This window comes from Oceanobacillus sp. FSL K6-3682 (genome assembly GCF_037976165.1).
GTDB classification, from domain to species: Bacteria; Bacillota; Bacilli; order Bacillales; family Amphibacillaceae; genus Oceanobacillus; species Oceanobacillus sojae.
The window spans coordinates 4,438,239-4,495,909 of sequence record NZ_CP150263.1; the positions used below are offsets into that span (position 1 = coordinate 4,438,239).

Annotated in this window: 57 protein-coding genes, 1 pseudogene and 1 other annotated feature (2 of these 59 cut by a window edge); of the genes and pseudogenes, 21 read left to right on the plus strand and 37 right to left on the minus strand. The window is 38.2% G+C overall.

The features are described 5' to 3' along the window. Positions 1–73: the 3' end of a LysE family transporter gene (locus MHH51_RS21490; RefSeq protein WP_147211824.1), read on the plus strand. Its footprint begins 515 nt before the window's first position; 73 of the gene's 588 nt are visible here — the last part of the coding sequence; the start codon falls outside the window, past its left edge; it ends in the stop codon at positions 71–73. A 174-nt stretch (positions 74–247) separates the two neighbouring features. Here the strand turns inward: MHH51_RS21490 and MHH51_RS21495 are convergent, their stop codons facing one another. The 9 genes from MHH51_RS21495 to MHH51_RS21535 form a co-directional block, all read right to left on the minus strand. Then, positions 248–889, minus strand: a complete 642-nt coding sequence (locus MHH51_RS21495; protein ID WP_339283516.1) for a class II aldolase/adducin family protein — start codon at positions 887–889, stop codon at positions 248–250. A 22-nt stretch (positions 890–911) separates the two neighbouring features. Then, a complete protein-coding gene (locus MHH51_RS21500) occupies positions 912–2,186 on the minus strand; it encodes a TRAP transporter large permease (protein ID WP_147211826.1) in 1,275 nt (424 codons plus the stop codon). Further along, positions 2,183–2,674 (minus strand): TRAP transporter small permease, encoded by a 492-nt coding sequence (locus MHH51_RS21505; protein WP_339283517.1) that lies wholly within the window; start codon positions 2,672–2,674, stop codon positions 2,183–2,185. Before MHH51_RS21505 ends, MHH51_RS21500 begins: the two co-directional genes overlap by 4 nt. A 5-nt stretch (positions 2,675–2,679) precedes the next feature. Next, on the minus strand, positions 2,680–3,669 hold the full coding sequence (locus tag MHH51_RS21510; protein ID WP_339283519.1) for a TRAP transporter substrate-binding protein: 990 nt from the start codon (positions 3,667–3,669) through the stop codon (positions 2,680–2,682). A gap of 10 nt (positions 3,670–3,679) precedes the next feature. Then, the gene (locus MHH51_RS21515) at positions 3,680–4,708 is read right to left on the minus strand and encodes an alcohol dehydrogenase catalytic domain-containing protein (protein ID WP_339283521.1); all 1,029 of its coding nucleotides are present in this window, start codon (positions 4,706–4,708) and stop codon (positions 3,680–3,682) included. A gap of 27 nt (positions 4,709–4,735) precedes the next feature. After that, positions 4,736–5,356 (minus strand): GntR family transcriptional regulator, encoded by a 621-nt coding sequence (locus MHH51_RS21520; RefSeq protein ID WP_147211907.1) that lies wholly within the window; start codon positions 5,354–5,356, stop codon positions 4,736–4,738. Between the two features lie 24 nt (positions 5,357–5,380). After that, entirely contained in the window at positions 5,381–6,727 is a 1,347-nt protein-coding gene (locus MHH51_RS21525; RefSeq protein WP_246145211.1) for a four-carbon acid sugar kinase family protein, read from the minus strand. A gap of 499 nt (positions 6,728–7,226) precedes the next feature. Next, positions 7,227–8,168: a nucleoside hydrolase gene (locus tag MHH51_RS21530; protein ID WP_147211831.1), complete on the minus strand. Its 942-nt coding sequence runs from the start codon at positions 8,166–8,168 to the stop codon at positions 7,227–7,229. Between the two features lie 115 nt (positions 8,169–8,283). Continuing rightward, the gene (locus MHH51_RS21535; RefSeq protein ID WP_147211832.1) at positions 8,284–9,282 is read right to left on the minus strand and encodes a LacI family DNA-binding transcriptional regulator; all 999 of its coding nucleotides are present in this window, start codon (positions 9,280–9,282) and stop codon (positions 8,284–8,286) included. A 363-nt stretch (positions 9,283–9,645) separates the two neighbouring features. On the opposite strand from MHH51_RS21535, the gene MHH51_RS21540 reads away from it, so the two are divergent. Further along, on the plus strand, positions 9,646–10,893 hold the full coding sequence (locus tag MHH51_RS21540) for an MFS transporter (protein WP_339283522.1): 1,248 nt from the start codon (positions 9,646–9,648) through the stop codon (positions 10,891–10,893). After that, positions 10,868–12,364: a glycoside hydrolase family 32 protein gene (locus MHH51_RS21545; protein ID WP_339283523.1), complete on the plus strand. Its 1,497-nt coding sequence runs from the start codon at positions 10,868–10,870 to the stop codon at positions 12,362–12,364. The genes MHH51_RS21540 and MHH51_RS21545 overlap by 26 nt, the downstream gene beginning before the upstream one ends. 227 nt (positions 12,365–12,591) lie before the next feature. On the opposite strand, the gene MHH51_RS21550 is transcribed toward MHH51_RS21545, so the two are convergent. The 8 genes from MHH51_RS21550 to MHH51_RS21585 form a co-directional block, all read right to left on the minus strand. Beyond that, positions 12,592–14,175 carry a BCCT family transporter gene (locus MHH51_RS21550; protein ID WP_339283524.1) on the minus strand — a complete coding sequence of 528 codons (1,584 nt, stop codon included), beginning with the start codon at positions 14,173–14,175 and terminating at the stop codon, positions 12,592–12,594. 380 nt (positions 14,176–14,555) lie between these two features. Next, on the minus strand, positions 14,556–15,272 hold the full coding sequence (locus tag MHH51_RS21555; protein WP_147211835.1) for a GntR family transcriptional regulator: 717 nt from the start codon (positions 15,270–15,272) through the stop codon (positions 14,556–14,558). Between the two features lie 222 nt (positions 15,273–15,494). Beyond that, positions 15,495–16,859 (minus strand): hypothetical protein, encoded by a 1,365-nt coding sequence (locus tag MHH51_RS21560; protein WP_339283526.1) that lies wholly within the window; start codon positions 16,857–16,859, stop codon positions 15,495–15,497. A 95-nt stretch (positions 16,860–16,954) separates the two neighbouring features. Beyond that, positions 16,955–18,307, minus strand: coding sequence for a PTS ascorbate transporter subunit IIC (locus MHH51_RS21565; RefSeq protein WP_339283528.1), 1,353 nt, complete (start codon positions 18,305–18,307; stop codon positions 16,955–16,957). A gap of 62 nt (positions 18,308–18,369) precedes the next feature. Continuing rightward, on the minus strand, positions 18,370–18,645 hold the full coding sequence (locus MHH51_RS21570) for a PTS sugar transporter subunit IIB (RefSeq protein ID WP_147211838.1): 276 nt from the start codon (positions 18,643–18,645) through the stop codon (positions 18,370–18,372). A 23-nt stretch (positions 18,646–18,668) separates the two neighbouring features. After that, positions 18,669–19,403 carry an SIS domain-containing protein gene (locus MHH51_RS21575; RefSeq protein WP_147211839.1) on the minus strand — a complete coding sequence of 245 codons (735 nt, stop codon included), beginning with the start codon at positions 19,401–19,403 and terminating at the stop codon, positions 18,669–18,671. A 3-nt stretch (positions 19,404–19,406) separates the two neighbouring features. Next, positions 19,407–19,859 carry a PTS sugar transporter subunit IIA gene (locus tag MHH51_RS21580; protein ID WP_339283530.1) on the minus strand — a complete coding sequence of 151 codons (453 nt, stop codon included), beginning with the start codon at positions 19,857–19,859 and terminating at the stop codon, positions 19,407–19,409. A gap of 365 nt (positions 19,860–20,224) precedes the next feature. Further along, positions 20,225–21,088: an oxidoreductase gene (locus MHH51_RS21585; RefSeq protein ID WP_156986135.1), complete on the minus strand. Its 864-nt coding sequence runs from the start codon at positions 21,086–21,088 to the stop codon at positions 20,225–20,227. Between the two features lie 124 nt (positions 21,089–21,212). Here MHH51_RS21585 and panB point away from each other — a divergent pair, with 124 nt between their 5' ends. Genes panB through panD form a run of 3 tightly spaced genes read left to right on the plus strand, consistent with a single transcriptional unit; the run spans position 21,213 to position 23,237 of the window. Then, positions 21,213–22,004, plus strand: a complete 792-nt coding sequence (gene panB / locus MHH51_RS21590; protein WP_147211909.1) for a 3-methyl-2-oxobutanoate hydroxymethyltransferase — start codon at positions 21,213–21,215, stop codon at positions 22,002–22,004. Further along, a complete protein-coding gene (panC, locus tag MHH51_RS21595) occupies positions 22,001–22,861 on the plus strand; it encodes a pantoate--beta-alanine ligase (RefSeq protein ID WP_156986136.1) in 861 nt (286 codons plus the stop codon). The genes panB and panC overlap by 4 nt, the downstream gene beginning before the upstream one ends. Continuing rightward, positions 22,854–23,237, plus strand: a complete 384-nt coding sequence (gene panD / locus MHH51_RS21600) for an aspartate 1-decarboxylase (protein ID WP_339283531.1) — start codon at positions 22,854–22,856, stop codon at positions 23,235–23,237. The genes panC and panD overlap by 8 nt, the downstream gene beginning before the upstream one ends. Positions 23,238–23,336: 99 nt before the next feature. Here the strand turns inward: panD and MHH51_RS21605 are convergent, their stop codons facing one another. From MHH51_RS21605 to MHH51_RS21615, 3 genes are all read right to left on the minus strand, one after another. Next, positions 23,337–25,214 (minus strand): beta-glucoside-specific PTS transporter subunit IIABC, encoded by a 1,878-nt coding sequence (locus MHH51_RS21605; RefSeq protein ID WP_339283532.1) that lies wholly within the window; start codon positions 25,212–25,214, stop codon positions 23,337–23,339. Positions 25,215–25,250: 36 nt separating this feature from the next. Continuing rightward, positions 25,251–26,666 (minus strand): glycoside hydrolase family 1 protein, encoded by a 1,416-nt coding sequence (locus MHH51_RS21610; protein ID WP_339283533.1) that lies wholly within the window; start codon positions 26,664–26,666, stop codon positions 25,251–25,253. A gap of 289 nt (positions 26,667–26,955) precedes the next feature. Next, positions 26,956–28,860 (minus strand): helix-turn-helix domain-containing protein, encoded by a 1,905-nt coding sequence (locus MHH51_RS21615; RefSeq protein ID WP_339283534.1) that lies wholly within the window; start codon positions 28,858–28,860, stop codon positions 26,956–26,958. 267 nt (positions 28,861–29,127) lie between these two features. Here MHH51_RS21615 and MHH51_RS21620 point away from each other — a divergent pair, with 267 nt between their 5' ends. Beyond that, a complete protein-coding gene (locus tag MHH51_RS21620; RefSeq protein WP_147211847.1) occupies positions 29,128–29,502 on the plus strand; it encodes a YbaN family protein in 375 nt (124 codons plus the stop codon). Between the two features lie 118 nt (positions 29,503–29,620). After that, positions 29,621–30,073 carry a DUF2269 domain-containing protein gene (locus MHH51_RS21625; protein ID WP_156986137.1) on the plus strand — a complete coding sequence of 151 codons (453 nt, stop codon included), beginning with the start codon at positions 29,621–29,623 and terminating at the stop codon, positions 30,071–30,073. Between the two features lie 75 nt (positions 30,074–30,148). Here MHH51_RS21625 and MHH51_RS21630 read toward each other — a convergent pair whose 3' ends face one another. Together MHH51_RS21630 and MHH51_RS21635 are read right to left on the minus strand one after the other, a co-directional pair. Further along, a complete protein-coding gene (locus MHH51_RS21630) occupies positions 30,149–30,889 on the minus strand; it encodes a hypothetical protein (protein ID WP_147211848.1) in 741 nt (246 codons plus the stop codon). Positions 30,890–31,107: 218 nt separating this feature from the next. Continuing rightward, entirely contained in the window at positions 31,108–31,416 is a 309-nt protein-coding gene (locus tag MHH51_RS21635; RefSeq protein WP_147211849.1) for a hypothetical protein, read from the minus strand. 336 nt (positions 31,417–31,752) lie between these two features. Between MHH51_RS21635 and MHH51_RS21640 the strand changes: the two genes are divergently transcribed. Further along, positions 31,753–32,043, plus strand: a complete 291-nt coding sequence (locus MHH51_RS21640; protein WP_147211850.1) for a hypothetical protein — start codon at positions 31,753–31,755, stop codon at positions 32,041–32,043. 21 nt (positions 32,044–32,064) lie between these two features. Here the strand turns inward: MHH51_RS21640 and MHH51_RS21645 are convergent, their stop codons facing one another. The 3 genes and pseudogenes from MHH51_RS21645 to MHH51_RS21655 all read right to left on the minus strand — a co-directional run bounded on the left by MHH51_RS21645 (position 32,065) and on the right by MHH51_RS21655 (position 35,290). Beyond that, complete coding sequence (locus MHH51_RS21645; RefSeq protein WP_339282580.1) at positions 32,065–33,726, minus strand: IS1182 family transposase; 1,662 nt, start codon at positions 33,724–33,726, stop codon at positions 32,065–32,067. 250 nt (positions 33,727–33,976) lie between these two features. Next, positions 33,977–34,211: pseudogene (locus MHH51_RS21650) on the minus strand (cation:dicarboxylase symporter family transporter); the annotation flags it as partial. Positions 34,212–34,513: 302 nt separating this feature from the next. Next, the gene (locus tag MHH51_RS21655) at positions 34,514–35,290 is read right to left on the minus strand and encodes a MurR/RpiR family transcriptional regulator (protein ID WP_147211851.1); all 777 of its coding nucleotides are present in this window, start codon (positions 35,288–35,290) and stop codon (positions 34,514–34,516) included. A gap of 116 nt (positions 35,291–35,406) precedes the next feature. Here MHH51_RS21655 and pfkB point away from each other — a divergent pair, with 116 nt between their 5' ends. The 10 genes from pfkB (at position 35,407) to MHH51_RS21705 (ending at position 44,226) form a co-directional block, all read left to right on the plus strand. Beyond that, entirely contained in the window at positions 35,407–36,327 is a 921-nt protein-coding gene (gene pfkB, locus MHH51_RS21660; protein WP_339283535.1) for a 1-phosphofructokinase, read from the plus strand. Positions 36,328–36,344: 17 nt separating this feature from the next. After that, positions 36,345–38,243: a fructose-specific PTS transporter subunit EIIC gene (locus tag MHH51_RS21665; protein WP_339283537.1), complete on the plus strand. Its 1,899-nt coding sequence runs from the start codon at positions 36,345–36,347 to the stop codon at positions 38,241–38,243. Further along, on the plus strand, positions 38,240–39,178 hold the full coding sequence (gene lacD / locus MHH51_RS21670; protein ID WP_156986138.1) for a tagatose-bisphosphate aldolase: 939 nt from the start codon (positions 38,240–38,242) through the stop codon (positions 39,176–39,178). The genes MHH51_RS21665 and lacD overlap by 4 nt, the downstream gene beginning before the upstream one ends. Positions 39,179–39,308: 130 nt before the next feature. After that, positions 39,309–39,806 carry a hypothetical protein gene (locus tag MHH51_RS21675; protein WP_339283539.1) on the plus strand — a complete coding sequence of 166 codons (498 nt, stop codon included), beginning with the start codon at positions 39,309–39,311 and terminating at the stop codon, positions 39,804–39,806. Positions 39,807–39,896: 90 nt separating this feature from the next. Then, a complete protein-coding gene (locus MHH51_RS21680) occupies positions 39,897–40,328 on the plus strand; it encodes a (deoxy)nucleoside triphosphate pyrophosphohydrolase (RefSeq protein WP_339283541.1) in 432 nt (143 codons plus the stop codon). Positions 40,329–40,516: 188 nt separating this feature from the next. Continuing rightward, a complete protein-coding gene (locus MHH51_RS21685) occupies positions 40,517–42,169 on the plus strand; it encodes an AAA family ATPase (RefSeq protein ID WP_156986140.1) in 1,653 nt (550 codons plus the stop codon). Positions 42,170–42,216: 47 nt separating this feature from the next. Further along, positions 42,217–42,675 (plus strand): hypothetical protein, encoded by a 459-nt coding sequence (locus MHH51_RS21690; RefSeq protein ID WP_339283543.1) that lies wholly within the window; start codon positions 42,217–42,219, stop codon positions 42,673–42,675. Then, positions 42,668–42,877, plus strand: a complete 210-nt coding sequence (locus MHH51_RS21695) for a DUF2997 domain-containing protein (protein WP_156986142.1) — start codon at positions 42,668–42,670, stop codon at positions 42,875–42,877. The genes MHH51_RS21690 and MHH51_RS21695 overlap by 8 nt, the downstream gene beginning before the upstream one ends. A gap of 6 nt (positions 42,878–42,883) precedes the next feature. Next, positions 42,884–43,624: a helix-hairpin-helix domain-containing protein gene (locus MHH51_RS21700; RefSeq protein ID WP_339283546.1), complete on the plus strand. Its 741-nt coding sequence runs from the start codon at positions 42,884–42,886 to the stop codon at positions 43,622–43,624. Continuing rightward, complete coding sequence (locus MHH51_RS21705) at positions 43,624–44,226, plus strand: 4Fe-4S single cluster domain-containing protein (RefSeq protein WP_156986144.1); 603 nt, start codon at positions 43,624–43,626, stop codon at positions 44,224–44,226. The genes MHH51_RS21700 and MHH51_RS21705 overlap by 1 nt, the downstream gene beginning before the upstream one ends. A gap of 62 nt (positions 44,227–44,288) precedes the next feature. Here MHH51_RS21705 and MHH51_RS21710 read toward each other — a convergent pair whose 3' ends face one another. From MHH51_RS21710 to MHH51_RS21745, 8 genes are all read right to left on the minus strand, one after another. Beyond that, on the minus strand, positions 44,289–45,167 hold the full coding sequence (locus MHH51_RS21710; RefSeq protein ID WP_339283548.1) for a GNAT family N-acetyltransferase: 879 nt from the start codon (positions 45,165–45,167) through the stop codon (positions 44,289–44,291). Between the two features lie 259 nt (positions 45,168–45,426). Beyond that, positions 45,427–46,272, minus strand: coding sequence for an SDR family oxidoreductase (locus MHH51_RS21715; RefSeq protein WP_339283550.1), 846 nt, complete (start codon positions 46,270–46,272; stop codon positions 45,427–45,429). A 3-nt stretch (positions 46,273–46,275) separates the two neighbouring features. Beyond that, the gene (uxuA, locus tag MHH51_RS21720; protein WP_147211858.1) at positions 46,276–47,349 is read right to left on the minus strand and encodes a mannonate dehydratase; all 1,074 of its coding nucleotides are present in this window, start codon (positions 47,347–47,349) and stop codon (positions 46,276–46,278) included. Between the two features lie 19 nt (positions 47,350–47,368). Beyond that, entirely contained in the window at positions 47,369–48,385 is a 1,017-nt protein-coding gene (locus MHH51_RS21725) for a zinc-binding alcohol dehydrogenase family protein (protein WP_339283552.1), read from the minus strand. Between the two features lie 16 nt (positions 48,386–48,401). After that, a complete protein-coding gene (locus MHH51_RS21730; RefSeq protein WP_339283554.1) occupies positions 48,402–49,676 on the minus strand; it encodes a TRAP transporter large permease in 1,275 nt (424 codons plus the stop codon). After that, on the minus strand, positions 49,673–50,149 hold the full coding sequence (locus MHH51_RS21735) for a TRAP transporter small permease (protein ID WP_339283556.1): 477 nt from the start codon (positions 50,147–50,149) through the stop codon (positions 49,673–49,675). The genes MHH51_RS21730 and MHH51_RS21735 overlap by 4 nt, the downstream gene beginning before the upstream one ends. A gap of 5 nt (positions 50,150–50,154) precedes the next feature. Beyond that, the gene (locus tag MHH51_RS21740; protein WP_339283558.1) at positions 50,155–51,171 is read right to left on the minus strand and encodes a TRAP transporter substrate-binding protein; all 1,017 of its coding nucleotides are present in this window, start codon (positions 51,169–51,171) and stop codon (positions 50,155–50,157) included. Between the two features lie 28 nt (positions 51,172–51,199). Further along, complete coding sequence (locus tag MHH51_RS21745) at positions 51,200–51,874, minus strand: GntR family transcriptional regulator (RefSeq protein ID WP_147211863.1); 675 nt, start codon at positions 51,872–51,874, stop codon at positions 51,200–51,202. A 94-nt stretch (positions 51,875–51,968) separates the two neighbouring features. On the opposite strand from MHH51_RS21745, the gene allD reads away from it, so the two are divergent. After that, positions 51,969–52,979: an ureidoglycolate dehydrogenase gene (gene allD, locus MHH51_RS21750; RefSeq protein ID WP_147211864.1), complete on the plus strand. Its 1,011-nt coding sequence runs from the start codon at positions 51,969–51,971 to the stop codon at positions 52,977–52,979. 169 nt (positions 52,980–53,148) lie between these two features. On the opposite strand, the gene MHH51_RS21755 is transcribed toward allD, so the two are convergent. Both MHH51_RS21755 and MHH51_RS21760 read right to left on the minus strand, forming a co-directional pair. Next, on the minus strand, positions 53,149–53,478 hold the full coding sequence (locus MHH51_RS21755) for a hypothetical protein (protein WP_339283561.1): 330 nt from the start codon (positions 53,476–53,478) through the stop codon (positions 53,149–53,151). 122 nt (positions 53,479–53,600) lie between these two features. Further along, the gene (locus MHH51_RS21760) at positions 53,601–54,170 is read right to left on the minus strand and encodes an MFS transporter (RefSeq protein WP_339283563.1); all 570 of its coding nucleotides are present in this window, start codon (positions 54,168–54,170) and stop codon (positions 53,601–53,603) included. A 142-nt stretch (positions 54,171–54,312) separates the two neighbouring features. After that, positions 54,313–54,569 (minus strand) — a binding site (T-box leader). Positions 54,570–54,775: 206 nt separating this feature from the next. Between MHH51_RS21760 and MHH51_RS21765 the strand changes: the two genes are divergently transcribed. Continuing rightward, positions 54,776–55,741, plus strand: a complete 966-nt coding sequence (locus tag MHH51_RS21765; RefSeq protein ID WP_246145217.1) for an L-lactate dehydrogenase — start codon at positions 54,776–54,778, stop codon at positions 55,739–55,741. Between the two features lie 64 nt (positions 55,742–55,805). Here the strand turns inward: MHH51_RS21765 and MHH51_RS21770 are convergent, their stop codons facing one another. Together MHH51_RS21770 and garR are read right to left on the minus strand one after the other, a co-directional pair. Then, positions 55,806–57,236 (minus strand): four-carbon acid sugar kinase family protein, encoded by a 1,431-nt coding sequence (locus MHH51_RS21770; protein ID WP_339286343.1) that lies wholly within the window; start codon positions 57,234–57,236, stop codon positions 55,806–55,808. A 10-nt stretch (positions 57,237–57,246) separates the two neighbouring features. Then, on the minus strand, positions 57,247–57,671 hold the 3' portion of the coding sequence (gene garR, locus MHH51_RS21775; RefSeq protein WP_156986150.1) for a 2-hydroxy-3-oxopropionate reductase. The gene runs 478 nt beyond the window's last position; only the last 425 of its 903 coding nucleotides appear in the window; its start codon lies off the right edge, out of view; its stop codon occupies positions 57,247–57,249.

A 57,671-nucleotide genomic window follows, 5' to 3' on the forward strand; every position in this document is an offset into this window, starting at 1 on the left:
TTATCAGACTATATTTAATATTGTTATGGGCTTATTACTTGTTTATAGTGCTTTTTCTATTTTGATGACTTGAGTAATTGATACACACGCAATAATTTTAAAACTAAGTAAATACTCAAGAATTGTTTCAATTGTTTATATCAGTGAATAGATCGTTATACAAAAAGACCATACCTCTATAGAAGTTTTTTAAAGCACGAGTTTCACTCCACCTTTAAAAGTTACTTCATAACGAGGTATGGTTATTTTATTGCCATTTACGAAGGGGTTTATAACCTGAATGATGAAGGAAGTCATACACTGTTTCTTCACTTAATCCATTCATGTTAATATTCTTTTCTAAAGCTGTAACATGCATTCGAGCTGTATACTCTAATGTCTGTAAAGCTGTACGGGCTTCTTTTAGACTTGTATCACAGACAATTATTCCATGATTCTCCAATAAGAATACATTGGAATCCTTTGCTCTTTCTTTAACTGCCTGTGCTAATTCTTTACTGCCCGGATGATAAAACGGAATCCTTACAATTCTTTCAAGATAATACATCGACTCCACAAAATAATTCGATGGTAAATTTAGATCAGAATTTGCAATTAATGTACTGTAAAAAGGAGAAGCATGTAGAACTGCATTTATTTCTGGCCTTTCTTCATAAATCCCTTCGTGCATCAGATACTCTTTGGAAGGCTTTTCTCCGGCTATCTGATTGCCAGCTTTGCATAATGAAAAGCTGCCCATATCCAATTCTCCCAAGTACGTACCAGTAGCTGAAATGATATAACCATTTTCCTCCCTCGCACTGATATTTCCTGCTGTACCCCAAGCCAGATCTTTATCCATCATAAACTTTCCTGTCATTTGCAGTTCCTTTAATATTTGTTTATTCATTCTCTGTCATCCTCTCCTCTATTTATTTCATCCATTCCACAACACTCATTGTTAATCCAGGAATAAAAGTAACTATAAGTAAACAGATCAGTATAGCTATATAAAATGGCACAAGGCTTCTTGTTAATCTGTCTATACGAAGATGAGCTATCTTAGATACAACAAATAGGTTCAGTCCTAATGGTGGCGTAACCATCCCAATCGCAAGTGTGACAATCATTACAATACCGAAATGAACCGAATTAATTCCAAGCTCTGCAGCTACCGGAACAAGTATAGGCGCTAAAATAATAATAGAAGCATTTGTTTCCATAAACATTCCAACGATTAATAACAACAGGATAACAATTCCTAAGAATATCATTGGATTGTCAGAAATAGAGGTTATGAACCCAGCTACCTGCTGTGGAATATTTTCAATCGTTAAAATCCAGCTGAACAGTCCTGCTGTAGAAAGAATCAGCATAAGTGTAGCAGTAGTTAAAGACGCTTGTGTTAAGATTGCTTTAATATTCTCTTTCGTAATTGCCCGATAGAATACAACACTCACAATAAATGCATAAGCTACCGCTACCCCAGCGGCTTCCGTTGCAGTAAAAATACCACTATAAATTCCACCTAATATAATAACTGGCATAATTAAGGCCGGAATTGCTTCAACAAATGCTTTCCAAATTTCTTTTGCTGATTTTTTTGGTTCCTTTGAGTAATTTCTCTTTTTTGCAAGGATATATACTGTAATAACCAAGCCAATTCCAATTATTACCCCGGGAACCATTCCAGCAACAAATAGGTCTCCTATAGAAGCGCCTACAGCTGTACCATAAAGAATCAACGGAATACTTGGAGGCATAATAATGCCAAGTGTTCCTGAAATAGATTGAACGCCGCCAGCAAATTCTTTTTCGTAGCCTCTTTTTATCATCGCAGGGATTAAAATCGCACCGAGTGCAGCTGTTGCTGCTACACTTGATCCAGTAATGGCAGCAAAAAACATTGTGGTTACAACAGTTACAATAGCCAGACCGCCTGATACATGCCCTGTAGCAGCATTTGCCAAATTAATTAATCTTTGTGATATTCCCCCATGCTCCATCAAAGATCCAGCCAGTATAAATAGAGGAATGGCAAGTAATGGAAATGAGTCCAGAGAAACAAATGCTCTTTGTGCCAAGGCAAGTAATGGAATATCTCCCGCTACTAAAAGTGCTAAACTAGATGAAATCCCCAATGAAATGGCGACTGGAACGCCAATTAAAAATAACAAGAGTAAAGATACAACTAAAACAAAAATCATTGGACATCACCTTCCACGCTTTTTTTATCCGGATCTATTCCTGCTGCAATAATATTAAAGAACATCAAAAGTGAACCTATAGGCATAGCAGCATAAGCCCAAGCCATAGAATACTGTAAAGTTGGCGTAGACTGATCAATTACCAGATAAGTCAGATGTATCCCAAAGTACGCTAATGCTAAGCAAAAAATCGCACTTATCCATAAAACAAGTTTTCCCAGTTTTTCTCTTATTTTTGGGCTTGAAACCTCTAAAAGAAAATCAATTGCAATATGCTGATTGTTACGAAAAGCAAGACCAGATCCTAAAAATACAATATAGATCATTAAATATTTTGCTAACTCTTCTGTCCAACTGAGAGGAATATTGATAATAAAACGAGTTGTTACCTGTAATACGACTAATATAGCCAGAATAATCAGCAATACTGCCACCAGATACTTCACACCACTATTTATTTTGTCTATTGTTTTAATATACTTATTCATAAGCTTTACTCCCTCATACTCTGTATGGTGTCATATAGCTCTCTCCCATACTTATCAGCTAATTTTTCGTTAATATCCTGCACTGCCTCTCTAAATGGCTCCTGATCAACTTCGATAATTTCTACATCGGCATCCAGCATGGCTTGAATAGCTGCTTCCTCCTCCTGAAAAACCAAATCATTTTGGTAGTTTCTAGCCTCTTCAGCTGCTTCCAAAACAGCTTCACTTTCTGCTTCCGTCAGTTCTTCAAATGTTTTATCGCTCATTAAAAGCTGCACATACCCAAATACATGATCTGTCATCACAAGATAATTTTGTACCTCTTGGATGCGGGCACTGGCAGTAAACTCTATTGGATTTTCTTGAGCATCTATTACTCCCGTTTGCAAAGAGGAATAGACTTCCCCAAAATTCATCGGCGTTGGACTGGCTCCCATTGCTTTCCATCCTTCTACAGATGCCTCAATGTTAGGTACACGAATTTTTTGTCCTCTTAAATCTTCCGGACTCTCTACCAATTTATTCGTGGTTAATTCTCTAGGTCCACGCAACCAAAATTCCAGTCCTCTGACTCCCGTCTCTTCTAACATATCATCCTGCAAACGCTTACCTTCATCGCCATAAACAAACTCTTCCAGGTGATCTAAATCGTGAAATAAATAAGGTAATTCCAAAATAGAATATGGTTCATAAAAATTGGACATAACCCCTGCTACTAATGCAAAATCTACTGTGCCTATCTGCATCCCTTCCACCAGGTCACGGTCTTCTCCCAAAGTAGAGCTTGGATAAACCTCTACTTTGACAGAGCCATTTGTTTTTTCTTCGACCAGCTCAGCAAATTTCAATGATCCTTTATGCCAAGCATTAGATTCATTTTGGATATGTCCAAGCCGTAATACTTTTGTTTCTTTTCCATCAGCAGTTCCCTGATTACAAGCAGCTAGAAAAAAGGCCGTTATTAATAAGAGTAAAAATACTATTTTTGATTTCATTTTCATCCTCCTATTCAAAAGAAATAAGAACTTTCACAGAATTATCCAGCTTTTTGTCGACCATCTTAAATCCTTTTCCAGCTTCTTCGTAATGTAATTTATGTGAAATAACCTTGTCGACACCTAATTCACCTTTTGTGATAATTTCCAGAGCCTTCTCCGAATCGGGACGATTGTATGTCATACAGCCGACTACTTCTTTTTCGTTTTGCTGCAGCTGCTCAATATCAATTTCCTGTTGACCATGAAACATAGCTACAGTTACTACACGGCCACCTTTTTTTAATAAATTCAACGCATCATTCACAATCCCGGGAACTCCGGCAGTAATGAAAACTTTATCAAATGAACCCTTATCCAGTACCTCTTTTGCTTCATTAACCCAGTTTTGTTTCTCTTTAATATTAATTACACTGGAAGCCCCCATTTCTTTTGCTTTTTCTAAAGAATATTCAAGTACATCCGTAACAACAACGTTTTCTACACCTCTATCTTTAACAGCAATAAGCGTTAAGAGGCCAATGGGACCAGCTCCTAAAATAGCGACTCTGTCTGTTTGCTGTACTTCTCCCTTATAGGCAGCATGCACACCAACTGCCAAAGGCTCTACAAGCACTCCTTCATCATACGTAACTGTATCAGGCAAAGGAAGAACCTGAGCTTCAGGCGCAATAAAGTACTCTGCCATTGTCCCCAGCCAATCTCCCATCCCCGGTGCTAAGCGATTATCAGAGTAATTAATATTCCCTGTCATAATTCCTTCACTTTCTCCTGTGCCTATTTGAGGTTCAACAGTAACCCGGTCTCCCACCTTAAAACGAGTTACCTTCTCCCCTACTTCTACTACCTCTCCAGCAACTTCATGCCCAATAATAACTGGAGGCTTCCTAAAAGGATGCAACCCTTTATATGTGTGAATATCCGAGCCGCAAATTCCTGCTACCGATACTTTGATTTGAACCTCATTTTCCTTTAATTCTGGTAATGTTGCTTCTTTAACAACTACTTTCTCTGCATCATCTACAAATACCGCCTTCATGATTCTCTCTCCCTATTCCAAACTCATCTATTGGAAATAAATCATTTTTGAATCTATCAAATGATCTCTCATCAATTCTGAGCTTCGTTTATCTTTTGCTTTAAGTGCTTCCAGGATTTCCATATGCTCCTGATAGAACTTTCTTACTCTTCCTGGATCTTTCTTTAAATGACGTAACGTAATTCTTCGCAAATGGTCTTGATAGTTTAATAAAATCTTAGTAATCTCCGTATTGCCGGCAAATTCACTAATCGCTAAGTGAAATTCATGATCCAGTGTTGCGAATAAGCTGACATCCTCTTCTTCTGCCGCTTTCTCCGTAGCATAAACAATCTCTTCTAATTCATTACATTGTTCTTTTGTTATGCGTTTATAAATCTCATTACAATTAAAAGTTTCTAAAGCAACCCGCAGATTATAAATATCATTAATTCTTTCAATGGATATATCATTCACAATAATTCCTTGCTTTGAAGAAACTGTTACAAATCCTTCTGATTCTAATCGAACCAGCGCATTTTTTATAGGTGTTTTACTCATTCCCAAATCATCTATTAGTGTTCTTTCTGACAGAAATCTTCCGGGTTCATAGTTTTCTTCTAATATTCTTTCTTTAATTTTCTGATAAGCAACATCTTTTAATAACATAATTACGCTCATTCCCTTAGTTTATTAAGAGCCGGACTGATAGACTTTCTCAAAGAATTGCGGCCCGCCTAACTGACCACTCTTCAATGCAATCTCTAGTCCATCAAATTTAGGTCTCTCTGAATATGCTAAACATAAAGGGGCACCTGGCGCAATAGAATCCAGCACTTCCAGTCCAAAAATATCTAAATTAGATGTAACAAACCCTGAAGTATCGCCCCCAGATATAATTAACCTCTTAATCTCTATCTGGTCTAAAACCTTCTTGGTCCACTCTCCTAATTTCCTTCCGATGTAAATCCCTGTATCTTCGCTAGAAATACCTTCTTCCAGTAAATGCTGTTTTGTTTTTTCAATTATAGGATCATCTGGTCCTTTGGCTGTATAAATAATTACCTTTTTCTTAAGCTCTATTTTCTTCACTATATTCCCCATGAATTCTTCAGCTTTTTCCTCATCAGTAAATAATTCATAAGGTATTTGTTCTAAATGAAAGCCAGCCTCCTCTGCATTCTCCAGCTGCTGCTTTGTCACTTCAGATACACTGCCGGAAACAGAGAATATTTTCTCTATCTTGGAGGGTGCTATGTCCTTTTCTGCTCGAGAAGCTACTTGATTCCTTTTCATTGCATCTCCCAAAGCATATTCAATGCCTGAGGACCCTAATAGAAATTGTGTATCTGTTCCCTTCATTTTCCAAAGTACTTGAGATACCTTCTCCATATGAATATCGTTTAGTGCATCAAACAATACAATATTATCCTCTTCAGCATGCTTCTCAATGATTTCTGATACATTCTGCTCTTCCAAGTCTAAGATACTGACTTTATCTATCTGCTGCTCTGTCTGTTTCTGCAAATGCACAGCTAAATCAGCTTCATCCATCGGGGTTACTGGATGTCTGGACATTACTGGATGTCTGTCCAGGCGATATACTTTATCCTGAAAAGCAGCAAAATGGTTCCCAAATATTGTATATCTCCCTAACATTGGAGCTGCTACTAATAAAGGGAAATTGCCTTTATTAAAATAATTCCGGGCAAGATCACCGGCAAACCCGATACTTCCTACGTCTGGTGATGAATCAAAGGTAGAACAAACCTTATAATGAACAAAATACGGATTTATTTTTTGAAAAAAATCATAAACAGGAACTAATTCTTTTTCCATGCCATTTCTATTTTTCGCGCGGGCAGTCCCCGCTACTCCAACGCAATCAACACCCTGGAAACGCTCCATCATCTTTTCATTTGGTATTTTTAAAAATAAAATTGTTTTTAAGCCATATTGATCCAGTGCTTCCATTGCATCTGTTGATCCAGTGAAATCGTCTCCATAAAAACCTAATATCAATCTCTTCAAGTATTCCACCTCCTAAAATCTAACATAGATCTAAGTTGAATCTAAAAAAGATACTATCATTGCTATTTTATTTTGTCAACGCTTTCTTCAAATATATTTTATAACTATTAGAAGCAAACTTGATAAAGACTAAATTTTCTTCTATAAAACCTCACTTTTTTATTTATCAGACTATATTATATAATTCTAATTATTTGAAGATATTATAAGATAATAGAAATATCATGCGTATTATGCTAATTAAGTATATTTCTTAAATTATATGAACATTTTTTATATCTTTAATGTCCGGAATTGCATCGTCTTCTCTCTTTAGTACAATAACAAGTAAGACAATACATAAGAGCGAGGAGAGTTATTATGAAAAGAGGGATTCTATTTATTTTAGGCTTCTTACTTGGAGCGTTGATTTATGTCTGGTTTCTTTATTAGAGTGAAATTTTTTCTGACACACAAAAAACCAAGTCTTCCTAAAAAAAAGACTTGGTTTTTATCATACATATTTACTTTATTTCTCCTGTCTTGCCAAATTCGTAATGTAATCAAAAAAATCATCACGATTAACTTCATAAACAAATTGTACAGGGCGTCCGGACTCTGAAATCTCGGTTTTCCCCTGACTGGCTCCGTTTGGATGCACAATGCTTTTGACCTCTTGCTTCTTTACCAGTTCCGGCTTTCCAACTGTCGCTGTTGTCAATACATCCCATAAAAAGTAAGTGGAGTTCGTTTGAAAATGCACAAGCGGAGGAACCATTGCATAGCACTGTCCAAGAAAATCTATTCCGATATCGCGGCGTTCAGCAGCCCATCTGTCTCTGACATCGATTGTCAATGGAACCATATTCGTGCTTTCCAAAGCAATTAAATCAATTTCAATCGAACTATCCCAAACGGTTTTCACTGCTTCCGGGTCCCAAAAAGCATTCCATTCCGCAGTCCCATCATGCTCCGGCTCCTCAACATTGCCATTTTCCAGAAATGTTCCGCCCATCCAGATAAGCTTTTCAATTTTCTGTTCAATATCCGGGGCGATTTCCAATGCTCTTGCCAGGTCTGTTAAGGGGCCGACAAATACAAGTGTTATTTTCTCATCACTCTTACGAAGAACCTTTACCAGGTGCTCGTGTGCAGCTTCTTCCGCAAGCTTTGCTTCTATCTTTCCAGACTCATTTAGTATAGGCAGAGCATCTACAAAGAAAGCGTGCATCCGCCAATCTTTTGGAAATGGATTTTTCCCGCGGGAAGTGGATGCAGCAACCTCTATATTCTGCCCTTTTCCAAAACGGTCAATAATTTTACGGCTTGCATAAACAGCCGGCTCCAAATAACAGTCTGCTGGAATAACCCCGACCCCTGCTAAATTGATATCCTCCATTTGCAACAACAAAAACAGCGAGATTAAATCATCTACACCGCCATCATGGTTTAAATATACTTTCTTTTTCATGGATAAACTCCTCTTTTCTTTTAAAATCGCCATACACAGGGCGCTTCATATATTTATAACTCACAAAAGATTATTGAATGTTGGCCCCACATTCCTTTACTAACAACCATCAAGCTTATGATTTTTTATAATTAGAGCTTGTCCGTTCAATTAATACAGGGTCTAACTTGATATTAACTTTTTCTGTGGATACTTCATTTTCAATACGATTGAGAAGAACCTCAAGCGTCGTCTTCACCATATCTTCAATCGGTTGATGAATACTGGAAATTCCCATTATTTTTGAAAGGTATGTATCATCAAAACCAATTAAACTGATATCTTCAGGTATTCGAATCTTTCTTTCCTGGGCCATTTCTAAAAATTCCAAAGCCACCAGATCATTCCCGGCAAAAATACACGTGAAATCAAGTTGCTCTTTCTTCTCTTTTAAGTATGATTCAATATCCTGCCGGATTAAATAATTGTTTGTAGAAGCCTCTTCAACGCGGATAAAATTGTTCAAATCAAAATCGAAACCATTTTCGTACAATACACTTTTATACCCTAAAAATTTATCATCGAGTGCAGTGCCAATAAACCCAAATTTTGTATGACCTGCATGTATAAATTTCTCAGCAGCAATTTTCCCGGCCTGCATATGATCAAGGCCAACGCTATCCAAAGATTGATGGTTCTGTGTAATGATTACTGTTGGGATACCAAGTTTATTCATTCGTTGTAAGTTGTACTCACCCGTAGGTATACAAATTACTCCATCCGCCTGACGAGCTATAAAATTTTGAATACTTTCCCATTCTGTGATTGGGTTATGTTTAGAGTTATGCAGGAGAATACTATATCCTAGTTTTCTCGCTTCGGATTCCAGCACATCAACCAGCTCTACAAAATAAGGATTGTACGTTTCTGTAACGCACACACCAATAATTTTGGATTGGCTTCTTTTCAAAGTTTGTGCAGCACTATTCGGAATATACCCTACATCTTCTATAACCTTAAGGACCCGTTTTGCTGCATCTTCATTAACTTTTTCATTCCCGTTAATAACACGCGAGACAGTAGATTGTGAAACTTTTGCCAGTTTAGCAATTTCTTTCATTGTCAATTTAGCCATAGCAGACTCCTTCCCTTTCCGTGAATTCGTATTCTAATAAACGAATTATTTATTCGTATAGAGTCTTCAAAATAAAATCTTTTTATAATAATAAATCCCTAAATCATCCCTCTCTAATATAGCAACACCAGGCAGTTAAGCTCAATGAAAACACAAATTCAAGCGAGAAATCGTTTTCTAAAATCATTGACTTACTATTTTTCGAGGAATATAATAAATAACATCGTTTATGAATACGTATTCTCATTATATTCACAAAGGAGGTTATAAAGACGTTTTAACTTTATTTGTTTCGCTTTTCCAATTCATAAACCATCCCTTTTACAATATTATTTTACTACATTTAGAGAATAGGTGATAACAATGCATATGTTTAAAAATAAAAATTACTGGTTTTCATCCGGCTATTTATTTCTTTTCTTTATTACATGGTCAGTTTGGTGGTCTTTTTATTCCATTTGGTTAAACGGGACGCTCGGTTTAACGGGGTCTCAGACAGGCACCGTTTTTTCAATCAATTCCTTTCTGTCATTGATATTTATGCTCCTATACGGTGTTATTCAGGATAAAATCGGCACCAAGAAACATTTAATCTGGTTTCAGAGTATTTTTCTAATCGGAACAGGGCCGTTTATCATTTATGTATACGAACCGCTCCTGCAGTCAAACTTTACGCTCGGTGCTATTCTAGGCGGTATTTATTTTGGAGCCGGTTTCATTGCAGGGGTTGCGTTCCTTGAATCATACGCCGAGAAACTAAGCCGGAAATTCAAATTCGAATATGGGACATCAAGAATGTGGGGATCCATTGGATACGCATGTGCTACTCTAACTGCTGGATTATTGCTCAGCATTAACCCTCATCTTAATTTCTGGATTGCTTCTGTTGCAGGGATCGGCTTCTTTCTTCTAAACTGCTTCTTTAAAGTCGATGTAAATGAAGTAGAGGAAGATAAAACAGCAAGCTTACGCATAAAGGATATTGTTTCCATTGTTAAAGTGAAAAAGTTCTGGTATTTTGTTTTATTTCTTTTTGGAACTGCTTGTATTTACACGATTTATGATGTTCAGCTGTTTCCAGTTTATTTCACACAGCATTTCACCGATACAGAAATCGGATATCAAGTATTTGGGTATTTAAATTCATTCCAGGTTTTTCTTGAATCAGCCATGCTGTTTGCAGCACCCTTTATTCTTAATAAAGTCGGAGCGAAGCAATCATTGATTTTAGCTGGTGTTATTATGGGTACTCGTATTATAGGCTCTGCGCTTGTCGACAGTACTATTGCTATTTCTTTGATCAAGCTTCTTCACGGGATTGAACTGCCTATCCTGCTCATTGCTATTTTTAAATATATTGCACTCAATTTTGATCAAAGGCTTTCTGCTACAATTTACCTGATTGGTTTTAAAATATCAGGTGAAATCGGTGTTATTGCTTTTTCGTCTGTAATTGGCAAGCTTTACGACAGCACTGGTTTTATAACGACATTTTTTGTCCTTGGCACAATTGTTTATATTTTCACAGTTGCTGCTATCTTCTTCTTAAGTAATCACAAATCAAAACGAAATGAGGTTATTCCATATGAAACAGCCGAAGACACACAATGAACAGCTTTTACTCGCCAATCAATCAGTAGCAAATTCAAAAGACGAGTTAAAGGATGCTTCATATCGTCTCAACTATCATTTTATGGCTCCTGTAGGTTGGTTAAATGACCCTAACGGCCTTATCCAACATAATGGGATTTATCATTTATTTTACCAGTTCAACCCGTATAGCTTTCACTGGGGCCCGATGCACTGGGGACATGCCACAAGTACAGACCTTGTTCACTGGAACCATGAACCTGTTGCCTTAGCCCCATCTGAAGCCTATGAGTATGATGAAGCAAAGAGCGAGATGGGGTGTTTCTCCGGCTCTGCGGTAATGAACGGCGATGTCATGACACTGATTTATACAGGCCATTTAGAAGGAAACGAAAATAAAGAAGTACAGGCTATCGCTACATCAACGGACGGGATACACTTCACAAAACATCCTGCAAATCCAGTTATAAGCAAAAGTCCTGAAGGTTTAAGCAATGAATTCCGGGACCCGAAAGTGTGGAAACACGGAGAATTCTGGTATATGGTTGTGGGAACAGCCATAGATAAGGATGGAGCAATTGTACTATACAAATCCAGCAATCTTACGGAATGGGAATATGTAGGCATTGCTGCGAAAAGTGACGGCACTCAGGGTGATATGTGGGAATGTCCAGATCTATTTCCGCTTGGCAATAAGTATGTATTGATTACATCTCCAATGAATATGGATAATGGAAAAAGTACAGTTATGACAGGCAGTATGGATTATGAAAAAGGAATTTTCACACCCGAATCACAGCGGGAAATTGACTATGGAATTGACTTCTATGCTGCACAGACTTTTGAGGACGAGAAAGGACGGCGTATCCTTATTTCCTGGATGGATTTTCCTTTTACAGAATTCCCATCCAAAGCTGATAAGTGGTCCGGCGCAATGACAATCCCTCGCGAGCTCACATTGGGTGAGGACGGATTCGTACGCTCCCATCCGGTTCAGGAACTAAATACACTCCGGGATATCCATAAACATTATGATAAACTTATGCTATCAAAGGATGATACTTATAATCTTAATTCCAATGTTTATTTCAAACACAGCTATGAGCTGAAATGCAAATGGACATTACCAGAAATTGAAAAAGGCGGAAAAGTCGGCTTGCGTCTACGTCAATCAAAGGATGGATCTGAGCAGACAAATGTTTTCTATGACTCAGCAACGAATGAAATAATTGTCGATACAACAAATGCAGGAGAACTTTCACATAAAGCTGTTAATAAAGCACCCTTGCGTACTAAAAATAACGAAATTGCACTTCATGTGTTTGTCGATACATGCTCTGTTGAGGTATTTGTAAACGATGGTGAAGCAACTCTCTCTACAAGAATTTATCCAGACCTCGCAAGCAATGGCATAGAGTTATATACAGAAGAAATGGAAGCGATTGTAGAATATACTGATATTTGGTCGCTTAAAAATACCGGGATTTCATAAGATGAAATTTATATCAATAAATGAGGTTTTATGGACCATTATCTATGCTAAAAATAGCTATGTATTATTGTAAGAAAAAAGCAGAATAACTGATTTACTTGATATTAAAAAAATGAAACGGATCTTCCATAACGGGCGAACTAATTTCGCTCCCGCTTATGAAAGATCCGTATTATTATAACAAGCATAATTTTATGCGCCCTGTCTTTTTTTACAATTCACGCTTATCAATCGGTCTGCTTTTCAGCAGAATACCTTGCTTTCCGAACATTTTTTACCCAGGCCCGATCTTCGTCCATCATTTTTTTAGCAGCATAAACCGTTAGAACCTGAATAATAATAATTGGTATCCCCATTAATCCCGATAGCACTTCCAGCGGAGAAAGGCCTCCTACACTCATAAGCGTCAGAGCAAGCACTGTAATCAAAACTGCCACTAAGATCCTTAACGATTTATAAGGGGCAGATTTCGTCATATCCTGATTAGACATATAGGTTGCTACGGTATAAGTTGTTGAATCTAATGTAGTAATTAAGAAAACCGTCGCAATAATCGTAAATAAGATGATAGTTAATGCCGGTAATGGCAACGAACTCAAAATAGCAGGAATCGATTGCTCCAAGCCTTGATTTTGAACAATATCCAGAACCGGCACTGCATCTGTCACCTGCCTGTGAACACTTAGTCCTCCAAGGACACCTGTCGCAATCCAGGATAATAGTGTAGGCGCCAATAGATACGTTAAAATCATTTCTTTAATCGTTCTGCCTTTGGATACGATCGCTGCAAAAACACCGTGAAGCATCGCCCAGGTTGCATTGTAAGCAAACCAAAAGACGGTATGGCTTTCAATATGTGTACCGCCCTCCATATCAAGTGAATTGGTATACAGAGAAAAGTTCATATAATTAGTGATTAAATAACGTACGGAATCAGAAAAGAAATTCATAATAAAGATTCCTGGCCCAATTGCAAGAATAAGGAGAGCAAAAGCTCCTGCAAGATACATATTCAATGTACTTAACCGTTTGATTCCTTTATCAATCCCCACATAAGCACTGATGGAAAACCCTAAAACCCACACTAATGTAACAATCACAGTAAATGGAAATGTCACCTCAATATTCAATATCTCCGCCAGATTATACGTAACAATCGGTGTACCAAGACCTAAGGTCACTGCGGCTCCAGCTAAAATACTGACTAAGAAAAGGATATCAAGAATAACCCCGCCTATTCCGTCTGTAAACTTGTTACCGAATATAACGCGGCACGCCTCTGAAATACGCATTCTTGGTTTCTTTCGGACATACAAAAGATATCCCATCGCCGGAGCTACCATAACAAAGACGGCAAAGGTCTGAAAGGTCCATAAAAACATGCTGTAGGAATTCCCGGCAAGAATTGCTTCCATTGATCCTGCTTCCAATCCAAATGGCGGATCATTTGCAACCTCACTCCATTGCGTCAGACCCGTCCGCATGATAGTTGAACCAAGGCCCATCGCAACTAAAATAGATGCATATTCAAATAAGTTGTACCTTGGTTTCTTTGCCGGATCTCCTAAAACTACTTTCCCATACTTAGAAAATGAGAAATACACTGCGGCTATAACGATTAAAAGGGCATACCCTAAATAACCCCATTTAAAGGAATCTACTAATGTATTAAAAATACTGTCCAATAATTCCTTAGATTCACTTGTATACACTGCAAATAGAGCACTAAAGATTGCTATAATCACAATAGAAGGAATAACAATGCTTTTCTCCACCAAGCTTTTTTTCTTCTGTCGTCCTGGCGCTTCCATTTTAAGGTCTCCTTTCTCTACTACCTGATTAAAAAAACAGATATTAATATTACACATGTTTTTTACACCTACTAATACCACAGAAGAAAAGTTATAAAACATCGGAGAGATAGAAGCACAATGCAATCAACATATTTTTATGGATGGCTGATTAAATTTTACATTTATCTTCCATATTACATGTTATTTACGAAAATATGTACCAGCTCACTATAGTCAGACAATATAGAAATCATTTTACAATCAGGCGTCCTTAAAGATAAATAATAAAAAAGGATTCAGACAAATATCAAATCTTTAACTTGATATTTGTCTGAATCTCCTTTTAACGTCATGTTCTTATATAATTTATTTCTTTATATTATTCTAATTTAAAAATGTTATGTCAATTCTACTATATAGTCAAACTTATCTCCACGCGCAATACCCAGTGTATATCCAATCAGATACTCATTATGATAAGCATATCGTTTAATCATCATTGCTGACTGATTAGAAGGTAATTGAAAATGCTTCGCTTCTTCTTCACGTAATGTAGTGGCTTTAAAGCTTTCAATTGCCTTTGTAACTCCAAGCGAATAGTCCTCTATAAAAATTTGGTACATCGATCTTGACTCTAAATCTTCTTTTGAGAGGTTTGGAAAAAACTTTTTCGGCAAATAAGTTGTCTCATAAAGCAAGGGCTCATCATCGGCAAGTTGCAGCCGGACCACTTTAATAACTATTTCGAAGGGAGAAATTTTTAATTTACTTGCCAGCCGGTCATCTACGACTGTCTCTTCAAAATTCAAGACAACTGTAGAGGGAACCTTTCCATTCTTTTTCATCTCTTCTGTGAAACTATAAAGTTTTACAAGATGCTGATTATAGCGTTTTGATGATACAAACGTTCCTGCACCATGCACCTTATAAATATATCCTTCTCTTTCCAATTCTTGCAAGGCCTGACGCACAGTGATTCTGCTCAGCTTATAAATTTCACATAGCTCCCGTTCCGGAGGCAGTCTTTCTCCTTCAAGATAATAACTTTCATCTATTTTTTTTATTAAATCCTCCATTAATTGTAAATAAAGAGGCAATCTATTATTTTTATCCATTACTTCATATCTTCCCTGCACATATATTCTTTATCCATGAAATACATACATGAATAAAGGAGGTTAATAAAATACTGCTAAATTACTGCGATTATATCATAGGAAAGAATAGATATATATGGCTTATTCCAGAACCAGCAATAAAAATTCGCAGTTATTAAATCCAGAACCAGCACACCGCCTATAACCAACTACTATTTCCTTCTCTCTAAAACAGTCTTGTTATTCAGATTCATCCTGCCCAGGAACAAATAGCTTTACATCGTCTATTACCGCAGAACCTTCATAATAATTAATATGAGGTATACCCAACAGAAAATAATCTGGATAAGCAGAATCCTCGGGCCATTGTTCAACAGAATAGCTGCCATGAGGACCTTCAAAAGTTAATGTAGAATTGAACTCTCCATTATATTCTTCTGACGTATTATTGTAGTGCCAAATTGGCCTTCCATCTTCAATAAAATCTCTTTCATATCTAAATGTTTGCTGACCAACATGCTTGAAGTTGCCGGACATCTCCATTACATAGCTGTTATCTGTACGTTCTATTGCGAATGTATAAGATTCTTCCGGCATAAGCTCAGGCTGTATTTCTGCATTGGAAATAATAGAGTATTCTGTATCACTATCATAGAAAGAACCACATTCTGTTTCAAACATAAACGAATTATAGCCAATAGATTCATCTCTAAACGTATCACCTGCAAAAAAGATTCCATTAATTGCATTATTGGAACTTTGTTCATCTGCCTGACTGTATAATTCACCGGTTTTGGGATTACAAACAGCATAATCACTATTCCAGGATGAACTAACATTATATGCATCCATTCCAACTTTACGATGATTATGGATAAAAACATTATTATGTGGAGCCGGATTCTCATAATCCATAATGGACAAGAAATAATATCCATTTTCTTTCGTAACATCTCCAAAGTTCGTATTAAGATGACTGGATTCTCCCGAGAAATCTCCTTGACGCTTCCATGGGAAATTTGATTTTCTCTCATCGATTGTATATCCATTGTGTTTATCATCATAATCAAAGGTTCCGTCTCGCTTTCCTCCATAATCTATTCCTTTTAAAATATATTCGACACGATATTGAGATGGCAGTGCTTCTGTTGATCGAATAATCAAACCAGAATCAAAGCTGGTAGACAGTTCAGCAGCTTGTTGGCCGTCCTTACTTACATTAGTCAATGAAGCTTCCGTATCGGGCTGACCATCTCTATCATAATCCCGAACAGCAAATTCAGCTGTCAGCCACCCGTCTTTACCAAAGCTGACCCTTTTCCTCAATAAATCAAAGCTTTCCAGCTGCTTCTCAAAATCAACTCCACCTTGAATTTGAAAAAATTCCCCATCGTCATCTAAATGATCTACATGCCAAGGGCTATTATCTCCATAATTGTCTATTTCCCATGGTATGTCATCAAATGATAATAAATCTTGAAAATCTTCATGGTACATCAACTTCCATCCATCTTTTTCTTCTGCAGCTGCAATTTTGCTATCTATAAAAGTAAAAAACAGCAAAAATACCAACCCTGTAAAGAAAATCTTCCGTTTACGAATCATGTAAGTTGTTCCTCCTTTAAAAAGTTTTTACTTACTATAAGGGAGCACTCTTAATTAAAGATTAATTCTGTATATTGAAATCACATTGAACTTATTTATTTAATAGATGCCTGCTTCTTTTTATAAAAAATACTTAACAGGACTAATGCAATCACCGCTAATATAAATCCTGGAATTGGTATTTTCAAAGTAAAGAACAATTTAATTAGCGCGAGGACAATAATACCATCTGGAACCAGGAAGGCCAGACCTTCTACTCCATAAATATCTAATCCAAATAAAGGATAGAAAAGTGCAACTGGTATTGTCAGGATGATACCATATACACATCCAGATACCATTGCTCCTCTTCTGCCTCCCATGGCATTCCCAAATATACCTGCAATACCTCCTGTAAAGAATCCACCAATAATTGATGGCAGAGGAACAATTGTGCCAAATAGTATGGAAATAAACATTCCAATGACCATACCTATGATAGAAAAGATGAACCCTAACATCAGCGCATTCGGTGCATATGGAAAGAAAATAGGTACATCCAGAGCAGGCTTAGCTCCAGGGACAAGCTTTAAAGCAATCCCTCTAAAAGCAGGAACAATTTCACCAAGAAACATTCTGACACCTTGTAATAGAACAAGTACTCCCGCAGCAAATCCTAGAGCATTTAGTGTACTAAACACAAGATAGTTCTGTCCGTCAGATAATGGATTCACTACTTCCGGTCCTGCAAATAAAGCAGTAATAATATAAATCACAAACATAACAATTGATACGGAAACTGCTGTATCTTTAAAAAAGCTTAATTTCTCCGGCATCTTAATCGATTCACTATCATGCGCTTTATTCCCTGCTGCTTTCCCAACCAAAGCGGATAACACGACCCCAGTTGTTGTCAGATGTCCATAGGCTACTTTATCATTACCTGTGATTTTTCGGACAATGGGTTGTGCAATTGCCGGCAATAATACTAATGTCATTCCATGAATCAATGATCCAAAAATAATTCCATTTGTTTCAGATACACCTAGGTCGTAGAAAGCCCAAGCCAGCGCCCCTGCCAAAATCCACATCATATGTCCGGTTAAAAAAATATACTTAAAAGGTGTAATACGAGCCAACAACACATTTGTTAAAAAACCAAATAATAAAATAAAAGATGTCATTCTCCCAATAGCTGTTACGGAGTCAACAAGAGCTGCTACAATAGCTTCATCTACTGGAACAACTCCCTTTAAATTAAATGCTTCCTCAAACATTGCTGCAAAAGGAGCTAAATTTGTAACGATTAATGATGAGCCTGCTCCTAAAATGAGTATACCTAAAATCGTTTTTATCGTGCCTTTTACAACTTCTGTCACTTCTTTCCGTTGCAGTAATAAGCCGAGCAATGCTACAAGACCTAGAGTAATGGCTGGGACTGTTAAAATTTCTGCTATTGCCCTTAACATTTTTGGACCTCCTTATATTGGCAAATCAATTATTTCAGCATTGTTTAAAAACGAATCCTTCATTACTCTTTTTGGTTTAAATATCCAAGTAGTTTTTTCTCTATTTCGTCATCATCTGTAAGGTTATGAATATATATTTTATCTATCTCTACTCCTTCCAGCGCTGATTCTAAATCCGCTGAAGCCATAATTAAATCTGCTGTTCTTCCTTTTGCTGATCCGGCGTCAAGTGCACTTACTTCCGCTTTTATCCCTTCTTTTGCCAATATATCGTCAACTGTCATTTTAAGCATTAAACTCGTTCCAAATCCCATCCCGCATACTGTAATAATTTCCATAATGAATCCCTCCGTTTATAAGTTTATAAGCAAGTTATCCTATTTCGATACTTTTCTATATGCTGCCTATTTATTTGATCACCTTGATCTAAATTAGAACTGACATATACAGGAGGCGCTTCTCCACTCTTTACAAGATTATCAATTACTTGGACAACAACACTTTGCAGGATAGTGAATCCAATAATTGATGAAGTCGGTCCGAATTTTGCTTCCAGTCCATGAACTTCCATAATTGCGTCCCCGGCATTGCCGTGATTATCCAATACAACATCAGCTAATTGATAGAGTTTTTTACCGTCTTTATGTCTGGATTCCACTTCTTCTGTAAACGCCATTGATGTCAATACAATGACTCTCATTCCTTTTTCTTTCGCTTCAAATGCCATTTCAATCGGGACAGCATTTCTTCCGGATGTAGATACAATTAACATTACATCTTGAGATGCCACATTTTCGTTATTAAGTACCACCTTGGCCAGCCCTTCCTGTCTTTCTGAGAAAGTGCTTAACGGAGCCGACGGAGCCAATGATAACGGCGGTGATAAAATTGCATTAATCGGCACCAAACCTCCCGCACGATAAAATAGCTCCATGGCATACATCTGTGAATGACCGCACCCAAATACATGTAATACACCATTATCTTTTATCGATGTTTCAATAATTTTAGCTGCTTCCAAAATGTTCTTTTCTTCTTTCTGTGAAACTTCTTTTAAGATATCTTCTACTTTTGAAAAAAATTGTTTGTATAACATAAACTACTCCTCCAATTTCTTTTTAATCATTTCTAATACTTTCTTTGCATCCGTTGCTGTTCTGATTCTCTCGACCAGTTGCCCATCCTTCAATATTTTCATTAGCTCCGCCATTAATTGCAGATGAGAATCATGATCTACAGCCCCCAGAGCAAATAATAAGTCAACCGGGTCTTTATCACCTGCTCCAAATTCAATTGGCTTTTCAAGCGTAAGTAAACTTAAACAAATCTCGTTCACGTTTCCTTCAGGTCGCGCATGAAATAATGCAATGCCCGGAGCAATTACAATATAAGGGCCAAACTCATGCACAGACGCTATCATGTCTGCTATATACTCCTTTTTAATAGATTGATTATCCAATAATAGTCCGCCGGCTTTTTTTGCTGCCTCCCCCCAATCGATAGCGCTTTCATTTAATAGAATCGTGTTTTGGCTTAAAGCTTGATAAATCATCTTTTCCCCGCTTTCTTGTATAAAATATAAAATCTCCATCCAAATTGGTTATGTTGACATAACCAATTTGGATATTTATAAAAGGTCTTCTAGATTTATAGTAGACCTTTATCCTTACAAGCTATGTCATTATCACTATTGGTTATAACCAATTTAAATACATTCTAAATGAAAACGCTTTATTTGTAAACCCTTATTTTTGAATTTTTATGAGATTACGCGTCAAAAACATATGTAATTTTTGATTCTTTTTTATATCATAAAAATGGTGACTGCTATAATAACGATACTTTTCAGCAAAATAAACAGTCTCTCTTTATACTGTCATTCATGAACAAAGAGAAACTGTAAATACCATCTATATGCTAACCCTTCATCTCACTTGCCAAAAGCAAGCTGTACACGGTATCCAAACAAGGTGTATCAAGGTCATGCTCTCTGCTCTTCTCATATAAAAAACCTTGAATATACTCCACTTCCATTGATTGCCCATTTATCATATCGTAATACATACTTGTTCCCATCTGAGAAGGATATCCAGCGTAAATCTTCATAATTTCCTCCAGCACCTTTTCCTGGAAATAAACACCTTCTGCTGCTGCAATTTCAACTCCTTCTTGAATTAATCTTTTACACAGGCTCTGTACTTTTTCCTCCTGCAAAATAAGTGCTGTATTTCTGCTGAGTGCGGTTACAGAATTAATTGCTACATTAACGATCAGTTTATACCAAACCTCATTACGATAGTCAGATTGTAATTGGATATCGAGATTACTTGCAGCAATCACTTTCTTTAATTTTTTGGTTACGGTATTCTCCGGTAAAATCAGGGTTCGGTCACGAAAATGCATGACTACATTTCCTTTCTTTTGCCCGCTAATATAAACAACAGCCTGATAAGTATTGCCCGGGAGCTGGAATTTTCCCAACTGTCCATAGCCATTCTGACAAAGAATACAAACGGTATCTGCATGCATCAGCTTATCCAAGTGTGGCATAATCCCTTCCAATTGTGTTCCTTTCACTGCGATAAATAAATAATCAAAAACAGTTTCCACTTCAGAAATAGCCTCTACAGGAAAAGTGGTACTTTCTGGATCTTCTACGCGTTCAATACACACTTTCCCCTCTTTTCTGCCCAGAAATGTCACATGATAATCGCTGTTTTGTAATGATTCGCCGATGACAGCACCGACTGCACCTGGTCCAATAACTCCAAACTTATACATTTTTACCTCTCCTCCTTTTCCTCAAGCTAATAACTTGCCATTGTGAATCTATACAGATAATTTTATAATAAGAAAAAGAATAAAAATAGTAGGTGATCCAAAAGTGAAACTCCTTAAAGATTTCATGGAAATGAAAAATAACGGAGAGAAGATAACAATGCTCACGGCATATGACTTCCCAAGCAGCAAGCAGGCAGAACAGGCCGGGCTGGATATCATCCTTGTCGGAGACTCACTCGGCATGACGGTACTTGGTTATGAAAGCACCGTTCAGGTGACACTAGATGATATGAAACATCATGGCAAAGCTGCACGCCGGGGAGCAAATGATACATTCATGGTCGTTGATATGCCCTTTGGAGCAGCTGGTGTAGACGAAAAAATAGATATGCAGCATGCAATTGAATTATATCGGGAAACAAAAGCCAATGCACTAAAAATTGAGGGGGCACATACCGCTCCTTTAATTAAAAAATGCACACAGAATGGAATTCCGGTCGTCGCTCATCTGGGCTTGACCCCGCAAAGCTTTGGCATTACCGGCTATAAGCTTCAAGCAGCATCTAAAGAAGAAGCTGAGACGTTAATTGAAGAAGCAAAGCTGGTCCAGCAAAGTGGAGCTGTCATGCTTGTGCTGGAAGCAATCCCCAGTGACCTTGCAGCAACCATCTCAAGAAATTTATCCATTCCCGTCATTGGTATCGGGGCTGGGGCAGATACCGATGGGCAAGTACTTGTTTATCACGATGTGTTAAACTATGGTGTGGACCGTAAGCCAAAGTTCGTAAAACGCTACGGAGACTTTACAACTGGTGTGGATGCATTAAAAGCTTACCACGAAGAAGTTAAAGCAGGCATCTTCCCTTCGCCTGAATTTACGTATAAGAAACAAATTATGGATGAGGTAGACGCATGACCCAACGAATAACAACAGTACAAGAAATGAAAGATATTGTAAGAGCATTAAAAAAAGAACAAAAGCAAATCGGCTTCGTTCCTACGATGGGAGCCTTACATGACGGTCATTTAACAATGGTTAAGACCTCATTGAAAAAAAATGACATCACTGTTGTCAGCGTATTTGTAAATCCGCTTCAATTTGGCCCGAATGAAGATTTCGATGCTTATCCAAGAGATATTGAGAGCGATCAGGAAAAATTGGACGCACTTGGAACCGATTATGTTTTCTATCCAAGTGTGGAGGAAATGTATCCAAAGCCATTAGCTCTTTCGGTAAAAGTAAACCGCATGGCTGAGGTACTGGAAGGAGCCAAACGCCCTGGCCATTTTGACGGTGTTGTTACAGTTGTAAATAAACTATTTAATATCATTCGTCCCGATTTTGCTTATTTTGGAAAAAAGGATGCACAGCAGCTCGCAATTATCGAAAGAATGGTTGCAGAGTTTAACCATTCAATTGAAATTATCGGGGTTGATACGATCAGGGAAGCAGATGGTTTGGCCAAAAGTTCACGCAATGTATATTTAACTGTACAGGAGCGGCAGGAGGCAGTCCATTTATACCAAAGCCTGATCAAAGCAAAAAAGCGATACGATGCCGGGGAAAGAAACAGTGCTGTTCTGATTAATGTAATCAATGAGCACCTTACCAAAAACACCTCTGGAAGTGTAGAGGATATAGCCATTTACAGCTACCCGGAGCTCGTGGAACAGCCACAGATTACCGGTCAAATTTTTATATCTCTGGCTGTGAAATTTTCCAAAGCCAGACTGATTGATAATATCATTATTAAAGGAGACAATCATGATTAGAACAATGATGAACGGCAAGATTCACCGTGCGAGAGTGACAGAAGCCAACTTAAATTATGTCGGCAGCATCACAATTGATGCCGATATTTTAGATGCCGTCGATATATTGCCCAATGAAAAGGTTGCTATCGTGAATAACAACAATGGTGCACGCTTGGAGACCTATGTGATTGCGGGAGAACGCGGGAGCGGTAAAATTTGTCTAAATGGGGCAGCTGCCCGGCTGGTACAGATTGATGATGTGATTATTATTATTTCTTATGTACAGCTAAATCAGGAAGAAGTTAAAAAGCATGTGCCAAAAGTTGCTGTGATGAATGAGAAAAATAAAATTGTAGAATTGATTCAGGAGAAGGAAAACCAGCTGGTTTTTTAGACTTTCCGGAAATAAAATAAGCAGAAACGTGCTGTCTCTATAAAAAAAGAGCAGCACGTTTTATTTAATTCTATTTATTATTGAAGACAAACTCCTGAATTATTCCTTTACTGCTTTTAAAATCCATTCGTCCTGCTTCACTTGTCCGGCTTGATCATTAGGGAGTATCTCCTGATAATCAGAGCTGTTTGTTACAATAACAGGAGTAACTGTCGGATATCCAGCATCTTTAATTTTATCGATATCAAACGTAATAAGCAATTCTCCCTGCTTGACAGCTTGTCCCTGTTCTACATGCGCTTCGAAGTGCTTCCCTTCCAGATTTACGGTATCCAGACCAATATGGATTAATAACTCCAAACCTTGTTCTGAACGTAAACCAATCGCATGCTTGGTTTGAAATAGTGATTCAATAGACCCGTTAAAAGGAGCAATAACTTCTCCATTCGTTGGTTCAACTGCTATTCCTTTCCCTAAAAGACCTTCTGCAAAAGTTGGATCACTTACCTCTTGAAGCGGTATAACCTTCCCTTCCAGCGGACTGTTTACAACTGTCTCTTTGTTTGCAATCTGCTGTCCATCTTTAACAGCTGCAGCTTCTGTCTTTTCTTTTTTAGTTTCCATGTCTTTAAATCCTAGTATAAATGTTAGCACCATCGTAACTGCTATCGTAATGATTAATCCAATAATTAGATAGATAAATTTCGGCCCACTAAACACAGGCAGACTTGTTAAACCCGGTAACACGAAGGCAGATGCAGTTACACCGAATCCAGTTATAAAAGCTCCTCCAATACCGGAACCAATTAATGCTGCAATAAATGGTTTCTTCAGCCGCAGATTTACCCCGTACATAGCAGGTTCCGTTATTCCAAGGAACGCGGAAACCGTAGAGGAAGCAGCTATTGTTTTCAAATCTTTATTTTTAGTCTTAATAAATACTGCAAGAGCAGCAGCTGCCTGTCCCATATTAGCCATTAGAAATACCGGTACTAAATAATCAAAACCAAGAACAGCAATATTTTGAATCGCAATTGGCATTAATCCGTAGTGCATTCCAACAATAACTAATAGTGGGCGTGTTGCTCCCAGAATTCCTCCTGCAAGAATACCAGCGTGCTCAAACAGCCAGGTAATTCCATCTGCTAACCCTATACCAAGATATGATCCCAGCGGTCCAATAGCCACCAGCTGGAAAGGAATCATAATGAGTAAAACAATGGTCGGTGTAAAAATAACTCGAAGTGCGTTTGGCATAATGGCATCTACCCATCTGTGCACATAGCTTAACAGCCATATGGAAATGATGATAGGAATAACCGTCGAGCTATAATTTATAAACGGCAACGGGATACCAAATAACGATAGCCCTTCCGCCCCGCCTTCAGCAATTGCTTTAGCTCCTTCAATTAATGTTGGATACATCAATCCGCCAGCTAATGCAAGCGCAATAAATTCGTTTGTTTTAAACTTCCTTGCAGCGGATACAGCAAGAAAGAAAGGCAGAAAGTAGAACACAGCATCTGCAACAATATTTAATACAGTTACAATATCACTATCTGCAGGAGCCCAATTAAATGTCGTGACTAAGCCTAAAATCCCTTTAACTAATCCTGCCCCGGCAATTGCCGGAATAATCGGTGTGAAAATAGAAGCAATTACTTCAAAGAAACGGCCGATAATATTTCCCTTTTTTTCTTCCTGAACAGTTTCGTCATTCTCTCCACTCTGGAAGTCACCTTGTTTCTCCAGCTCTTTGTATACTTTCCCTACTTCGTTACCGATAACCACTTGAAATTGTCCACTCTGAATTTGGACACGTATAACACCATCAAGTGATTCAATCTTTTCTTTATCGGCTAAATCATTGTTTTTTAAATTAAAGCGTAATCTTGTATAACAGTGGGTAACACTCCCCACGTTTTCTTCTCCTCCAACAAGAGAAAGAATATCCTTTGCCAGCTTCTGCTGATTCATCCCAAATCCTCCTTTATTTGTATGATTTATAAAAAATTACAAATCTTCTCCATTAGAGGCAATGACCTTTTGGTACCAATAAAAACTATCCTTCTTAATTCTCCGCATATCCTTAAAATCGAAATCTTCCCGGTTAATGTAAACAAAACCGTAGCGCTTCTCCATACCATTCCGGCCGCTGACCAGATCCATAAATGACCATGCACAGTAGCCTAACATTGGCACGCCATCATTAATGGCGAGCTTTACCTGTTTAATGTGCTCTCTCAAATAAGAAATCCGGTAATCATCCCGGACAATGTCTTCATCCTCCAATTTATCGTAAGCTCCAATGCCGTTTTCTGTAATAATCATTGGCAGCTTATAGCGGTCGTAAAGCTCCCGCAATGTCAATCGCAGCCCGACAGGATCAATTTCCCAGCCCCAATCTGTTGCAGCCAGATTTTCGTTCTTAACAACCTCGAAAACTCCAGCCTCTGCTTCTGGAAGAAGAGATTTTTTTTGATAACCAATCGGAAATTCTTCTGTAGCAGGAAAAGCACGAACTGCTTCAGAGAAGTAGTAGTTTACTCCCAGCATGGTAGGCGGATATTTTTTCATTAATTCCAAATCACCATCTTCAATAGCCGGAGTAAAATTCCTCTCTTCCAGGTATCTTTGAAAGCTATAGCTATATTCTCCATGGCAATGCAAATCCATTAAATAATTGTGTTTAATTAACATGGCATCTTTACTCGCAAGAATGTCATCTGGATGGGAGCTTGCAGGATGAACCATAGAATAAGAAACGGCAGGACCAATCTTTCCTTCCATACCTAATTCATGGAATGTTTTAATGGTAAGTGCGGTTGCCACACACATATGGTGATTTGCCTGATATCCGAGTCTCAGCTGTTCATAATGATCCTCGCCGGTTAACCCTAGCCGAGACGGAATACGAACCACATGATCCTGTTCATTAATAGTCAACCAGTATTTGACGCGGTCCCCATATGTTTTAAATAAGAACTCTGCATAGGCCCGGTAATCCTCAATACTTTCTCTTGAAATCCATCCTCCGTATTGCTCGACAAGACTTTGCGGATAATCAAAATGGTATATAGTCACTAATGGCTCAATTTGATGTTTTATCAAGGCGTCAATTAATCGATTGTAAAAATCTACTCCAGCTTGATTGACCTCACCATTTCCTTTTGGGAAAATACGTGTCCAGGCAATGGAGAAACGGTAAACTTTCAAACCCAGCTCTGCCATGAGGGCAACGTCTTCCTCTATATGATGATAATGATCGGCAGCAACAGAGAAATCTGTTATAGCAGGATTCTTTGGCATTACATCGATAACCGAGAGTCCTTTTCCATCTTCTTTAACTGCTCCTTCCACCTGAAAGGATGCTGTCGCAGCGCCCCATAAAAAACCCGAATCAAAAGAAGTATATGCTTTATGTTCCATTGATAAATTCCTCCCTATTATGAATAAGTATTATATTGATTTAGAAGCTTTCAGCAAATAAAAATAGACCAGGAAAGATGAATCTAGCTATTACAAATTGCTATTTTTTAGCATGTACGATTAACCCCATAACATATTGGCTTTATCCGCTTTCAAAACACCAAAAATCATTAAATTATATGGATGTTTCTGGCTAAGCTTCTTTATAGTTCTAAGATAATAGTAAGAACGCAAAAAGACCATTTAGTTTTTTTAACTGAAAATCGGTAAAAAAACTAAATGGTCTCTATTAATTAAATATCTTCTTGAATTCAAGGTAGCCCTTAACCCTTCCTAATTGATTACTCTGATTTGGCTCCATTAAAAAACGAATACACTGGTAGTAGGAATGAGATAAAGCATAATCATTTTTATAGTAGAACGAGATAACAATGGTGTGAAGTGTTTTATTCCTATAAGTTATACTCTTTGGCAATTTACCAATGATGATCCTTGACCGGCCTGGGCGCTCTTCCATAAAAGAAATATATGCTGTTTTCGTATCATTAGGTATAAAATGATTACCCGTCATCACCCCATTATCCAGCATTTTCTCATATCCGAACTGTTCAAGAAGATAATGTACGCAGTCATCGAACTCCTTCAAACTTTCAGGAATCTGAAGAAAATGATTTTGCCCAACAGCTATACTTTCCATCTCTCTCAGTCTTTTCATTTTAGACTGATTTAAGTAATCATTCAGAAGCGACTGTAAAAAATTCTGCTCTGTTTTCCCAAACAAAGACTGAATGAAAACAATATTCCAACCACGACTTACATTAATTTGCTCGGTTGTTAAAATCACATCCACATCATTTAAAAATAATTCATCTTTTTCTTCAAATAAGTAAGTTGGTATTGCATTTACAATCCGGACAGATGCTCCCATCAGACGCACAACTTCAGACACAATCCAATTTACAAGTGCTGTATGTTCATCTGAAATAAATAATAGCTTTAAAGGGGGTTCTTCCGTTTCCAATAAGTTGCCCAGGAAAAGCGTAATATAAGCCAGTTCTGCATCTGAGTACGTCATTTCCATATCCTGCAAGCAAGGCTGACAAAAAGCTACAATGCTGGCCGACATCGGAAACATTCGGTTAATTTGCCGCTTATTAAAATTGGTATAGTCATGACCATTTTTTGCCCGTTGATTTAACTGGTTAATATAGAACAGAAAATTTTTCTCAAAGTCAGGATACTTTATGAGATCAACCTGAAAGAACTCTTTTACTACATGAGTGAACAGCGATACAATTTTTTGGTCCGCTGCATCCCAATTCTCATTTGTATAAGGATAAAGATGGTTTTGTTCCATGATAAATTGTTGTATATAGACCAAATCTGCATTTGTAAAAGCTGTTGTCCCCATCTCCGATTTCAGGTGCTCCTCTAACCCCTTCATCATTGATGAAAGCGGCACTTCTGTTTGATTATCCGCAAAATGATACCCTAACTGATTCCGAATGGCAGTTATTAAAAGACCCGCGCTTACCAATCCAAATGCTTTTCCAGAAATGATAAACTGATATTTCACGATAGCTTCTTTTAACATTTTATTCATTTGAAAATATATCTCAAATATACAAAAATCCTTTTCCGGGAATACATGCTGTAGCGTCTTCTCCAAATTCAATCCTTGAAGGACCATCTTAGCCAAAAAGTAACGGATTCCCTCTTCACTTCCTTCAAATTTCAGACCCTTCGTGCTGGAAACGATAAAACGGATACCGGACATTCTGCTAATCAGCTTCTTAATCTCCGTTACATCCAAGTTAATCGTTGATTTGGAGACATAGAGCCTGTCAGCAAGTTCTTCCATACTTACATAATCTGATTCAAAGCAAAGCATCCCCATGATTGTGTAAATCCTATCCCAAATGACGTGATTCTCTATATTGTTTTTGTCCACAAATATTGGATTTACTAATAACTTTTTAATTGTTTCTTCTTCCCCTTGCTCTATATAACATTGACTCTTCTTTGAAATGTGTACCTGTGTTCCCGTTTCAGAAAGAAGGAGATTTATATTTTCCAGTTCCATCCGGATGGTGCGAATAGAAGCCTGCAGCATGTCAGCGAGCAGATCAAGTTTTATCGGCATATCGGTATACAGAATATAGGACAAGATAATTTTTTGCCGTTTACTGAACATCTTCTAACCCTTCTTTCCTTTCTGCTTTTAGAATAATATAGCCTTATTATACTCCTTCTATAGCTTTTCATCTTTTGTAAAAGCCTATGATATATACGCAGGATCCCAAGGCAGTTCATTTCATTAAGCTGTTAACAGCGTCTAAAAACTACACAAATTAGTCATTTTATTTTCATTTACGAGTAGCAAATATATAGTAAAATAGAAGTAATTTCTTACAGAAAATACTCTGGATGCATTTCATTCTAAGCTGAAGTTGGTGTTGAAATGAAAAAGGCGATTTTGGTCAGCTGCGGCTCTCTTTCACTTGGTCTTGGGATAATTGGTATTATTTTACCACTGTTACCTACGACGCCATTTTTGTTATTATCTGCAGCGTGCTATGCAAAAAGCTCAGAAAGACTATACAATTGGTTGCTTGAAAATAAATACTTTGGTTCTTATATTAAAAATTACCGCGCAGGAAAAGGGATTCCGTTAAAAGTGAAAATTACTGCTGTATCCGTTCTATGGCTCTCCTTATCGTTTACCATCTTTTTTGTGATTCCGCTGGTTGCCGTGAAGCTTCTGCTTGCGGTGATAGGCTCCTACTTTACTTGGTTTATCCTGAAACAAAAAACACTTAAAAAGCATGCTTTCTAACCATGGTTTTTGCCATGAAGAGCAGAGATTAAGTACGCAACGTCGTGTCGCAACGCCTTTGTGACCAGCACCCTGTAGGCCCGAACATGCTATTTGATTTTGGGGGTAGCTTTCAATAATGACATTTTATGAAATTCTCGTATTTATACATATATTTTCTGCTATTTTAGGGATGGGGCCTGGTTTTGTAATGACTCCAATTGCAAAAAAAGCTTCCAATATGACAGAGCTGAGGCATGCGTATGCATTGCGAAACAAGCTGCATCAATTTGTTATGATTGGCGGCACGTTGCTGTTGGTAACCGGATTATGGATGGGATTTTTAAATATGTATCTTTTCCAGCAAGGGTGGTATATTACAAGTTTAATTCTTTTCTTACTTGCTCTGGCTTCCGGTCCTACTGTATTAGTTTCCAGCTCCAAGCCGATTAAAGCTTTATTGAAGGAGCATAAAGGAGAAGACATTCCTGCTGAATATTTCACATTGTCTAAGCGTTTATTTTTCTATGAAAATCTGATTAATACGCTGTTTTTAATTATTATTGCTTTAATGATTACAAAGCCTTTTTGAGTTTAAGGATATACGCTACTACAAACATCATGTGTTGCGGGTTTGAAAACCATCACAACACACGATGCTTTTGTACTAAGGTATTTGAAATGTCTCAGAAACCCGTTCAACCATTGTCTCGTATTCTTCTTGTAAATCTGCAGGATACTCAATTAATAGATTAGCTATATAATCATCGGCTAAGATTGATTTTTTATAAATATTATTGGTTCCGTCAAAATAGGAAATGACATACCAATCGTCTTCCAGTCTTTCATAGCTTACCGATTCACTCTCTTCTTCCGCCTCTGCAACATCATACTCATAATAAGATTCGATTGATCCTTTATCACTGGCAAGGGTACTTCCCTCTTCCGTAAGTCCAAAATGACTTCCCGACGCGATAATGGTAGCTGTATCATCATGGACTTCAATGCCATCGCCGTTGTCTGGCATGTAGTCTGCTTCAAAGGTGGATGGATATTCAACAGAAAAGCCGAATCTTGCATTTGCGTAGGATTCATAAGCTTCCTCGGCAGCACTTTCATTATCTTCTTCATTTGCTTCCGTACCCCCGCCGGTTTCTGACGGGTCCTCGTTATCAGCATTCTGATCTTGTGTGTTGTCCTCATCAGCCTCTTCGGAGTTGTCACCATTCTCATTTACATTTTCCTGATCTTCGTTGTTTTGGTCATCACCTTCATTTTGTGATTCATTATTGTTCTCGTCTATAATTTCCTGATTATCATTTGCTTTTTCATTATTATCACTATTACAAGCTATTAGCAGGATACTGCATACTAAAAGAATGCTTATCGACAGCATGAATCTCTTCATTCATTTTCTCTCCCCTCATTGTTTTGATTATTCAGAAAAATATTCCGAATAGATAGCCATAAAAGAAAGAAGCCCTAAAATACTAGACCCAATTCCTACGATATATATACTCACCTTTTCAATAATTTCATATAATAATCTATTACCTTATATCTACTTGTTAAAACATATAACTATCATTTAACATTGTAAGAATATATATTTCTTCCCTTAACATGTTACATCCCTCCCCCGCCAGAGCTTCTTATTACTCTTTTCACATACCCACATCGCTGGCAACGATAAATAAGACGAAATGAAACTTCATCATCCCAGCCAATATGCTCAAACTTATGGAATCCTATTCTGCAAAGCAGATTCTTTTCACTCCTGGTTGTTAAATAATAAATCAAAAGAACAACTACACCAACAACGATAGCAACATAATGAATATAATACATATTAAACATCGCATCAGCATCTGCAATAATAAACGCCGCTCCGAGAAAAATGAGGGAGTAACCTATTAAAGGAGCTTTATTCTTCATATGGCACCTCCTCGGATTTTAAAATTTGTCCTTTATATTATTTAGAGGTCATTTTCCCTGACACAGGATTATTAAACAAAAAGACAGAGACCAGTAAAACAGAAAAAACAACTTTCTATTCAGCAAATGAAACACCTGTACAAGCAAGGAGATCTTGACATGATTGCAAATTATATTTCGACCGGCTCCACCAGCTTTATATTGATTAAGTATAATTTTGAATGAAATGCAATCAATTTACAGAGAATATTCAGAGGGTATACAATTAAAGATAGGAAAGCATTTAACTTCTTGCACAAAGATTTAATTAATTACTTGAATAGGAGAGGATTTCTCATGAAGTCAACTTCTGAAAATAAATTAAGAGGAAACAACAATCGTTCCTCCCTGCTTTATTTCATCATAACAGGATTTATCACCATCATCTTATCTTTCTTTTTCACGGGAAGAGCTATTGCTGAGGGAGCTAATGATGATTTTGGTCTGGACTTCTTTTTACTTATTGCAGTCTGGGCTTTTGGAGCAACTTTTTACTATTTATTTCAATTAAAAAAGATTGGTGCCCTTATTTCAATCCTTCCCATCATTTTCTATATATGCTGGTTTATAGTATCTTTTTTCATGTAAAGGAAAGAGGCTGGGACATAACTAGCCAAAAATAATGAAAAGATGGATTTCACATTGGGTTTTGATGTGAAATCCATCTTTTTTGAAATCATTTATAAGTAGATACATAAAAAAGCAGCTAGAGGCAGTGTATCTTCTCAGATTCACTGCCATTAAGGCGAATCCCAATTCATTATCCACTTTGGATTTTCCTCGTACAGAGAAACGAGTGAAACCCAAATTAGCCTTCAAAAATCCAAAGAAAGGCTCCACATCTATCTTACGTTTTCCGTAAAGCTTGCCCATTTCTTCATCTGAAAGCTGTTCTCGTATCATTTTCTTTTGTGCTTCCCATTTTTCATTATAAAATATTTTCCGATGGTTACCTTCCTTTGCCTTGGTACATTGCTCTCGCAAAGGACAGCCTGTACAATCTTCACATTCATAGACCTTAAATTGTCGCTGGTAACCATACTTGTCTGTGCGTTTGGAGTCATAGCGATAAGTAACAGCTTGACCATTTGGACAAGTAAAGGCATCTATTTCGGCATCATAATCCCAGTTAGCGGTGTTAAAGGGATTATTTTTATATTTTTTCTTCTTCTCTTTGCGGTACATACTATAGGTAATCAAGGCAGTTCGTAACCGGTTCAGGGTGACATCTTCTATATTCTGTTCACTTCCATAAGCCGCATCAGCTACGAGGACATCAGGCAACGCAAAATAATCCTTTTCAATACGATCTAAAAAAGGAATCAGCGTTCGTGTATCGGTAGGGTTCGGAAAAATATCATAGGCTAATGCGTAACGTCCTTCTGTTGCCAATTGCACATTATAAGCAGCTTTCAACTGTCCGTTCTTCATATGGTCATCTTTCAATCGCATAAAGGTTGCGTCGTGATCCGTCTTGGAATAGCTGTTACGTTCTTCTAAAATCTCCAAGGCTTCTTCATATTTTTCTTGACGACAGATGAAATCGTGCACCTGTTTTAAGGCTTGTTTTGGCTGCTTTCGTTCCGAACGCAGGGCTTTTCGGTCTTGTGCTTTTTCAATCGATTCGATTTGTTTCGTATACGTTTGGACTGACTTATCCAAATTCGCTGCCATCTGTTGAAGTTCTTGCGTCGATAGAGCTTCCGGGTTTTCCCGGTTGATTTCTGGAATAATTTCTTTTTCCACTAATTCTTCATAGAGGGCATGGGACTTCTCTACAAGTTTCGTTTGATAACGCTCGATCGATTTTCGCCAGACAAAGGTGAATTTATTGGCATTGGCTTCAATTTTGGTCCCGTCAATAAAGATAGCCTCCGCATCGATCAACTCTTTTTCCACCAGCTGACAACGAAATTGGACGAAGCACTGACGCAATAGTTCTTTTACTTCTGGATTCACACGAAAACGGTTGATAGTACGGTAACTCGGCTCATATCCTTGCGCAAGCCACATCATTCGCACACTATCTTTTAATAATGCTTCGATTTTTCGGCCAGAGAACACCGACTGGGTATAAGCACATAAAATAATTTTCATCATCATACGCGGGTGATAGGCGGGACAGCCTGTTTGACGGGTAAAACCGGTGAAAGCTTCTTCTGGAATCTGTTCGATAAATTCATGGATGGTATAAGCAATATCATTTTCTTGTAATTTCATCTCGAAATCTAATGGCAAAACGACTTGATTTACGTTATAATATTTAAACATAAGGATACCTCGATTCTGTTTTTGTAGTGGTACTTTAACTTTATCAGAAGGTATCCTTTTTTTGTACGTTTATTTCATTTTTTAATCAAATTAAAAAAGTGACTTCCTACTTAAAATCATAGTAGAAAGTCACTTTTTCTATTTTTACTGGCTTTTGTCCCAGCCTCGTCATTAGGATGCTTTTCTTTATAAGCCCTAAAAAGATACGAACAAGAGAAGAAAATTCAATTCTTTATTCCTATTCATTCAACTACTTTTTATCCTTCCGCTTTTCCCGCTCAGATAAAATATAGGCACATGCCGCATCACCAGAGATATTGTGAGGCGTTCTTAACACATCAAGAGGTCAATACCAATAATTAATGCGATACCTTCAACAGGGAGACCAACTTGATTCAGCACCATGCCAGCATAATCAATCCAACACTAAGCACACCCGCAGTACCAACACTTGCCAAGGTGGCAACAAGCACACCCAACATAACAAGCCAGCCTAAAATATCGTTTGCTCGTTCAAATAAGTTAAAAATACCTTTCAAATTTAAACCACACAAAAGATAGTACTGTCATAAGATAAGAAAACAAATAGCACTATGTTGTAGTGACTGAAAAGTCTATAAAAAAGATGCAGACACACTTACAATTACAAGTGTTTCTACATTTTTATGAATATGCTAGATCGTATATTCCAATTTCAAAATTAGCACGCAGAAAAATTATTTCTTTAATATTTCCACTGGGATTTATTTACTTAGGTTATAAAGCATAATACTTTCTCTCCTAAAAACTACTTAAATCGAATCACATATGCATCCAGAAATATCCGCGCCAGCACCTGCAGCGGCAACCGCGAACGCACCTCATAATCAGGAAAAAAGCTTTGCTTCGACTTATAACCTAACAAATTAATATCACACAGCCGAAACAGACTGCTCTCCTTATTCGTTGTAAGCAGAATCGTTTTCACATTATTTTGCTTACAAAATTGTGCAGCCTCCACCAGCTCCTCTGTCTCTCCATTCAACGAGACAAAGATAACTAAATCATCCCTTGTAAACTTTCTCGATTTAATACGGATAATATTCGGATCTGTATGCTCTTCACAATGCTTATCAAGCAGCTGCAGCTTTACCGTCATTTCATTGGAAATATGCTCCGAAAATCCCCTGGCAAATATTGTAATCTTTTTACTATATTTCACAGCAACTAAAGCGTCTTCAATCAGCGAGGAATCCAGATAATTTAACGTATTTATCACTTCCTCCTGATTCTTGAAGATAGCCGACTGAATTTGCGAATCAATATTTTTAATTTTTTCCAGCGCTCCCGGAAACTGCTGTGATTTTTCGGAGATAAATTGAAATTTAAAATCCGTAAATCCCCGGTAGTGGAGTTTTTTCATACATCGTACAATCGTGGAAGTGGAGACGTTCGCCTCCTCACTCAACTGCGTAATCGAAATATCGCCCATCGTCGAATAGTGCGATTCTATATAATTTAATAAATGCTTGTCGCTGCTGCTTAATTCATTATAGTAATGCTGAATCCTCTGTTGGAAATTCATACTAAACACCCGCTTATCTTGAAATCTTTTTCATCTATTTTCTAACTATAACACATATAATGCAAACATTTTCATTTCCCACTGTGCCATACTTTAAGAAGGAAAGGATGAATGCCATGATTTATACATGCACATTAAATACAGCAATTGATATGTTCATCGAAATGGAGGATTTTCTTCCTGACAAGGTGAACCGAAGCATATACGATGAATTCCAGCCAAACGGCAAGGGAGTTAATATATCCATTATTTTAAATAAGCTTGGTACCCCTTCTACAGCTTTAGGTTATATAGCCGGCTTCAGCGGGCATTATATTCAGGATGAGCTGAAAAAAATGGGCATCAACACGGATTTTACAGAAGTAGATGGCGTCACAAGAATTAATGCGTTTGTAAAATCTAATCAGGGCGAGTATAAAATTGTCAATAGCGGCCCGGAAATAACGGATATAAAAATAGATGAATTATTAAATAAAATTGCCGGATTTACAAAGGAAGATGTTTTATTTGTATCAGGCAGCCTGCCCAAAGGCGTGGAACCATCCATCCTGGTAGCAATAGCAAAGCATGCTGCTGATATCGGATTTCGATTAATTTTAGATATAAGTCATCCTATCTTAAGTGAATTAGTTCACTATCAGCCTTATTTAATCAAACCGAATGATGAAGAGCTCCAAAACCTGTTTCCAGAGGATAACCTGGATTCAGAACAGGCAATCATTCATGCAGCCCGAAAATTATTAGATAAAGGCTGTCAAAATATCTTAGTCTCTATGGGCGGCCAAGGTGCTTACTTTGTCAATAAAGAGTCATCACTCTACTGTCCTGCACCGAAAGGAGAGGTAGTGAATACAGCTTGCGCCGGAGACACAACATTAGCTACTTTTTACATTACTTTACAGACTAATACAGCTGAAGCGGCATTAAAGAAAGCTGTGGCAGCTGGTTCCTCTACTGCTTTCCGCTCCGGATTAACGGATTTTGAGGATGTTGAAGATCTGATGAAAGACTTGAACGTAAAAACATTAACCGTATAAATGAAAGGGTGAAAATCATGACATATCGTTTTTTAGGCGTTACTGGTTGTCCTACAGGTATTGCGCATACGTTTATGGCTGCAGAAGCACTTGAGAAAACTGCTGAAGAAAAAGGCGTTTCCATCAAAGTCGAAACCCATGGACAAAGAGGTACAGAAAACCAGTTTACTGCTCAGGAAATTAAAGATGCAGAGGTCATTATTATTGCTGCTGATAAAAACGTGGACATTGACCGTTTTCAAGGAAAAAAAGTGATTAACGTTTCTGTTTCAAAAGGAATTAAAAACCCTGAGGAATTAATCGACAGAGCTATCTCAGGAGATGTCGCTGTCTATAAAGGATCCGGTGAAGCGGCATCCTCAAATAACGAAAAAAGTGATCAGGGATCAGCCAATATCTGGCACCAGCTCTATGTGCATTTGATGAATGGTGTCAGCCATATGCTTCCTTTAGTTGTTGCCGGCGGGGTGATGATTGCTGTTTCCTTTATGTTTGGAATTTATTCAGCTGATCCTGAATCATCCCAGTATAATGTCATTGCCGAACAAATGAATACCATCGGCGGACTGGCTATGGGGCTGATGGTTCCTGTATTAAGTGCTTATATCGCCCAATCCATTGGTAACAGGCCCGGCCTTATCATCGGTTTTATTGTCGGTATGATTGCCGATACAAACGGTACAGGATTTTTAGGCGGAATTGTTGGTGGTTTCTTAGCTGGTGGCCTTGTTTTACTGCTGATGAAAGCATTAAAGAATCTGCCAAAATCACTTGACGGTTTAAAAGCAATTTTCTTAATTCCGGTTCTCGGTATCTTTATCGGCGGATTTGCCATGTGGTATCTGTCCGTTCCTATGGAAGCAATTAATCAGGGAATGATGAACTTCCTAAGCAGCTTCCAGGATTCTAATCCGCTCTTATTAGGGTTGATTGTAGGTGTTATGAGTGCATTTGATATGGGCGGCCCGGTCAACAAGGCTGCTTATGTAACAGGAACAGCGCTACTTGCACAAGGTAACTTCTTATTTATGGCAGGTGTTTCTGCTGCATGTATCGTTCCACCTTTAGCAACAGGTTTCTCTGTATTGTTCGCCCGTCGTCAATACAGTCAGGCTGAAGCAAGTGCCGGTTATGTCAATTTCCTATTAGGTTCTACACACATTACAGAAGGTGCAATTCCTTTTGCAGCTAAAAGACCTTTTACCATTATCCCGATTATTATGGTAGGTTCTTCTATCGCTGCCATGCTGACCTATATGTTTAAAGTAGAAGTACCCGCACCACATGGAGGATTTATTGTTCTTCCTGTTGTAACCCATGCATTCTTATGGGTATTGGCAATTCTAATTGGTGCTGTTATTTCAGGATTCCTAATGGCATTAGAACAAAAAAGACATCAACGGAAAAACAATACTGAACAAGCAACTGCACCAGCGCCAAAAGAACAGCCTGCTTCCAAAGAGCAGGGCAGGCTTTTAGAAACAAATCAAATTCACCTGCAGCAAAAGCTGGGTTCCAAAGATGAAGTTCTGACATTTATAGCAGAAAAAGCGAAAGAATTAAATATTACAACAGATGCAAAAAAAGTAGTAAGTGGATTGCAAAAAAGAGAATCAGAAGGCTCAACAGGTATGGAGAACGGAATTGCTATTCCGCATGTGAAGAGCGATGCAATTCAACAGGCAAAATTAATGGTTGTGCAATTGGCAGAAGGTATCGATTGGCCTGCAATGGACGGAAAACCAACAGATTTTGTCATCAGTATTCTGGTGCCAGATGGAAGCAGCAACGAACACTTAGATATCCTATCGGCTCTTTCCAGAAAACTGATGAATCAGGAGTTTATTGACCAATTAAAGGCTTCTCAATCAGAAGCTGAAATAAAAGAATTATTACTTGGAGGCGTTAAAAAATGAAAAATTTAGATAAACTAATGAATGACCAGGGTATTATTTCCGCACTTGCTATTGATCAGCGTGGTGCACTAAGAAGAATGATGGGCGATGATATTTCCGGTGAGCAGATCTCTGATTTCAAACAGCTTGTATCTGAAAAGCTTACTCCTTATGCTTCTTCTATCCTGCTTGATCCTGAATATGGACTAGCAGCAGCGAAGAAAAGAGATACAAACTGCGGATTAATCCTGGCCTATGAACAAACAGGCTATGATAAGCAGGAGCCTGGACGTTTTCCGGATTTAATTCCAAATTGCTCCGTGAAAAATCTGAAAGCAGAAGGCGCTGATGCCATTAAATTGCTCATCTATATTGACGTAGATGAAAGCAAAGAAATTAATGAAGTCAAAGAAGCCTTTGTAGAGCGTGTCGGCAGTGAGTGTGTTGCAGAAGACATTCCATTGTTCTTAGAAATCCTTACCTATGACGATTCAATTGGCAATGAAAAAGGATTAGAATTTGCCAAAGTAAAACCAAAAAAAGTGATCGAAGCAATGAAACGCTACAGTGAACCAAGATTTAATGTGGATGTATTAAAGGTTGAGGTTCCTGTAAATATGAATTTTGTGGAAGGCTATGCAGAAGGTGAAACAGCTCAAACCCAAGCAGAAGCAAAAGCTGTTTTCAAAGAACAATCTGAGGCAACTGACCTGCCATTTATCTTTTTAAGTGCAGGAGTTACACCGGAATTATTCCAAGAAACATTGCGTTTTGCCAAAGAAGCAGAATCTACCTTTAATGGTGTCCTCTGCGGCAGAGCAACCTGGAGCGGTGCAACATCCGAATTTAAAAATGTTGATGGAGAAGCTGCTGCTAAGTGGCTGCAAACAGAAGGCGTTAAAAATATTCAAGAATTGGATAAAGTAGTTCAAGAAACAGCAACATCTATTTCTTAATAAATACAGAAAAAGCTCAGTGACCGTATTGGGCTTTTTCTGCATATCCTTTCTACTTCTTATTCATAGTATGTTATTATTCATTTTGTTACATGCTAATCATGGGACTATGTTATAAGGAGAGAAACCCATGCCTAAAAAATACATAATTATCGGAAGCACCCTTGCTTTCATTATCATTATTTTGCTCGTTTCTATTTTCTACTTTAAAATCTCCTTCACCTCCCTGCCGACGAATCTGCCAATTGTTCTGGCTGACGAGCTTACCAGTGACGGAGAGCGGAGACATGTTAATTCGATTACTATTATGAAGTCTGATTCCAGTCACATGAATAGTGATGAACCTGTACTTCCCGAAAGTGAGGAAGAAATTGTATTAAATCAATCAAATGACATCACCAGAATGCTTATTGAAGATGTCCGAATTTACAACGGCGGAAGAATCACCAATGATAGTCAGGAATATACCGTCGAAATGAGCCTGTCTGATGACACCCATCTATATCTCTATATCACTAACGAATATATCCGGATTGTTCCTCCTGACCAAAATGGAAAGTTATACAAAGTCCTGGATAAAGAAAATGCAGTTTATGTATACTTCCATTCTTTCTTTGAAGAAAAATAAAGCTCGTTTGCCAGCCTGTATCGTTCCAGAAACCATATAAACATGCTATCCTAGAGAGAGAGCATTATTAGAGGCAGGAGGGGTTTCAGGTTGAAGAAAACGGTACAGGTTGTTGCAGCGGTTATAGAGAATGAGCGCCGTGAGATATTATGTGCACTACGATCCGGCCAGATGTCTCTTTCAAACATGTGGGAATTCCCTGGAGGAAAGGTAAAAGAAGGAGAAAACCTATTTACTGCATTAGAGCGTGAAGTATATGAAGAAATGTCCTGCAGGATTCAAGCTCAGGAGGTTTTCCATGAGAATGTCCACGAATATGATACCTTTATTATTCAGCTTATTGTCATTAAAGCAGAATTAGTTCAAGGCGTCCCTCAAACAAATGAACATGCCAAGCTTATCTGGCTGCAGAGAGAAAATTTGCCTTCTTTACATTGGGCACCTGCTGATATGCCGGCTGTTGAGGCACTTATGAATGAACCTTTAAAAGAACAAACTGGCTCTTTTAAACGACAAAAATGAGAACTTCCGGTTTCGCCACCCAGAATGAAACATCTTGCCGGGAAACCCACATAAGCGATCAGATTGCTTATGTGGGTTTCTTTTTATTTTACGATAGGAGAAAGTATAAGAATCACATATACATTTTTATATACTATGCTAAAATAAGTTTAACTGACTATCTCGTATTGTAGAGGAGCGTTTGTTATATGGAAAAAGGAACTTTCACTGAGAAGCTGGCAAATTATTTACGGGCAAGATTTTCATTTCTGTCCATTTCAACTTGGGAAGAAGACCGTGTCATTCGTGATATTCAAAAAATTTGCTCTGATCCCCAGCTAATCAAAACTGTACGTAAAGTATATACATGGACAGTTACAGAGGGGCTGATGGATAACAACTATACCTCCATCAAAAATACCACACAGCCGATGCGTGCATTAGAACAAATTGAAAAAATAGAAGAACCCTCCGTATTTATATTGAAAGACTTTCATATTTATATGGGAGGAGAAAACAGACAGCCGGACTATACGCTTATCCGGCGTATACGAGACCTGGTATCTATTATCGAAAACAGTCCATTACAGAAAAATGTTATATTCGTCTCACCTGCCTTTTCTATTCCATTAGAATTGCAGAAAGATATTATGATAGTAGATTACGGGCTTCCTACATACTCCGAAATAAAAAAAGTACTGCATCAAATGATAAAGATGAATGAAGGCAATTCCAGAATTACCATTGATTTGAATCAGGAGAATGAAGAAAAATTAATCAAGGCTGCACTCGGTCTAACGATGCAGGAAGCGGAAAATGCTTTTGCCCTGTCAATGGTTACAGATGGCAGACTGGATATCAACAGTGTGGACCATGTTTTGGAAGAAAAACAGCAAATCATTCAAAAAAATGGCTTATTAGAATATATACCGCACGAACCAAGCATGAAGGATGTTGGCGGTCTGGAAAATATTAAACGCTGGCTGAATCGCAGAAATAATTCCTGGATGGACTCTGCCGGTGAATATGGACTTCCTGCTCCAAAAGGAATATTGCTTACTGGAATACCCGGCTGTGGGAAAAGTCTTATTGCAAAGGCTGTCAGCTCCTTATGGAAGCTCCCGCTCTTAAAACTGGACATGGGAAAAATTTATTCTGGACTTGTAGGAAGCAGTGAAGAAAATATGCGTGAAGCAATTCATACTGCAGAGGCCATCTCTCCTTCTATTCTCTGGATTGATGAACTGGAAAAGGGATTAAGTGGAACAAACGGGACAGGCGACAGCGGTACTTCCACCCGCATTTTTGGTACACTACTCACCTGGATGCAGGAAAAAAAGCAGCCAGTTTTTGTTGTTGCTACAGCAAATAATATCCAGTCCCTTCCACCAGAGCTGCTTCGGAAAGGACGTTTTGATGAAATCTTTTTTGTGGATTTGCCAACCAAAAGAGAACGGGAAGCAATCTTTAAAATTCATCTGAACAAGCGGCTTACATCTGAAAAGGTCAAAGGTGAGATGGCTGCAGACGATACTTTGTTCTCACACCTTGCCACACTATCAGAAGGATTTATCGGTGCAGAGATTGAGCAGGCTATTATTTCCGGTTTATTCGAAGCATATGCGGAACAGCGCGCCTTAAAAGAAACGGATATCGAAAAAGCAATTGAACATACTGTCCCGCTCTCTGTTACACAAGGAGAGCAAATTCGTGCGCTCCGGGAATGGGCGAATGTCAGGGCTGTCGCCGCAACCCCGAAAGACGACCGAGCAGACTACGGCAGTGATGCGGAGGAAAAACAAATCCCTGCTCCATCCAATGATATTCATACTTCTCGTGGAGGGCGAACACTTGACTTTTAATATACACTCAGCGGGAAAATTATCCGCTATAAAAGGAGGAAATACTGATGAGCCTGTCTTTTATATTAGTCCCAATTGCAATAGGAGCAACATCTGCCATCTCTTTAGCTATGTCGGAAAAGATAGAAGAAGGAGAATTTTATAAGATCACAACAAGCATGAAGGACAATACAATGCTGACAGAAGCATTGCAAAATTACGGATGCAACGTGACTATAGAGAACGAACGCATGCAGTCCTCGCTCGGAAATACACAGCTTGCTTTTCAGCAGGAGGAAAACGGAACATTCAGCGCAATATTCGCCGAGGATGTAGCCGTTGAGGATGCTAAAGAGCTACTGACTAATATTCAAAATGAATATACCAGCTTTGTTCAGAAACGAACCTATGATAAACTGCTCCAGCGTGCAGAAAAAGAAGGATTAATGCTTGAATCAGAAAATACCGATGATGAAGATACCATTGTGCTGACTTTCCAAGTAAGGGAGAATCGAAACTATGAGTAAAAAAATCCGTATTGAGATTACATCCGATGGAAAAATCAGAGCAAAAACACTGGGGATGAAGGGTGAAGAATGCTTGGATTATGTCGAGCTTGTAGAACAGCTTGTGGATGCAGAGACAATTGATTCCGAATTTACAGAGGAATATGCAGAAACAGCAATTTATCACCACACCACCCAGCAACAACAATTAAAAAAGGAGTAGGTAAGCATGGGTGATGCGATTACGCCATTGGGAAAGAAGTGGGAGTACCTTCATTCCATATGGATACTATGGCTAATTTTCCCTTTTGGATTTCTTTCTTTCATAAGTTTTTACTATATCAGTTTACGTGTCAGAAAATTAAAGTGGTTTATTGCGGGAAGTATTTATGCTCTGCTTGTTATTCAGTTTTTTGTTGTCGATGAATTTTATCCAAAGGAAAGTTTTATCTATGACGCTTCTGTCATGCTTATACTCGGCGGATGGATAGCAGCTTGGATAAACGCTGTTATTTCACGCAAAACATACTTACAGCTTCTTGTTAAGCAGACCAAATCAGAGGCACGCAGAATGTCTGCTCCTTCCTATGATATACAAGAAACTTATTCTTTGGATCCATCTGCTGAATCATCTCAGTCAGTAGACACCCCAAAACCAGTTGAGGAGCCAATTAACTATAACACGTCTCTTCCTGCTGAAAAAGTGAATATGAATACAGCCGCGCAAAAGGAAATCGCAGCCATTCCTTCACTCGGAAATATCCTGGCTGGGCAGATTGTAGAGATCCGTAAGCGGAGAGGTCCATTTCATAATTTCAGTCATTTTGTGGAACTAATGGATATAAAACCGCATATTCTAGCAAAAGCGAAACCATTTATGGTCTTTTCCAATGAAGATTTAGGTGATAGAGAATCAGAACATTCTACAGACCATTCGAAGTATTCATCAGGAAGGGTTGTTGATTATTAATGCATATACAGCTGCATCGATTTTTACCATCTTCCATTGCAGAGGGACCTGGAAAACGGGCTTCTGTATGGGTTCAGGGCTGCCCTATTCATTGCAAGGGCTGCGGTGTCCCCTGGACCTGGAATCCGAGACTCGGAACTCCCTCTGATGTCGATACCATTTGGGAGAAAATTTTAGAGAGTAAAGAGAAAAATGATATTGAAGGAATTACCTTCCTGGGCGGCGAACCCTTTGAACAGGCTGAGTCTCTGGCTATCCTGGCAGAACGCGCACAAAATATCGGCTTAAGTATTATGACATTCAGCGGATACTATTATGAAGAGCTCGAGAAGCTGGATAAACCGGGCTGGAAGGAGCTTCTTGCTCATACGGATATCTTTCTGGAGGGGCCATTCGAATTAGATAAACCGGACTATATCCGTCCATGGATCGGTTCTACCAACCAAATCATTCATTTTTTAACGGATCGTTATATAAATCTGAAAGAAGAATTAGACAAGATTCCAGACCGACTTGAAATTTATATTAAAAAGGATGGGACTGTTGAAGCCAATGGCATGATTCCATCTGAATCCTGGAAGCAAATGTTTAATGGTATTTAAAAAGAAAAGCGGCAGCGGGCATTTTTATAATGTCAGCTGCTGCTTTTTCCCATTATTACTATTTATTTAAGAATATATGAATTCCATGATTTCCTCTTATTTAATTCCAAAAAATCAAATAAACCCCTCGCAACAGGATTAGTAGAATCGGCCTCTATTCCTACTGTCTGCACGCCATTATCTTTGAGCATCTGCAATTGACTGAATAACAGCTGCTTCAATAGTTTGATATCCTGTTTTGTTTGATCTAAGCCAACCCAGCCGATTTCATAATGATTTTCTGTATCACCAGGATGAAGCATGATATATGCGGCGATTTCTTCCTCTATAAATAAAACAGAACTCCTACTTTCATCCGGACAATCATTTCTTAAAATTTCTTCCCATTCAGTAAGTGTAAAGCATCCAACAGGGTTATCTGCATGTGTCTGTTCATAATCTGTTTTTATTTTGGATAAGAACTGCTGCTTCTTTTTCAAATCGGACATCACTTCTTTTAGAGGAGTTATCTTTTCATCTATAGTCTGGCTATCTAAATGCTGCAGCATCCATGTCACTCCAACTCTTTCTTCAAACGTCCTCCGGAATAGATGAAATCCTTTTTCTTCAACGATGGCAATGTTATCTTTTTCATTGGAGCAGCAGGAGTAAATCCACTTATCCTGGGTGGATTTACTCCCGAGCAGTGGAGCAAGCAGCTCATATATATACACATTTTCCTCTTGCTCCTCCCCTGCAAAGAAGCGGATATATTTTGCTGATGGATGGAAAGTGTTTAGCCAGCTGAGTGCCAGCGCAATTGCATTTCCATCTTTTTCAGCAATATATAATTCATGGTACTTCTCAGATTGAAGAATTGATTGTACTGCCTTCAGCTTATCTTTTAAAGAAGGATGTATATCTATATGGGGAAAGTTTTTTACTTTTTTTATTTCTGCCACGGTTATCACCACGTTTTCTATGTTAATTTCAGTATAGCATTGTATTTGGAGGCAGGAGATTTATAGACAGTTAACTTTGATAAAATCATGCCTGCGCTTTCATTGTTTTATACAATTTTCTTCTAATGTGGATAAATTGAAATAAGACTTCTGCGTAAACATATCGTTGTTTGTTTATGCAGAAGTCTTATATTACTACTCTAGTGCCTTTGAAACAAATATTTTACCTTCATTCTTTTTATAAGTTCTGTACAATAATCTAAACACCTGAATAAGCCATAAATCCACCATCCACAGGTACGGTAATCCCTGTTACAAAGCCAGACATATTGTCGTCTGCCAGCCAAAGCAATGTTCCTAATAAATCTTCCGGCTTTCCAAATCGGCCTTGTGGAGTATGATTGATAATTTTCTCTGCGCGCTCGGATAAAGAACCATCCTCATCAAGCAAAAGTCCCCGATTTTGTTCTGTTAAAAAGAACCCAGGCGCAATCGCATTAATACGAATACCAGCATCAGCAAAATGAACAGATAACCACTTGGTAAGATTATCAATGCCTGCTTTGGCAGCACTATAGGCTGGAACTTTCGTCATTGGGGCTGGAGCTGACATGGATGAGATATTAATAATATTCCCACCGTATTCAGTCATTTTTTTCGCAAATACTTGTGTTGGTATAAGTGAACCAATTAAATTCAACCGAAAAACATGATCAAAGCCACTCAACTGCAAATCAAAAAAAGATTTTAAAGAAGTATTTTCGATATCCCCTGCTTCAAATATTTCTTTATCCGTAATGGCATCCGGATGATTTCCTCCAGCTCCATTAATCAGCAAATCACATTCTCCTAATTCCTGCTTCACAACCTCATACGCTTCCTTCACATTTTCTTCATTTAATACATCACAAGATACTGCAATCGCCATACCGCCCTGCTCTTTTATTTCATCTGCTACCTTCTGTCCTTTTTCCACATTTCGATTTAATATTGCTACTTTCATCCCTTGGCGGGCTAGCTCCTTTGCCATAACTTGACAAAGAACGCCGCTTCCGCCTGTAACAACCGCTGTTTTTCCAGCTAGATCTTCATGAGTTGGTAACACTGTTTATGCACGCTCCTTTCTCTTCACTAATTCATAAGCATCCCAAAGACCCCAGAGATGCATGATGCCTAAAGCACGGTCATATAAACCATAACCCGGCCGGCATTGTTCATTCCATAAATGTCTACCATGATCTGGACGGGCATATCCTTTAAAACCTGTCTCATGATAAGCTTTGACAATATCATCAATTGGTACTGATCCATCCTTTGTTCGGTGAGATGTTTCGATAAAATCACCATTTTCATAGATTCGTACATTGCGAATATGAGCAAAAGCAATACGATTATGAAACCTGCGGATGATAGCCGGAATATCATTATTCGGATTAGCTCCCAATGATCCGCTGCACAAGGTCAAGCAATGTGAGGGGCTGTCTGAAATAGACAGATACCTTTCAATGGCCTGCTCACTCGTAATAATTCGGGGAAGATTAAACACTGGCCAAGGCGGATCATCTGGATGTATAGCCAGTTTAATATCCTCCTCTTCAGCAACAGGAAGAACTTCCTTCAAGAAATACTCTAAGTTCTTCCATAATTGATCCTCGTCTACTTCTTCATACGACTTAAAAGATTCTTTAATTGTTTTCAGGCGTTCTGGTTCCCATCCAGGCATTGTATAGCCCGAATTGGTTATTTGCTCAATCAAATCATTGGGATTCATATCATTCACTTTTGATGTTTCATAAAATAATGCGGTGGAGCCATCCTCTAATTTTTTATATAAGTCTGTTCGTGTCCAATCAAATACGGGCATAAAATTAAAACAAACTACCTTCGCGCCTATTTTGGCAACATTCCTTAGACTCGTTTTATAATTTTCTATATATTCATTTCTTGTTTCCTTGCCTAATTTTATGTCTTCATGCACGTTAATACTTTCTACTACATCTAAATGAAAACCATATGCATCGGCTTGTTTTTTCACTTCCAATACTTCCTCTTCCGGCCAAACTTCACCTGCTGCACGATGGTGTAATGCCCAGACCAATCCTTCTACACCAGGAATCTGCTTTATTTGTTCCAGTGAAACAGAATCGTTATTTTCACCATACCACCTAAATGTCATTCTCATATCCTACCCACTCCTGCTGCTAAAATGTCAACACAATTTTTCTTACTTCCTCAGGTTTGTTTTCCAATAGATCAAATGCATCCTTAACTTGTTCCATCGGAAAACGATGCGAGATAATCTGACTTGGATCCAGTTTCCCTTTTTCCACTTTTTCAATAACGCCTTTAAATTGATGCGTCTGCAGTCTCGAACCTACAACTTTCAATTCCTTTTTTGTTAATAGCAGCGAAGGTATCGCAGAAGGTTGTTCGTTGAAACCTAATGTAACCACTGTCCCTGCAATAGATGCCAATTCAACTGCCTGCTGAAATGTTTGTGGAAGTCCTACTGCATCAATCACCACATTTGCAAGTTCTCCGTCTGTTAATCTCTCTATTTCTTTTGCTACATCTTTTTCTTTCGGTTGAATGGTAACATCTGCACCAATTGAAGCAGCGTAATCTAATCTTGTTTGATTGAAATCAGAGATAATCACTTTCGCCCCATGTTCTTTAGCCAGCAAGAGGCAAGCAATTCCAGTTGGTCCGGCCCCGATAATAAATACCGTATCACCTTCCCTGACTTCTCCTCTATAGGTTGCTTGGGCACCGATCGTTAGCGGTTCAATTAAAGACGTTGCTTCTTCGGAAACACAATCCGAGACCTTATGCCAATTCTTTTCTTCAGCCTTAAGCCATTCACTCATACCACCGTCCCGATGGACACCGAAAACCTCTAATGATTTACAGACATTCGGCTGTCCTTTTCGGCAAGCATAGCATTCTCCACAGTAAAGGATTGGCTCTAGAGCCACTAAATCTCCTACCCTTACAGAAGATACTTCTTCACCAACCTCCTCCACAATTCCTGAAACTTCGTGGCCAATAATCCGAGGATAGACAGTAAAAGGGTTGCTGCCATGATAAATATGGACGTCTGAACCACATATACCGACATTTTTCACCTTAACAATAACATCCTGTAAACCTTCCAACTTCGGTTTTTCTATTTCTACAATTTCCAATTCACCAGGGTTTTCCACCTGTATAGCTTTCATAATGTATACACATCCTTTATTCAAATAAACTTGGTAAGAACAACGATAATGAAGGAACATAGGCTACAATAATTAATACCACCATCGCTACTGCAAAAAACGGTAGCAACTCTTTTACAGTTCTGGTAATCGGTACTTTAGCGAATGTCGATGCTACAAATAGACAGACTCCTACTGGAGGAGTAGATAATCCAATCATTAGAGATAATACCATTACCACTCCAAAGTGAATTGGATCCATTCCCACACTTTGTGCAACAGGCAGTAAAACTGGGAATAGAATAACCAATGCTGCAATTGTCTCCATAAACATTCCTACAAGTAAAAGTAATATAATTATTAATAAAATAACAATTATTGGATTTTCTGAAATAGATAAAATTCCGTCCGCAATAAGAAGTGGAACACCTTCACTAACTAAAATCCACCCGAATGTATTTGCAAAACCCACAAGTAAAAGGATAGAAGCAGTAGATCGTAAAGTAGTCAATAAAATACCAGGTATTTCTTTTAACTTCAGTTCTTTATAGACAAATTTGCCAACAATAAAAGCATACACAACACAAACTACTGCTGCTTCAGTTGGAGTAAAATAGCCGCCAAGAATTCCCCACAAGATAATAACAACCATTAACAGTGCCCAAAATGCACCAAAAAATGTCTTTCCAATTACAGAAAATGACTGTTTTTCTCCCTTAGGATACTGACGCTTTACAGAAATGGCATATGTAACAATTAAAAAGCCAATAGCTAGCAGGACACCGGGAATTGCTCCAGCTAAAAATAAGTCCCCAATAGAAATACTCGCCAATGTTCCGATGATAATCATTGGAAGTGAAGGTGGAAGCATTGGTCCAACTGTAGAAGATATGGATGTAACCGCAGCAGAAAACCCGGCGCCATATCCTTGTTTTTTCATTGCTGGAATCATGACAGATCCTATACTCGCTGTATCCGATAAGGCTGTTCCAGAAATTCCTGCAAAGCCTAAGGAGGAAGCCACGTTTGTTAAGCCTAGTCCACCTCTAATATGACCAACAACAGCATTTGCAAAATCAATAATACGATTAGTAATTCCTCCGGCGTTCATCAAATTACCGGCAAGAATAAAAGCAGGGATTGCCAGCATAACAAATGAATCTAGTCCGGCAAACATGGTTTGCGGAATGACTGTCAACGGCACTCCGGCTACAAGCAAATAAACCAAGGATGATATACTTAAACTAAAGGCTATTGGCACGCCGAAAGCGATTAATAACAGGAATAGTCCAAAAAGCAATAAAGCCATCATATTTGCTCACCCTCCTCGTCCTGATTCTTTCCAGTAAATTGATCAATAATGTAAACAACAGAATATATCATTAATAAAACCGCCAGTAAGGGAACCGCTGCATACGTGTAAGACATTGAAAATCCTAACGTGGGAGCATAAAAATCAGAACCTAGACTGACAAGCTGTATTCCATAGATAAATAATACGATAGAAAACAATAAAATCATTGTAGAAATAACACTTTCATATATTTTTCGGACACGGTCAGACAATCGTTCAATCAATAAATCTACCCGGATAAACTCTTGTTTTCTCAATGCCAGCGGAGCTGCTGTAACAATAGAATACACAAATAAATAGCGGGAAAGCTCTTCTGTCCACATAAAGTCATATGGGAAATAGCGACTTAAAATCTGAATAATAACTACTAGCAACAGAGCAGTAAATAACAGCATTGTCACTATTCCAAGAGTCTTATCAACTTTTTTCATTATATTCATTCTTCATCACCGCTTTCTTCCGCTGTATCTAAAATCTCAAGATACAATTCTAACTGCTCCTCATCAAAATACTCTTCTAACGCAGGCAGCATTGCTTCACGAAAAGCGTCTTGATCCACGTCTTCATTAATTTCCATTCCATTATCCAGCAATCTTTGGAGAACCGCTTCTGTTTCTTCTTCCAATAGACCTTGTGCATATTGCTCTGCTTCTGTTGCAGCTTCTTTTACCGCCTCCTGCTGTTCTTCAGGCAGCGCTTCCAATTGTTCTGTACCTACCACTACATAAATCCAGGAACGTACATGTTCTGTTAAATTCAAATAGTTTTGTACTTCATAGAACCCATTACTTTCAATAAGATCATTCGGATTCTCCTGACCATCAATGACACCTTGCTGTAAGCCGGTAAATACTTCATTTAAACTGATTACTTGAGGTTGAGCTCCTGCCGATGACCAGGAATCTAAAAATAATGGCACATTGGGCACACGCATACTAAATCCTCTTAAATCCTCAGGTGTTGAAATTGGATAATTAGATGTTAAATTTCTCGGAGCGCGCTCCATATAAAATAACGGTGTTAATCCAACATCTCTCTCAATATCCTGTTCGATTCTCTCTCCAATCTCCCCCTCAATCACATTACGCATATGCTCCTCACTTTCAAACGCATATGGAACCGCTAACATTACAGCATTAGGAGTCCATACTTCTAATGTCTCGCCTGTAATTGTTAGATCCGTTGCTCCAAAACGAATGGAGTTAATATTATCTACCTCACTGCCCAACTGACTGTTGGGAAAAATCTCAATTACTACTTTTCCATTTGTTTTTTCTTCTACCCGATTAGCAAATTCAACAGCTGTACGATGCCAGAGATGACTTGCATCAGAGATATGTGTCATCTTCCAATGTGTAACATCATCTTCCTTTGCGGAACTCTCCTTTGCTGAAGAGCATCCGCTTAGAATAAGGAGAGTCAGCAAGCTGAATACAAACATTCTCTTTAACATGATGTTTAACCCCTTTATAACATTTTATTTAATTAAAATAGTCAGGATACCTATCCTTTAGTGCCTTTTGATCATATATAAGCAATGCCAGGTGCGCCCGAATCAAATCCTCCGCTTTTTTTTGATTCTTTTCCTTTATAGCCTCAACCATTGCCTCATGCTGTTCAACTAACTTCTTCCAGTTCAATTTTAACTCGATACTCAATTTACGAAGCCGCATAGAATGCGTGTCCATTTTTTGAATTGTTTTCCATACACGTCGCTTGTCTGCTCCCTCTGCAAGCAGCCTATGAAATTCTTTATCTAATATATATAAGGTATTTTCATCATCATCATCTCTTGCTTTTTTCTGTTCTATTACATTCATTTCTAATTTATTCAGACATTCATCAGAAAACTGTTCACATGCTAAACGAATAATTCCTGCTTCCGCCTGCTCTCGTAAAAAACGCGCTTCTTCCACATGATCTAAATCAATTAATGCCACAAATGATCCTCTTTGCGGAAGCACCGTTAAAAGTTCATCTTCTTTTAATCTTAGAAAAGCTTCTCTGACAGGGGTCCGGCTAACCTCCAGCTCTTCAGAAATTTCTTTCTCAGAAATAGCCGCACCAGGAGGCAACTCCAAATCCATAATAGATTCTCTCAATGAATCATAAACAAAATCTCTCGTTGAATGTTTAAATTTAGTTCGATTTAACATCTTCTTATCTCCTTTCTGAAATTTATTCTACCACACTACCATACAAGTATGCTAGTATAAATTTAAACGTTTTCAAGGGAAAGGAGAAATTTCTATGATTCCAAAAAAGGAGCTCCAAGATATAACAAAGAAAATATTTTTAAAGTATGGTGTAACAGAAGAGGCTGCCGAAGCAATTGCTGATGTTCTGGTGCACGCAAATTTAAGAGGTGTCGATTCTCACGGTGTTCTAAGGGTAGAACATTATATTAAACGAATTCAATCGGGAGGTATTAATCCTGCTGCTCAACCACGAGTAACCGAGACCTCCGCCTCAACTAGTGTTTTAGATGGGGATAATGGATTTGGACATTACATCTCTAAATCAGCAATGGATATAGCAATTAAACAAGCGGAAGAAGCAGGAGCCGGAGCTGTAGCGGTCAAAAATAGCAGTCACTGTGGCGCACTTTCTTACTTCGTTGAACAAGCTGCTCAAAATAATTTAATTGGTATAGCGATGACTCACACAGATAAAATTGTAGTTCCTTTCGGCGGATCAGAACCCTTCTTCGGTACTAATCCAATCGCTTTTGGCTTTCCAGCAAATAAGGAAGAACCTGTCATATTAGATTTCGCTACAAGCACCGTTGCCTTAGGTAAAATTTTAAATGCAAAAGAAAAAAAAGAAAGTATTCCCCACGGTTGGGGAGTGGACGAAAATGGTGAAGCTACACACGATCCGAATAAAGTAGTTGCATTATCACCTTTTGGCGGTCCAAAAGGATATGGATTAGCAATGGTAGTTGAAATATTCTCTGCTATGCTGACTGGAGCAGCTTTTGGCCCGCATGTCTCTAAAATGTATGGTGAATATGATAAAAATCGAGAACTAGGACACTTTTTTATGGCAATCGATCCAGCAAAATTTGTTTCCATTGATACATTTACATCTCGACTTGATCAAATGATTCAGGAATTAAGAGAAACTACCCCTGGTCCAAATATAGACAAAGTTTATATTCCTGGTGAGCTGGAGATGCTCAATGCCAAAAAAAGAGGGAAAGAAGGGATTCCATTGCCTGATTCAGTCCTTGCATTTTTGAAACAGGAAATTGTAAAATAAGGTTCAAGGTTATAAACAAATAGTAGCTTAATCATCTGATAGAGGGAATTAACATAACCTTTCCCTCTATCTTCATTTAAATGATTCAATTTTTAATAGTTTTAATTAGCTTGATAACCCTTTCTTTGATACTTCTTTTGTATCAAAAAATTAAAACCAATTCCCAACCCTAAAAATAAGAAAGAGCCCCCAATCTAATTTCAATCAATTCAGCTGCTATTCCGATCGCCAAAGTAAATAAAACAATGAAAGCTGCTTCCACCAATCCAAAAACAGTAAAGAAACGCCCCATAATCTCCACTGGTATATTATTTTGATAAAAGGTCAGAAAGCCTGTGTTGGCAAAAGAAAGTGCAAATGTCAGCAGAAAGAATCCTGTTGCAGCTGCCATAAAATTTGTGGAGAAGACAAAAATTAAATAACCAATGGGCGTAAATATAACCCCGAATCCCATCAGTATATTAATTTTTAAAAGCTTAGCAAACAACGCATTAATCAAGGAACCAGCTACAATTCCTGCTCCTGCAATACTGACTTAAAATCCATAGGCGCTTTCATCCAGAAGCAGAACCTCTACTGCAAAAGCAGCCTCCATCGAATCAAGCCCTGTCATAAAAACAGTCACTCCACCAAACAAATATAAATCAAGATAATATATTTATGGTCAGCTCCATACTTTAGAATCTTCTTCCAATCCTGAATAACAGACTGCATATTAATCCTGCCATTTATTTGAGATTGCTCATGCAGATTAGGCAGAAAAAGAATAATTATGGCAGAAATACACAATGCTCCTGCATTCGTAAATATAGCAAGCGCAGGACTCCCAACCATAAATAATGCTCCAGCAATAGATGGCCCCAATATAAAAACGCAGGAATTAATAAAATTACGTAAGGCATTAAATCGCTGTAGATTTCCTTTTGGGACTAACTTAGTCATATAGACAACAGACGTCGGCTCGAACATGGCACTTGCAACATTTATTCCAAACACAATAATATAGATTACCAGTAATGAATCCAAAAAAGGAAGAACAAAAATAAGTCCTGTCCGGAATAAGTCCAGTCCAATCATCAGATGCTTTTGATTCAAATGATCAATAAATGAACCTGCCCAAAAGTTAGTGAACATTGCAGCTAATGGCATTAGAATATACAGTATAGAAACCGCAAGCGGGGATCCTGTCATTTCTAAAATAATTAAATTTAATGCAATCAGGTATATCCAGGCTCCTTAGATACGCCTATCCCCGTTAAAAGTAATGAGGTGTTTTTCCACCCTCCCCAATTTTCTTCCATAAAAAAGCCCGCGTCCTAAAAGTTATTTAAACTTTGAGGACGGGACTTCTTATATCACAGAAGATCGTGGTGCCACCTCATTATGTTTCTGCATCTCTGCAAAAACCTCTATAAGCAACAGAATCAATCATTGCTTCTCCCGATAACGGGAGAACCGGCACATCAACATCTGACAATCCTATGTGCAGCTTCGAGGCTTGGTTCAATATAATTTCGCACGCTCCTTCTCAGCTTCTGGAGTTCTCTGTAATGCTTTTCTTATATTTGCTCTTCTCTTCATCGCTTTTTTTTATAATTTTTATCAGCTTTGATTTTGTTTAGAAATACTATACACATTTCCAGTTAAAATTCAATAGGAAATCCTATTTACTTTTCTACTTCCTTCAAGTATTCTGAGCCTAAGAGAAAACTTATTAAAATACTATTGACTTATATTGTGAAATGATTCACAATATAAGAGTGGAGTATTAATTATAAAACCAAGGGGTGGGCAGAATGATGGAAACAAAATATCAAAAAGTAGATAGAGTTGTTTTAATCGGATCAGGGGCAGTTGGAATCAGTTACGCATTTGCTTTAATGAACCAAGGGGTAACGGAAGAGATAGCAATTATTGACTTAAATGCAGATAAAGCACTTGGAGATGTATGGGATTTAAACCATGGCAAGACTTTTGCGCCTTCTCTTACAAATATCTGGCAAGGGGACTACGAAGACTGTAAAGATGCGGATATCGTCTGTCTCTGTGCAGGAGCAAACCAGAAACCAGGTGAAACACGCTTAGATCTCGTTGAAAAAAACATGAAAATCTTTAAAAAAATTGTGGATGACGTCATGGCTTCAGGCTTTGATGGAATTTTCTTAATTGCAACGAATCCTGTGGATGTTCTAACACAGGCAGTAATTGAGTTTAGCGGTCTTCCTGCACATCGTGTTATTGGAAGCGGCACAACATTAGATACAGCACGGCTCCGTTATAAACTGGGAGAGTATTTTAAAATTTCACCTAAAGCTGTCCATGCATACATCATTGGTGAACATGGAGATACAGAGCTGCCGTTATGGAGCAGAGCAACGATTGGTCCTGTGCCGCTTCATACTTATCTTGAAACGCATGAAAACCACAAAGCTGAGGATCTTGATCAAATTTTTGTGGAAGTGCGTGACGCAGCTTATCATATCATTGAGAAAAAAGGAGCTACTTTTTATGGCATTGCCATGAGCCTCGTACGGATTACAGAAGCTATTTTAAAGAACGAGCATACTGTGTTAACTACAAGCAGCTATTTACAAGGGCAATATGGTGTGAAGGATGTATGTATTGGTGTCCCAACTATCATCAGCCGTAAAGGAGTTCAAGAAATCATTGAAGTACCAATGAACGAGGATGAACAGAAGAAATTCATGCATAGTGTACAGACTTTAAAGGACATTTATGAGCCTGCAATCAAGCGTCTATAAATTTTAGATAAATATTAAAAAGTAATAGGAAGCAGATCATTCTGCTTCCTATTACTTTTTTCACCTACTCTTTATCTTCCAGCACTGCCACAACGTCTTTTAACGTTTCCGGCTGTCCGACATTTCCCGGGAAAATAATATAAGCAGCATTTGGAAATTTGCTCTCCGGTCCAGTCTTCCAAACAGGAATACCTGGTTTCACCTGTCCTGCTACTTCTGCACGTTTTACAGACAAGCCTTCTGTTCCGATACTGCTGGAAGTAATCCCTCCCTTAGCAACGACATAACTTGGCTGTACTGCCAAATCCTTCACAATACTCGTTACCGCATCTGAAATTTTTACAGATTGCTTTAATTCTTCCTCTTTCTTATTTTCTCCAAGATCCAGACGTTCTCTGCGCGTATAATAAACAACGGATTGACCATTTTTAATCGCTTCTTCACAAGCTAAACGAACCCGTTCTGTTTCTTTTTTAAACTTCTCTTCATCCTGAACAAGATGTACATCAAATTCAATTCCCTGCACCAGCCCGCTATCCAGCAGATGCTGTAATTGTTCTGTTGTTTTTTTCACATGAGAGCCGACTGCAATCAATCCACCATTTTCCCTGCTTTTAGAAATAAGCATTTCTTCTCTGGTTAATAAAGGTTTATCACTGATATCTCCAAGTACTTTCGTTAAAGAAGCGGCGCTGCGGCAAATAAAATACTTCCCGGCACGAATAGCTTTGATTAATGCCGTAGCAAAAACCTCTACATCCTCATAGCCGACTGCGTTCACTACGATTTTTTGAAAATCCTTAGCCAGCAGCAGCTGTTCTTTAATTTTATCTACTTTTTGATCACGTAAATCCTCTAAAGAGATATAAATGGTATTTTCTTTTGTATATCGGCCATTCGTTTTTTCCTCCACCCATTTACCAAGATCAGAAGCAGTAAATCCAAATGTTCTATCCTTCGCAAATTCTGTATCCCCGGCAGGAACCAGGATATCACCATCCTGAACATAATGGATATTATTTATGGTGAATCTTCCGCCCTCTTTAAAAAACGGGATAATAACCTCTCCATCAAAGGAAGCCGCTCCCTTTTCTTCGATAGTTTCTTTCAGAATCTCTGTTTCCAGCGGGTAATGCCCGCGCATCGTAGAATCTGAACGGCTAATTAAGATATATGGAATGTTTTTTTCCTCAGATACTGCCTGCACACGTTCAGCAATGTCTATATGACAGCGAATCGTTTCCTGTTCGGTAAATCCGCGTGAATTTGTTAAAATAAAAAACATGCTTTCTTTTTCTGCAAAACCTGCTTCAATCGAGGCTTTATCCCAATTTGTATATACTGATACACCATGCACCGTCTGAATTCCTGTGGGATCATCATCAAGGACAACAATTTTATACGGAGAATCTGCTAATTCTGCTTGCAGAGCGGATAGCGTTTGCTGTCTATCAACTGCTTTGATGCTTCTCAAAATCTCTTTCGCATTTAGCATTTCTGCCATATTACTCCACCTCTTCTCTTTTCACAGTCACATTTGCTAATTTTTCATAATGCTGCACAATACTTGCGTGGTCTAATGTTTCTTTTCCGTCACTTGCTAATGAATGGAAGATTTCTAATAGCTGACTGGATAAAGGAAGCGGTACATGCAAATCATGTGCTGTATTCATTACATTGGTAATATCCTTCATATTAATATCTACGCGGCCGCCAGCTGTAAAATTACGATCCAGCATCATCGGAACTTTTGCATCTAATACCGCACTTCCAGCCAAGCCGCCCCGAATCGCCTGATACATTTTCTCTATATCAATCCCCGCTTTTGTAGCAAGTGTAACCGCCTCTGATACAGCAGCAATATTTAAATTAACAATAATCTGGTTAGCTAATTTTGCTGTGGATCCGCAACCCGAATCACCAACTAAGA

Bases quoted from the DNA above. Each gene is read 5' to 3' on its own strand.
- panC (WP_156986136.1), top strand. From the start codon at position 22,001: ATGACCCAACGAATAACAACAGTACAAGAAATGAAAGATATTGTAAGA.
- MHH51_RS21690 (WP_339283543.1), top strand. From the start codon at position 42,217: ATGAGCCTGTCTTTTATATTAGTCCCAATTGCAATAGGAGCAACATCT.
- MHH51_RS21640 (WP_147211850.1), top strand. From the start codon at position 31,753: ATGAAGTCAACTTCTGAAAATAAATTAAGAGGAAACAACAATCGTTCC.
- MHH51_RS21620 (WP_147211847.1), top strand. From the start codon at position 29,128: ATGAAAAAGGCGATTTTGGTCAGCTGCGGCTCTCTTTCACTTGGTCTT.
- MHH51_RS21605 (WP_339283532.1), bottom strand. From the start codon at position 25,214: ATGAATCAGCAGAAGCTGGCAAAGGATATTCTTTCTCTTGTTGGAGGA.
- MHH51_RS21645 (WP_339282580.1), bottom strand. From the start codon at position 33,726: ATGTTTAAATATTATAACGTAAATCAAGTCGTTTTGCCATTAGATTTC.
- uxuA (WP_147211858.1), bottom strand. From the start codon at position 47,349: ATGAGAATGACATTTAGGTGGTATGGTGAAAATAACGATTCTGTTTCA.
- MHH51_RS21515 (WP_339283521.1), bottom strand. From the start codon at position 4,708: ATGAAGGCGGTATTTGTAGATGATGCAGAGAAAGTAGTTGTTAAAGAA.
- MHH51_RS21730 (WP_339283554.1), bottom strand. From the start codon at position 49,676: ATGATGGCTTTATTGCTTTTTGGACTATTCCTGTTATTAATCGCTTTC.
- MHH51_RS21615 (WP_339283534.1), bottom strand. From the start codon at position 28,860: ATGTTCAGTAAACGGCAAAAAATTATCTTGTCCTATATTCTGTATACC.
- MHH51_RS21535 (WP_147211832.1), bottom strand. From the start codon at position 9,282: ATGGCTAAATTGACAATGAAAGAAATTGCTAAACTGGCAAAAGTTTCA.
- MHH51_RS21685 (WP_156986140.1), top strand. From the start codon at position 40,517: ATGGAAAAAGGAACTTTCACTGAGAAGCTGGCAAATTATTTACGGGCA.
- MHH51_RS21610 (WP_339283533.1), bottom strand. From the start codon at position 26,666: ATGGAACATAAAGCATATACTTCTTTTGATTCGGGTTTTTTATGGGGC.
- MHH51_RS21585 (WP_156986135.1), bottom strand. From the start codon at position 21,088: ATGTATAAGTTTGGAGTTATTGGACCAGGTGCAGTCGGTGCTGTCATC.
- MHH51_RS21765 (WP_246145217.1), top strand. From the start codon at position 54,776: ATGATGGAAACAAAATATCAAAAAGTAGATAGAGTTGTTTTAATCGGA.
- lacD (WP_156986138.1), top strand. From the start codon at position 38,240: ATGAAAAATTTAGATAAACTAATGAATGACCAGGGTATTATTTCCGCA.
- MHH51_RS21700 (WP_339283546.1), top strand. From the start codon at position 42,884: ATGGGTGATGCGATTACGCCATTGGGAAAGAAGTGGGAGTACCTTCAT.
- MHH51_RS21570 (WP_147211838.1), bottom strand. From the start codon at position 18,645: ATGGAAATTATTACAGTATGCGGGATGGGATTTGGAACGAGTTTAATG.
- MHH51_RS21545 (WP_339283523.1), top strand. From the start codon at position 10,868: ATGAAACAGCCGAAGACACACAATGAACAGCTTTTACTCGCCAATCAA.
- MHH51_RS21500 (WP_147211826.1), bottom strand. From the start codon at position 2,186: ATGATTTTTGTTTTAGTTGTATCTTTACTCTTGTTATTTTTAATTGGC.
- MHH51_RS21560 (WP_339283526.1), bottom strand. From the start codon at position 16,859: ATGATTCGTAAACGGAAGATTTTCTTTACAGGGTTGGTATTTTTGCTG.
- MHH51_RS21625 (WP_156986137.1), top strand. From the start codon at position 29,621: ATGACATTTTATGAAATTCTCGTATTTATACATATATTTTCTGCTATT.
- MHH51_RS21760 (WP_339283563.1), bottom strand. From the start codon at position 54,170: ATGACAGGATCCCCGCTTGCGGTTTCTATACTGTATATTCTAATGCCA.
- MHH51_RS21725 (WP_339283552.1), bottom strand. From the start codon at position 48,385: ATGAAAGCTATACAGGTGGAAAACCCTGGTGAATTGGAAATTGTAGAA.
- MHH51_RS21630 (WP_147211848.1), bottom strand. From the start codon at position 30,889: ATGAAGAGATTCATGCTGTCGATAAGCATTCTTTTAGTATGCAGTATC.
- MHH51_RS21665 (WP_339283537.1), top strand. From the start codon at position 36,345: ATGACATATCGTTTTTTAGGCGTTACTGGTTGTCCTACAGGTATTGCG.
- pfkB (WP_339283535.1), top strand. From the start codon at position 35,407: ATGATTTATACATGCACATTAAATACAGCAATTGATATGTTCATCGAA.
- MHH51_RS21580 (WP_339283530.1), bottom strand. From the start codon at position 19,859: ATGATTTATCAAGCTTTAAGCCAAAACACGATTCTATTAAATGAAAGC.
- MHH51_RS21655 (WP_147211851.1), bottom strand. From the start codon at position 35,290: ATGAATTTCCAACAGAGGATTCAGCATTACTATAATGAATTAAGCAGC.
- MHH51_RS21675 (WP_339283539.1), top strand. From the start codon at position 39,309: ATGCCTAAAAAATACATAATTATCGGAAGCACCCTTGCTTTCATTATC.
- MHH51_RS21745 (WP_147211863.1), bottom strand. From the start codon at position 51,874: ATGTTAAATCGAACTAAATTTAAACATTCAACGAGAGATTTTGTTTAT.
- MHH51_RS21555 (WP_147211835.1), bottom strand. From the start codon at position 15,272: ATGGATAAAAATAATAGATTGCCTCTTTATTTACAATTAATGGAGGAT.
- MHH51_RS21695 (WP_156986142.1), top strand. From the start codon at position 42,668: ATGAGTAAAAAAATCCGTATTGAGATTACATCCGATGGAAAAATCAGA.
- MHH51_RS21505 (WP_339283517.1), bottom strand. From the start codon at position 2,674: ATGAATAAGTATATTAAAACAATAGACAAAATAAATAGTGGTGTGAAG.
- MHH51_RS21740 (WP_339283558.1), bottom strand. From the start codon at position 51,171: ATGTTAAAGAGAATGTTTGTATTCAGCTTGCTGACTCTCCTTATTCTA.
- MHH51_RS21735 (WP_339283556.1), bottom strand. From the start codon at position 50,149: ATGAAAAAAGTTGATAAGACTCTTGGAATAGTGACAATGCTGTTATTT.
- allD (WP_147211864.1), top strand. From the start codon at position 51,969: ATGATTCCAAAAAAGGAGCTCCAAGATATAACAAAGAAAATATTTTTA.
- MHH51_RS21510 (WP_339283519.1), bottom strand. From the start codon at position 3,669: ATGAAATCAAAAATAGTATTTTTACTCTTATTAATAACGGCCTTTTTT.
- MHH51_RS21540 (WP_339283522.1), top strand. From the start codon at position 9,646: ATGCATATGTTTAAAAATAAAAATTACTGGTTTTCATCCGGCTATTTA.
- MHH51_RS21705 (WP_156986144.1), top strand. From the start codon at position 43,624: ATGCATATACAGCTGCATCGATTTTTACCATCTTCCATTGCAGAGGGA.
- MHH51_RS21520 (WP_147211907.1), bottom strand. From the start codon at position 5,356: ATGTTATTAAAAGATGTTGCTTATCAGAAAATTAAAGAAAGAATATTA.
- MHH51_RS21495 (WP_339283516.1), bottom strand. From the start codon at position 889: ATGAATAAACAAATATTAAAGGAACTGCAAATGACAGGAAAGTTTATG.
- MHH51_RS21635 (WP_147211849.1), bottom strand. From the start codon at position 31,416: ATGAAGAATAAAGCTCCTTTAATAGGTTACTCCCTCATTTTTCTCGGA.
- MHH51_RS21575 (WP_147211839.1), bottom strand. From the start codon at position 19,403: ATGTTATACAAACAATTTTTTTCAAAAGTAGAAGATATCTTAAAAGAA.
- panD (WP_339283531.1), top strand. From the start codon at position 22,854: ATGATTAGAACAATGATGAACGGCAAGATTCACCGTGCGAGAGTGACA.
- MHH51_RS21565 (WP_339283528.1), bottom strand. From the start codon at position 18,307: ATGTTAAGGGCAATAGCAGAAATTTTAACAGTCCCAGCCATTACTCTA.
- panB (WP_147211909.1), top strand. From the start codon at position 21,213: ATGGAAATGAAAAATAACGGAGAGAAGATAACAATGCTCACGGCATAT.
- MHH51_RS21530 (WP_147211831.1), bottom strand. From the start codon at position 8,168: ATGAAAAAGAAAGTATATTTAAACCATGATGGCGGTGTAGATGATTTA.
- MHH51_RS21550 (WP_339283524.1), bottom strand. From the start codon at position 14,175: ATGGAAGCGCCAGGACGACAGAAGAAAAAAAGCTTGGTGGAGAAAAGC.
- MHH51_RS21770 (WP_339286343.1), bottom strand. From the start codon at position 57,236: ATGCTAAATGCGAAAGAGATTTTGAGAAGCATCAAAGCAGTTGATAGA.